General features: G+C 62.1%; 52 protein-coding genes (1 of these 52 only partly in view). 28 read left to right on the plus strand and 24 right to left on the minus strand.

Annotated elements, in window-relative coordinates:
* A protein-coding gene (gene rpe, locus ACMGE0_RS00290) for a ribulose-phosphate 3-epimerase (RefSeq protein ID WP_436813863.1) crosses the window boundary here: on the plus strand, positions 1–304 show its 3' portion. The gene continues 386 nt to the left of window position 1, outside the view; only the last 304 of its 690 coding nucleotides appear in the window; its start codon lies off the left edge, out of view; it ends in the stop codon at positions 302–304.
* Positions 305–365: 61 nt separating this feature from the next.
* Here rpe and ACMGE0_RS00295 read toward each other — a convergent pair whose 3' ends face one another.
* Entirely contained in the window at positions 366–755 is a 390-nt protein-coding gene (locus ACMGE0_RS00295) for a c-type cytochrome (RefSeq protein WP_436813864.1), read from the minus strand.
* Positions 756–1,358: 603 nt separating this feature from the next.
* Here ACMGE0_RS00295 and ACMGE0_RS00300 point away from each other — a divergent pair.
* From ACMGE0_RS00300 to ACMGE0_RS00310, 3 genes are read left to right on the plus strand one after another with little or no spacing between them, the layout of a single operon-like run.
* Positions 1,359–2,345, plus strand: a complete 987-nt coding sequence (locus ACMGE0_RS00300; RefSeq protein WP_436813865.1) for an ABC transporter substrate-binding protein — start codon at positions 1,359–1,361, stop codon at positions 2,343–2,345.
* 39 nt (positions 2,346–2,384) lie between these two features.
* Positions 2,385–3,161: an ABC transporter permease gene (locus ACMGE0_RS00305; protein ID WP_436813866.1), complete on the plus strand. Its 777-nt coding sequence runs from the start codon at positions 2,385–2,387 to the stop codon at positions 3,159–3,161.
* Positions 3,121–3,870, plus strand: coding sequence for an ABC transporter ATP-binding protein (locus ACMGE0_RS00310; protein ID WP_436813867.1), 750 nt, complete (start codon positions 3,121–3,123; stop codon positions 3,868–3,870). Before ACMGE0_RS00305 ends, ACMGE0_RS00310 begins: the two co-directional genes overlap by 41 nt.
* Positions 3,871–3,886: 16 nt before the next feature.
* Here ACMGE0_RS00310 and ACMGE0_RS00315 read toward each other — a convergent pair whose 3' ends face one another.
* Positions 3,887–4,237: a hypothetical protein gene (locus ACMGE0_RS00315; RefSeq protein WP_436813868.1), complete on the minus strand. Its 351-nt coding sequence runs from the start codon at positions 4,235–4,237 to the stop codon at positions 3,887–3,889.
* Positions 4,238–4,680: 443 nt separating this feature from the next.
* On the opposite strand from ACMGE0_RS00315, the gene ACMGE0_RS00320 reads away from it, so the two are divergent.
* The 8 genes from ACMGE0_RS00320 to pqqE all read left to right on the plus strand — a co-directional run bounded on the left by ACMGE0_RS00320 (position 4,681) and on the right by pqqE (position 11,594).
* On the plus strand, positions 4,681–6,561 hold the full coding sequence (locus tag ACMGE0_RS00320) for a methanol/ethanol family PQQ-dependent dehydrogenase (protein ID WP_436814488.1): 1,881 nt from the start codon (positions 4,681–4,683) through the stop codon (positions 6,559–6,561).
* A 213-nt stretch (positions 6,562–6,774) separates the two neighbouring features.
* Positions 6,775–7,263, plus strand: coding sequence for a c-type cytochrome, methanol metabolism-related (locus ACMGE0_RS00325; protein ID WP_436814489.1), 489 nt, complete (start codon positions 6,775–6,777; stop codon positions 7,261–7,263).
* A gap of 4 nt (positions 7,264–7,267) precedes the next feature.
* Positions 7,268–8,125: a quinoprotein dehydrogenase-associated putative ABC transporter substrate-binding protein gene (locus ACMGE0_RS00330; protein WP_436813869.1), complete on the plus strand. Its 858-nt coding sequence runs from the start codon at positions 7,268–7,270 to the stop codon at positions 8,123–8,125.
* A gap of 162 nt (positions 8,126–8,287) precedes the next feature.
* Positions 8,288–8,437: a hypothetical protein gene (locus tag ACMGE0_RS00335; RefSeq protein WP_159457597.1), complete on the plus strand. Its 150-nt coding sequence runs from the start codon at positions 8,288–8,290 to the stop codon at positions 8,435–8,437.
* Between the two features lie 67 nt (positions 8,438–8,504).
* Positions 8,505–9,443, plus strand: a complete 939-nt coding sequence (gene pqqB, locus ACMGE0_RS00340) for a pyrroloquinoline quinone biosynthesis protein PqqB (RefSeq protein ID WP_436813870.1) — start codon at positions 8,505–8,507, stop codon at positions 9,441–9,443.
* A complete protein-coding gene (pqqC, locus tag ACMGE0_RS00345; RefSeq protein ID WP_436813871.1) occupies positions 9,440–10,195 on the plus strand; it encodes a pyrroloquinoline-quinone synthase PqqC in 756 nt (251 codons plus the stop codon). The genes pqqB and pqqC overlap by 4 nt, the downstream gene beginning before the upstream one ends.
* The gene (gene pqqD, locus ACMGE0_RS00350; RefSeq protein ID WP_436813872.1) at positions 10,192–10,494 is read left to right on the plus strand and encodes a pyrroloquinoline quinone biosynthesis peptide chaperone PqqD; all 303 of its coding nucleotides are present in this window, start codon (positions 10,192–10,194) and stop codon (positions 10,492–10,494) included. The genes pqqC and pqqD overlap by 4 nt, the downstream gene beginning before the upstream one ends.
* Positions 10,464–11,594, plus strand: coding sequence for a pyrroloquinoline quinone biosynthesis protein PqqE (gene pqqE / locus ACMGE0_RS00355; protein ID WP_436813873.1), 1,131 nt, complete (start codon positions 10,464–10,466; stop codon positions 11,592–11,594). The genes pqqD and pqqE overlap by 31 nt, the downstream gene beginning before the upstream one ends.
* 69 nt (positions 11,595–11,663) lie before the next feature.
* Here the strand turns inward: pqqE and atzF are convergent, their stop codons facing one another.
* Genes atzF through ACMGE0_RS00405 form a run of 10 tightly spaced genes read right to left on the minus strand, consistent with a single transcriptional unit; the run spans position 11,664 to position 22,089 of the window.
* A complete protein-coding gene (atzF, locus tag ACMGE0_RS00360) occupies positions 11,664–13,508 on the minus strand; it encodes an allophanate hydrolase (protein WP_436813874.1) in 1,845 nt (614 codons plus the stop codon).
* On the minus strand, positions 13,505–13,858 hold the full coding sequence (locus ACMGE0_RS00365; RefSeq protein ID WP_436813875.1) for a cupin domain-containing protein: 354 nt from the start codon (positions 13,856–13,858) through the stop codon (positions 13,505–13,507). The genes atzF and ACMGE0_RS00365 overlap by 4 nt, the downstream gene beginning before the upstream one ends.
* The gene (locus tag ACMGE0_RS00370; RefSeq protein ID WP_436813876.1) at positions 13,851–14,519 is read right to left on the minus strand and encodes a cysteine hydrolase family protein; all 669 of its coding nucleotides are present in this window, start codon (positions 14,517–14,519) and stop codon (positions 13,851–13,853) included. Before ACMGE0_RS00370 ends, ACMGE0_RS00365 begins: the two co-directional genes overlap by 8 nt.
* Positions 14,519–16,069 (minus strand): ABC transporter ATP-binding protein, encoded by a 1,551-nt coding sequence (locus tag ACMGE0_RS00375; protein ID WP_436813877.1) that lies wholly within the window; start codon positions 16,067–16,069, stop codon positions 14,519–14,521. Before ACMGE0_RS00375 ends, ACMGE0_RS00370 begins: the two co-directional genes overlap by 1 nt.
* Before the next feature lies 1 nt (position 16,070).
* Entirely contained in the window at positions 16,071–17,126 is a 1,056-nt protein-coding gene (gene atzD / locus ACMGE0_RS00380; protein ID WP_436813878.1) for a cyanuric acid amidohydrolase, read from the minus strand.
* The gene (gene biuH / locus ACMGE0_RS00385) at positions 17,126–17,827 is read right to left on the minus strand and encodes a biuret amidohydrolase (protein WP_085420594.1); all 702 of its coding nucleotides are present in this window, start codon (positions 17,825–17,827) and stop codon (positions 17,126–17,128) included. The genes atzD and biuH overlap by 1 nt, the downstream gene beginning before the upstream one ends.
* A gap of 28 nt (positions 17,828–17,855) precedes the next feature.
* Entirely contained in the window at positions 17,856–18,872 is a 1,017-nt protein-coding gene (locus ACMGE0_RS00390) for a formamidase (protein WP_436813879.1), read from the minus strand.
* Positions 18,873–18,884: 12 nt separating this feature from the next.
* The gene (locus ACMGE0_RS00395; RefSeq protein ID WP_436813880.1) at positions 18,885–19,811 is read right to left on the minus strand and encodes an ABC transporter permease; all 927 of its coding nucleotides are present in this window, start codon (positions 19,809–19,811) and stop codon (positions 18,885–18,887) included.
* A complete protein-coding gene (locus ACMGE0_RS00400) occupies positions 19,811–20,941 on the minus strand; it encodes an ABC transporter permease (RefSeq protein WP_436813881.1) in 1,131 nt (376 codons plus the stop codon). Before ACMGE0_RS00400 ends, ACMGE0_RS00395 begins: the two co-directional genes overlap by 1 nt.
* Positions 20,942–20,961: 20 nt before the next feature.
* On the minus strand, positions 20,962–22,089 hold the full coding sequence (locus ACMGE0_RS00405) for a BMP family ABC transporter substrate-binding protein (protein WP_436813882.1): 1,128 nt from the start codon (positions 22,087–22,089) through the stop codon (positions 20,962–20,964).
* Positions 22,090–22,431: 342 nt separating this feature from the next.
* Between ACMGE0_RS00405 and ACMGE0_RS00410 the strand changes: the two genes are divergently transcribed.
* Entirely contained in the window at positions 22,432–23,109 is a 678-nt protein-coding gene (locus ACMGE0_RS00410) for a GntR family transcriptional regulator (RefSeq protein WP_436813883.1), read from the plus strand.
* A gap of 41 nt (positions 23,110–23,150) precedes the next feature.
* Here ACMGE0_RS00410 and ACMGE0_RS00415 read toward each other — a convergent pair whose 3' ends face one another.
* Positions 23,151–24,776, minus strand: coding sequence for a fucose isomerase (locus ACMGE0_RS00415; RefSeq protein ID WP_436813884.1), 1,626 nt, complete (start codon positions 24,774–24,776; stop codon positions 23,151–23,153).
* A 67-nt stretch (positions 24,777–24,843) separates the two neighbouring features.
* Positions 24,844–25,593, minus strand: a complete 750-nt coding sequence (locus tag ACMGE0_RS00420; RefSeq protein ID WP_436813885.1) for a hypothetical protein — start codon at positions 25,591–25,593, stop codon at positions 24,844–24,846.
* 248 nt (positions 25,594–25,841) lie between these two features.
* On the opposite strand from ACMGE0_RS00420, the gene ACMGE0_RS00425 reads away from it, so the two are divergent.
* The 7 genes from ACMGE0_RS00425 (at position 25,842) to ACMGE0_RS00455 (ending at position 33,106) form a co-directional block, all read left to right on the plus strand.
* Positions 25,842–26,741 (plus strand): dihydrodipicolinate synthase family protein, encoded by a 900-nt coding sequence (locus ACMGE0_RS00425; protein ID WP_436813886.1) that lies wholly within the window; start codon positions 25,842–25,844, stop codon positions 26,739–26,741.
* Positions 26,742–26,773: 32 nt separating this feature from the next.
* Positions 26,774–27,457 carry a GntR family transcriptional regulator gene (locus tag ACMGE0_RS00430; RefSeq protein WP_436813887.1) on the plus strand — a complete coding sequence of 228 codons (684 nt, stop codon included), beginning with the start codon at positions 26,774–26,776 and terminating at the stop codon, positions 27,455–27,457.
* A gap of 213 nt (positions 27,458–27,670) precedes the next feature.
* Entirely contained in the window at positions 27,671–28,765 is a 1,095-nt protein-coding gene (locus ACMGE0_RS00435) for an ABC transporter ATP-binding protein (protein ID WP_436813888.1), read from the plus strand.
* Positions 28,766–28,796: 31 nt separating this feature from the next.
* Positions 28,797–30,098, plus strand: a complete 1,302-nt coding sequence (locus ACMGE0_RS00440) for an extracellular solute-binding protein (protein WP_436813889.1) — start codon at positions 28,797–28,799, stop codon at positions 30,096–30,098.
* Between the two features lie 14 nt (positions 30,099–30,112).
* On the plus strand, positions 30,113–31,015 hold the full coding sequence (locus ACMGE0_RS00445) for a carbohydrate ABC transporter permease (RefSeq protein WP_436813890.1): 903 nt from the start codon (positions 30,113–30,115) through the stop codon (positions 31,013–31,015).
* Positions 31,012–31,938 carry a carbohydrate ABC transporter permease gene (locus tag ACMGE0_RS00450; protein ID WP_436813891.1) on the plus strand — a complete coding sequence of 309 codons (927 nt, stop codon included), beginning with the start codon at positions 31,012–31,014 and terminating at the stop codon, positions 31,936–31,938. The genes ACMGE0_RS00445 and ACMGE0_RS00450 overlap by 4 nt, the downstream gene beginning before the upstream one ends.
* A 55-nt stretch (positions 31,939–31,993) precedes the next feature.
* Positions 31,994–33,106, plus strand: coding sequence for a sialidase family protein (locus ACMGE0_RS00455; protein WP_436813892.1), 1,113 nt, complete (start codon positions 31,994–31,996; stop codon positions 33,104–33,106).
* A 321-nt stretch (positions 33,107–33,427) separates the two neighbouring features.
* On the opposite strand, the gene ACMGE0_RS00460 is transcribed toward ACMGE0_RS00455, so the two are convergent.
* The gene (locus tag ACMGE0_RS00460; RefSeq protein ID WP_436813893.1) at positions 33,428–34,378 is read right to left on the minus strand and encodes an alpha/beta hydrolase; all 951 of its coding nucleotides are present in this window, start codon (positions 34,376–34,378) and stop codon (positions 33,428–33,430) included.
* A 153-nt stretch (positions 34,379–34,531) separates the two neighbouring features.
* On the opposite strand from ACMGE0_RS00460, the gene ACMGE0_RS00465 reads away from it, so the two are divergent.
* From ACMGE0_RS00465 to ACMGE0_RS00475, 3 genes are all read left to right on the plus strand, one after another.
* The gene (locus ACMGE0_RS00465; RefSeq protein ID WP_436813894.1) at positions 34,532–35,677 is read left to right on the plus strand and encodes a serine hydrolase domain-containing protein; all 1,146 of its coding nucleotides are present in this window, start codon (positions 34,532–34,534) and stop codon (positions 35,675–35,677) included.
* 43 nt (positions 35,678–35,720) lie between these two features.
* Positions 35,721–36,647: a LysR family transcriptional regulator gene (locus ACMGE0_RS00470; RefSeq protein WP_436813895.1), complete on the plus strand. Its 927-nt coding sequence runs from the start codon at positions 35,721–35,723 to the stop codon at positions 36,645–36,647.
* A gap of 140 nt (positions 36,648–36,787) precedes the next feature.
* Positions 36,788–38,359, plus strand: coding sequence for an ABC transporter substrate-binding protein (locus ACMGE0_RS00475; RefSeq protein ID WP_436813896.1), 1,572 nt, complete (start codon positions 36,788–36,790; stop codon positions 38,357–38,359).
* 74 nt (positions 38,360–38,433) lie between these two features.
* Here ACMGE0_RS00475 and ACMGE0_RS00480 read toward each other — a convergent pair whose 3' ends face one another.
* The 3 genes from ACMGE0_RS00480 to ACMGE0_RS00490 form a co-directional block, all read right to left on the minus strand.
* Complete coding sequence (locus ACMGE0_RS00480) at positions 38,434–39,552, minus strand: class II histone deacetylase (RefSeq protein WP_436813897.1); 1,119 nt, start codon at positions 39,550–39,552, stop codon at positions 38,434–38,436.
* On the minus strand, positions 39,549–40,223 hold the full coding sequence (locus tag ACMGE0_RS00485; protein ID WP_436813898.1) for an RraA family protein: 675 nt from the start codon (positions 40,221–40,223) through the stop codon (positions 39,549–39,551). Before ACMGE0_RS00485 ends, ACMGE0_RS00480 begins: the two co-directional genes overlap by 4 nt.
* 138 nt (positions 40,224–40,361) lie before the next feature.
* Positions 40,362–41,507, minus strand: a complete 1,146-nt coding sequence (locus tag ACMGE0_RS00490) for a serine hydrolase domain-containing protein (RefSeq protein WP_436813899.1) — start codon at positions 41,505–41,507, stop codon at positions 40,362–40,364.
* A gap of 207 nt (positions 41,508–41,714) precedes the next feature.
* On the opposite strand from ACMGE0_RS00490, the gene ACMGE0_RS00495 reads away from it, so the two are divergent.
* The 5 genes from ACMGE0_RS00495 to ACMGE0_RS00515 all read left to right on the plus strand — a co-directional run bounded on the left by ACMGE0_RS00495 (position 41,715) and on the right by ACMGE0_RS00515 (position 49,471).
* Entirely contained in the window at positions 41,715–42,911 is a 1,197-nt protein-coding gene (locus ACMGE0_RS00495) for a serine hydrolase domain-containing protein (RefSeq protein WP_436813900.1), read from the plus strand.
* Positions 42,912–43,081: 170 nt separating this feature from the next.
* Positions 43,082–45,133 carry a hydantoinase/oxoprolinase family protein gene (locus ACMGE0_RS00500; protein ID WP_436813901.1) on the plus strand — a complete coding sequence of 684 codons (2,052 nt, stop codon included), beginning with the start codon at positions 43,082–43,084 and terminating at the stop codon, positions 45,131–45,133.
* A gap of 1 nt (position 45,134) precedes the next feature.
* Positions 45,135–46,799 (plus strand): hydantoinase B/oxoprolinase family protein, encoded by a 1,665-nt coding sequence (locus ACMGE0_RS00505; RefSeq protein ID WP_436813902.1) that lies wholly within the window; start codon positions 45,135–45,137, stop codon positions 46,797–46,799.
* 71 nt (positions 46,800–46,870) lie between these two features.
* Entirely contained in the window at positions 46,871–47,614 is a 744-nt protein-coding gene (locus ACMGE0_RS00510) for an IclR family transcriptional regulator (protein WP_436813903.1), read from the plus strand.
* A gap of 252 nt (positions 47,615–47,866) precedes the next feature.
* Positions 47,867–49,471 (plus strand): ABC transporter substrate-binding protein, encoded by a 1,605-nt coding sequence (locus tag ACMGE0_RS00515; protein WP_436813904.1) that lies wholly within the window; start codon positions 47,867–47,869, stop codon positions 49,469–49,471.
* A gap of 125 nt (positions 49,472–49,596) precedes the next feature.
* On the opposite strand, the gene ACMGE0_RS00520 is transcribed toward ACMGE0_RS00515, so the two are convergent.
* The 6 genes from ACMGE0_RS00520 to ACMGE0_RS00545 all read right to left on the minus strand — a co-directional run bounded on the left by ACMGE0_RS00520 (position 49,597) and on the right by ACMGE0_RS00545 (position 57,044).
* Positions 49,597–51,234 carry an ABC transporter ATP-binding protein gene (locus ACMGE0_RS00520; protein WP_436813905.1) on the minus strand — a complete coding sequence of 546 codons (1,638 nt, stop codon included), beginning with the start codon at positions 51,232–51,234 and terminating at the stop codon, positions 49,597–49,599.
* A gap of 9 nt (positions 51,235–51,243) precedes the next feature.
* A complete protein-coding gene (locus tag ACMGE0_RS00525) occupies positions 51,244–52,080 on the minus strand; it encodes an ABC transporter permease (RefSeq protein WP_436813906.1) in 837 nt (278 codons plus the stop codon).
* On the minus strand, positions 52,077–53,018 hold the full coding sequence (locus ACMGE0_RS00530) for an ABC transporter permease (protein WP_436813907.1): 942 nt from the start codon (positions 53,016–53,018) through the stop codon (positions 52,077–52,079). The genes ACMGE0_RS00525 and ACMGE0_RS00530 overlap by 4 nt, the downstream gene beginning before the upstream one ends.
* Before the next feature lie 293 nt (positions 53,019–53,311).
* Entirely contained in the window at positions 53,312–54,004 is a 693-nt protein-coding gene (locus tag ACMGE0_RS00535; RefSeq protein WP_436813908.1) for a GntR family transcriptional regulator, read from the minus strand.
* A gap of 161 nt (positions 54,005–54,165) precedes the next feature.
* On the minus strand, positions 54,166–55,515 hold the full coding sequence (locus ACMGE0_RS00540; protein WP_436813909.1) for a glutamine synthetase family protein: 1,350 nt from the start codon (positions 55,513–55,515) through the stop codon (positions 54,166–54,168).
* Positions 55,516–55,556: 41 nt separating this feature from the next.
* Positions 55,557–57,044, minus strand: a complete 1,488-nt coding sequence (locus ACMGE0_RS00545; RefSeq protein ID WP_436813910.1) for an aldehyde dehydrogenase — start codon at positions 57,042–57,044, stop codon at positions 55,557–55,559.
* Positions 57,045–57,273: the final 229 nt, after the last annotated feature.

Genomic DNA, 57,273 nt, shown 5'->3' on the forward strand with positions numbered 1-57,273 from the left:
GCTCGACCGGCTGGACCTCGTCCTGCTGATGACCGTCAATCCCGGCTTCGGCGGCCAGGCCTTCATTCCGGCGGTCGTCGAGAAAGTGCGCCGCGTGACGGCGATGATCGGCGAGCGGCCGATCCATATCGAGGTCGATGGCGGCATCACTCCCGAAACCGCGCCGCTGGTCTCTGCTGCCGGCGCCGACGTGCTTGTCGCCGGCTCAGCCGTGTTCAAGGGTAATGGTGCATCCGCCTATGCCGGCAATATCGAAGCGATCCGCAGGCAGGCGGACAATGCGCTGGCGCGCCGGGCGGCGTGAATTCGATTGTGGTGAAGCGAAACGGATGAAGAGCCGCCGGGACGACCGGCGGCTCTCCGCTTTATTGCTTTTTGAATTGCTCGAGATAGGCCAGGAGATTGTTGATCTCGCCTTCGTCCTTCAGGCCGGCAAAAGCCATCTTGGTGCCTTTCACCTTCGCCTTCGGATTGTGGAGGTAGTCGCGCAACGATGCCTCGTCCCATTGAAGGCCGGCTTTGCCTGCTTCGACCATCGCCTTGGAATAGGCAAATCCGGGATGGGTGCCGGCGACCCTGCCGATCACGCCGTTCAAAGACGGGCCTACTTTGTTCTTATCCGTTTCGGCGTCGTGACAGGCCTTGCATTTGTTGAACACCGTCGCTCCCGCGTTCGCATCGCCCTCCTGAGCGTTGACCCCGCAGGCAGAGAAAATCGCAACTGATGCAGCGATCAGAAGGATAGGACATTTCATGGTATTTCCTCATTTCGCCAAGGGTGCCCTTTGACGAAGACCAAGCGCCGCTATTCCTCCACTGGCGCACCGGCCATTCTGGATCGCGTGGCCCTGCCCGATGGCGGCCGGGACTTGCGCTCCATGAAAAAAATTTACCTGCCGGGGAATGTAAGTCAACCCTTCGGTACGCCGTCGGACCGTCATCGATCATAGGAACCGGAAGTTGCGATTGACGGGCGGACGCGATGCTTCTAACCTCATCGCCATCTCTTCCCGGCACCGGAAGAGGCTGCGATAGGCTGGCGGTCGCGCATGCGGTTGCCTGAGCAGGAGGAAACGGCTGCGGCAGGCTCGCCGGTCGAAAGGTGCGACATGCCTCTTATCGAACTCGTTCTGACGATTTGTCTTGCGGATAAGCCTTCGAGCTGCCGGGAGGAGCACCTTCATTTCGAAGACAACGGAAGCCTGGTGACCTGCATGCTCCAGGCACCCCCTCAGATTGCGAAATGGTCCGCGGAACATCCGCGTATGCGCGTTGTCAAATGGCGGTGCGAATACCCGACAAAGGAGCGGGACATCTAAAAAACGGAACTTGGATGCGGCATATGGGAGGAAGGACTTATGGGAGACGGGATCGGCCGATCATTTCGGATCGCGTTGTTGTTGCTGGCGGCGCTCTTCGCCCAGGCGGCGGGGCAGGCCGCGGCTGCGGAGGTCGTTCGTGTCGGCGTTCTCAAATTCGGCACCGTGAGCTGGGAACTCGATACGATCAAACGGCATAAGCTCGACGAAAAACACGGGATCACCGTGGACGTGCAGGAATTCGCCGGCGAAGACGCCACGAATGTCGCGCTGATGGCCGGAGCTGTCGACGTGATCGTTTCGGACTGGCTATGGGTTTCGCGGCAGCGCGCGACAGGCACCGACCTGACGTTCGTTCCCTATTCCACCGCGGTCGGCGCCATCATGGTTCCGGACCAGTCCCCGATCAGGAGCCTCGGCGATCTCACCGGCAAGAAGATAGGCGTCGCGGGCGGTCCTCTGGACAAGAACTGGCTCCTGATCCAGGCAATGGCGAAAAAGGACTATTCCCGGGATCTGGCCGGGACAAACACGATCATCTACGGCGCTCCCCCATTGCTGACGGAAAAGGTGCAGCAGGGCGAGCTCGATGCGGTGCTCAACTTCTGGAACTATTGCGCGCGGCTGGAGGCGAAGGGATATCGCAGGCTCATCGGCGGTCATGAGGCGGCGGCCGCCCTCGGCGCTTCGGGGCCGATCGTTGCCCTGGGATATATCTTCCACGAATCCTGGGCCAACACCCACCGGGCCGCAATCGACGGCTTCGTAGAGGCAAGCGCCGATGCGAAGGCGCTGCTCGAAAGTTCCGACGACGAGTGGAAAATGCTTGCGCCGATGCTTCGGGGCGACGAAAGCGAGCAGAAGGTCATGCGCGACCGCTATCGCGAAGGCATTCCGAAACGCCCGCGCGAGGATGCGGAAAAGGACGCGGAAGCGCTTTATTCCGTCCTGGCTGCGATCGGCGGCGAAGAACTCGTCGGACCGTCGAAGGAACTGGTGCCGGGTACGTTCTGGGGGGCGGAATAGGTGAGTTCGATCTCTCTTGGCTCATCGTCGCAGGGGCAAATGGGGAAGACCGCGCGGGGACGCAATTTCGGGCCGTTGCTGACCGTCGCCGCATCGATCGTCGTTCTGGCCGTCGCATGGCATCTGTCGGCAACCCTCTGGCCGAGCCGTGCCTTCCCGCCGCCGCTCGAGGTCCTGCGCGTCATGGTCCGTGAGACCGGCACGGGAGAGCTTCCCTATCATCTGGGAATAACCCTTTACCGCGTGGCAGCCTCTTTCCTGCTGGCCATGGTCATCGGCTCGGCGATCGGCATCTTTCTCGGAAGCTATCCGCGGGCCGACCGGTTTCTCGACCCCTGGGTCATTCTCTCCCTGAATGTCCCGGCGCTGGTGATCATCATCCTTGCCTATATCTGGTTCGGGCTGAACGAGGCGGCGGCCATCGGTGCCGTGGCCTTCAACAAGATCCCGAACGTGATCGTCACGATGAGGGAAGGGACCCGTGCGCTCGACCTGCGCTATACGGACATGGCGAAGGTCTACAAGTTCGGGCCGCTTGCGCGATTGCGCCACGTCCTGCTGCCGCAGCTGCAGCCCTATCTGGCGGCGGCCTCCCGTTCCGGTATCTCGCTGATCTGGAAGATCGTGCTCGTGGTGGAACTTCTGGGCCGGTCGAACGGCGTCGGTTTCCAGATCAACCTCTATTTTCAGCTTTTCGACGTCGCATCCATCCTGTCCTACACGCTGGCATTCGTCTGCGTGATGCTCGTGATCGAATTTCTTCTGGTGCAGCCCCTTGAACACGCTTCAACCCGTTGGCGCAGACGCGCGGCTTGAGATCGACGTCAGACACAAATCATTCGAGGCTTCCAAGGGCGGCAGCATCGACGTCCTGCGCGATCTCAACTTTGCGGTAGAGCAAAACGAATTCGTCTGCCTGGTAGGCCCCTCCGGCTGCGGCAAGACCACGACGTTGCGGCTGCTCCTCGGCCTGGACCATTCCTTCGAAGGCCGCATAAAGCTGCCGGGAAGAGAGGAGCCGCGCATAGGCATGGTTTTTCAGGAGCCGATCCTCCTGCCCTGGCGAACGGTCGAGGAAAACGTGCGCCTCACCTTACCGAAAGCCCTGCAGGGCAAGAACCTCGACCAGCTGTTCGATGCGCTCGGCCTGTCCGGAATGCGCGACTTCTATCCCGGGGAGCTTTCGCTGGGGCTTGCACGCCGCGCGGCCCTTGCGAGGGCGCTTGCGATCGAACCCGATCTTCTGGTTCTCGACGAACCCTTCGTCTCTCTCGATGAGGCGACCGCGCAGCAGCTTCGTTATCTGCTGCTCGAAATATGGTCGGCGCATCCGACGACGGTCCTGATGGTGACGCACAACCTGCTCGAGGCGATCATGCTGGCCGACAGGATCATCGTCCTTTCGCAACGCCCGGCTCATGTCATTGGATCGTTTCTGGTACGCGTCCCCCGGGAAGCCAGAAACGCTCAGATTTGCAGCGACATCCTGCGCTCGTTCCACCAGAGCTTTCGGGCGCAATCCTAGGCCCGCGGCTGCCCGCTCAGAAGCAGCGTATATCAGCTTCGGCCTGGGCCCTTTTCAATTCCGCTATTGCGGCCTTGGCAGGGGCGCTTTCGCGAAACAGCGCGCCGTTTTCGCCGGCGAGCAGTCCCATTTGCCGGAAGGTGGCGGCTGCCTCGTAACGGTCATAGGGAACAATGGATTCGATGACGTCGATCGAACAGGAACAACGGTCAAGATTGGCTCGATTCTCGCCATTGGCCTTCATGCAGGCATAGACGTATTCAGCGACGACATTGGTCGGGTAGCTCGTCGCCGCCGTTGCCGGGCCGGCAAGGCTGATTGCTGCAGAGGCAAACACGGCGATGGCAAACTTCTCAAGCGTAACCATGGCATATCCTTTCGGTGCGGCGCAGTTATCGCCTCGACAGCGAGTGCAAATAATCGTGTAAGTATAGTTTCAAAATAGTGTCCATATCCAGTAACATAGGATAATTTTCCGAGTATAAATTGCTGCATTGCAACGAAAATATGGTGCGGCGCAGCGAATATTGATGAGAAACATGCTTGCGGAAAACAATTCTATCTCTTATGGTTAGGATGTTTCCGGCTTCAAGGACGTTACCGTCAAGGGAGTGGTGACAGTCTTCGTAGGCCAAGCGGGTGGGCGGTAACGGTGCCCTCCGCGCGCCTGGCTTAGGTCGTGACACGCTGCCGGAAATACTTCCCACACGCTGAACTGGTGACGCGGGCCCCTGTTATGAAACAGGTGCCGCCGCAACATGTCACCCATGCGAACTTAGGGAGGACTAAATGCGTGTACGTGCAAACTTCATGAAATCGGCATTGGTGACGACTGCGGTATCTCTGTCATTGGCGGGAGGAGTGTTTGCCAATGACGAGGTCCAGAAGTTGATCTCCGACTCCAAGAACTGGGCGATTCCGACGGGTGACTACGCCAACACCCGCTATTCGAAATTGAACCAGATCAACAAGGACAATGTGAAGAACCTTCAGGTCAAGTGGACCTTTTCGACCGGCGTGCTGCGCGGCCATGAAGGTGGACCTCTGGTGATCGGCGACGTCATGTACGTCCATGCGCCGTTCCCGAATACGGTATATGCCCTGGACCTCAACAATGACGGCAAGATCCTTTGGAAATACGAGCCCAAGCAGGATCCGAACGTCATTCCGATCATGTGCTGCGACACGGTCAATCGCGGCGTCGCCTACGGCGATGGCAAGATCATCCTCAACCAGGCCGACACGACGGTGACTGCCCTCGACGCCAAGACAGGCAAAGTCGCCTGGCAGGTGAAAAACGGCGAAGATACCGCAGGCGGCAAGGGAGAGAGCGGAACGGCCGCCCCCATGATCTTCAAGGACAAGGTGCTGATCGGCATATCGGGCGGTGAGTTCGGTGTCCGCGGCCATGTGACCGCGTATAACCTGAAAGACGGTTCGGTCGCCTGGAAGGCCTATTCGACCGGTCCCGATTCCGAAACCCTGATGGATGGCGAGAAGACGACCCAGCTCGGCAAGCCCGTCGGCAAGGATTCCGGCGTCAGCAGCTGGGAAGGCGAGCAGTGGAAGCAGGGCGGCGGAACGACATGGGGCTGGTATGCCTTCGATCCGGAGCTGAACCTGGTCTACTACGGAACCGGCAACCCTTCGACCTGGAACCCGGTACAACGGCCGGGCGACAACAAATGGTCGATGACCATCTTCGCCCGCGACGCCGACACCGGCATGGCGAAGTGGGTCTATCAGATGACCCCGCATGACGAATGGGACTTCGATGGCGTCAACGAGATGATCCTCGTCGACGACATGCAGGTCAACGGTGCGGCCCACGACGTTCTGGTCCATTTCGACCGCAACGGCTTCGCCTATACGCTGGATCGCGGCGACGGCGAGCTGCTCGTCGCCAAGAAATACGATCCGACGGTCAACTGGGCGACGGAAGTCGTGATGGATCCGAAGAGCGAGCAATACGGCCGTCCGCAGGTCGTGGCGCAGTATTCGACCCAGCAGAACGGCGAGGACACCAACACGACGGGCGTATGCCCGGCGGCGCTTGGCACCAAAGACCAGCAGCCGGCCAGTTATTCACCGAAGACCAAGTTGTTCTACGTGCCCACCAACCATGTCTGCATGGACTACGAGCCATACAGGGTGAGCTACACGGCCGGTCAGCCCTATGTGGGTGCGACGGTGTCGATGTACCCGACGCCCAACAGCCATGGCGGCATGGGCAACTTCATTGCCTGGGATGCTGCCAAGGGTGAGATCGTCTGGTCTAAGCCCGAGCAGTTCTCGGTATGGTCGGGCGCGCTATCGACCGATGGCGACGTCGTCTTCTACGGCACGCTGGAGGGCTACATCAAGGCTGTCGATCACGACGGTAATGAACTCTACAAGTTCAAGACCCCGTCCGGCATCATCGGCAACATCAACACCTTCGAGCACAACGGCAAGCAGTACATCGCCGTGCTGTCGGGTGTTGGCGGCTGGGCAGGCATCGGTCTCGCAGGCGGTCTGCTCCAGGCCGAAGGCGCTGCTGCCTGGCAAACTGCGGTTGCTGGCCAGAATGCCCCAACCGATGAAAAGCAGGCGATTGCCACGGCTGGTCTCGGCGCGGTCGGCGGATACGCCGCTCTTGCCGACTACACGACGCTGGGCGGTCAGCTCACCGTCTTCGGCCTCCCGGATTGATAGCGGGAGCTATAGGCACGCCGACCTCTACGAAGAGGCGGTGAGGCAGAGAAACGAGGGCCCGGACCACCGGGAATCCCGGCTGGGCTCTCGATTTCGCCACGCAATCCACAACCCACCTGTCAACGCCGCATCGCGACAGCAAAGCTGTGTCCGTGGCGAAATGAGAAAGAGGTACGAATGTCTGTCCGCAAAACAGTCTCGGTTATCGCCATGGCTCTTCTTATCGGCTCCAGCATCACCTTCGCCGCCGACGACAAGCAGAAGGCCGCGGCAGTTACCGACGAAGACGGCAAATATTTCGACGCCGATGGAAATCCGACGTTCAAGCTCCAGGACGATGGAACGGTGGATTGGTACACGTTCAGCGGATATCGCCGCTATCATTCGGACTGTCACGTCTGTCATGGCCCCGACGGAATGGGCTCCAGCTATGCGCCGGGGCTCGTCAACTCGTTGAAGACGATGGATTACGCCACGTTTCTTTCCATCGTCGCCGAGGGACGCAAGAATGTCGGCGGCGGCAAGGAAAGCGTCATGCCCGCCTTCGGCGAAAACAAGAACGTCTACTGCTATATGGACGATATCTACATCTACCTGCGGGCGCGTGCGGTCGACGGCATCCCGCGCGGCAGGCCTCCCAAGAAAGCGGACAAGCCGCAGGCCGCCAAGGACCAGGAAACATCCTGCATGGGGAGCTGAGCACATGCCGGCACGCAAATCCTGCGGTCTTTACATACTCTCCGTGATCGCGGCGATCGCCGCGGTTCCGGCCGCGGCATTGGCGCAAACCGCCGGCCTCGGCGCCGCGGGCGAACTGGTCGATCCGGACGTGCTGCGCGTCTGCGCCGATCCTTCGAACATGCCGTTCACGGATGAAAGCGGAAAGGGCTTCGAGAACAAGCTGGCGGAGCTGGTGGCGGCGAAGACCGGCCGCAAGTCGGTTGCCTATACGTGGTATCCGATGGCGACCGGCTTCGTCCGCAACACGCTGAGGGCCAACCGCTGCGACATCATCATGGGCTATGCCCAGGGCGACGAACTCGTGCAGAACACCAATGCCTATTACCGCTCGACCTATGTCATGGTTTTCAAGAAAGGGAGCGGCCTGGATGGCGTGGAGACCATCGAGGATCCCAAACTGGCCGGCAAGCGGGTCGGCGTCGTGGCGGGAACGCCGCCAAGCGCCAACCTGGCAAAAGTCAACCTGATGCGGACCGCCAAGGCCTACCCTTTGATGGTGGATACGCGCTCGATGCCATCCATGGCCGAGGTGATGCTGCATGACCTTCAGAACGATGCCATCGACGTTGCCTTTCTGTGGGGGCCGATGGCCGGTTACTACGTCAAGGAAATAAATCCGGATTTCGTCGTGGTGCCGCTTCTCAAGGAGAAGGGCAGTCAGATGTCCTACCGCATCACCATGGGCGTCCGTCCGTCCGATCAGGAGTGGAAGCGCACCCTGAACACCCTGATCAGGGAAAACCAGTCGGAAATAAACCGGATTCTTCTGCAATATCAGGTGCCGCTGATCGATGAAGCCGGCAACGAGATCAAGGGGTAGCGGCGATCACGCTTCTTGGCATCCCACCGGACGTCCGGATGCCGCCGATGTGAAGGGTGATTGCGTTGGGACGTGGGTCCGACTGTGGTAGTTTTCGGACTGCTTCAGAATGGCAGGCGCGAACGTTCCTCGAATTTCAGAGCTTGCGCCGGTGGGCGCACGATGCCGGAGGAGATCAAATCGTTGATCTCGGGCAAAGAACGAGAGGAGAAGCTTATGAAGAAAAGCTGGAAGAAGCCGACGATGTGCACGGTTGCTGTCGGCATGGAAATGTCACGTTACCAATCCGCCGAACTCAAGGCCAAGAAATAAGCGCATCCACCGCTCCATGCGACGTGCACGCATGGAGCGGCTGCCGTCCGGAAGGAAGCATCACCACATGCGGCTGAAGGTTCTCGGCTCCGCGGCAGGCGGGGGATTCCCCCAATGGAACTGCAATTATCGGCTGAGCCGTTCAGCCCGCAAGGGCGAAGACGGCTTTCGGCCAAGGACGCAATCGAGTCTCGGCGTGTCTGCCGACGGTAAGGACTGGATCCTCTTCAACGCATCGCCGGATATTCGCGAGCAAATCGCCGCAACTGCGGAGCTGCAGCCAAGGGATGATGGCCCTTTGCGGGCTTCGCCCATCCAGGCCGTTGTCCTGACGAATGCGGACGTCGATCATATCGCCGGGCTTTTGAGCCTGCGCGAGCGGCACCGCTTCGTCATCTATGCAACGGCGCGGGTGCTTGGCGTGCTTGCCGAAAACAGCATTTTCAATGTCCTCGACAGGGAACTGGTCGAGCGTCGCGAGCTTCTGCTGAACGTTCCGACGCCGATTGCCGATTGGCAGGGCAGGCCGACATCCATCGTGGTCGAGGCGTTTCCGGTTCCCGGCAAGGTGGCCCTGTTTTTGGAAGATGCCGGCAAGGCGGAAGAAGGTTTCGGCACGCGGGAAGGCGATACAGTGGGAGTGCGCATTCTGCAGGAAGGACGTGATCCCTCGGTGCTGTATGTTCCGGGCTGCGCCGCCGTCGATGCCGACCTGAAAGAACGAATTGCCGCTGCGGCATGTCTGCTTTTCGACGGCACGGTCTACACGGACGACGAGATGCCGGGCGCCGGTGTCGGCACCAAGACGGGCCGGCGCATGGGGCACCTGCACATTGCGGGTCCGGACGGGTCCATGGCCCTGCTTGCCGATGTGGCGCCCGCCCGTCGCATCTATGTCCATATCAACAACACCAATCCGATCCTCGGCGAGAATTCACCCGAAACGGCAGCGGTGCGGGCAGGAGGGTGGGAGATCGGCTATGACGGGATGGAGATCAGCCTATGAGCGATTTTGCAGACGCGGCGCGAAACGGATTGACGCCTGCGGGGCTCGAAGAGGTACTCCGTCAGGTCGGGGCCGAACGATACCACAATCGCCATCCCTACCATCACAGGATGACGGCGGGGACATTGACCAAGGCCGAGCTCCAGGCCTGGGCGCTCAACCGGTACTGTTATCAGGCCATGATCCCGCGCAAGGACGCGATGATCGTCGCGCGGGCGGAGGACCCGGAATTCCGCGCCGAATGGCGCCGCAGGATCGAAGATCACGACGGGGCAACCGGCTGGGACGGCGGCATCGCCCGCTGGATCAAGCTGGCGACCGGGCTGGGGCTCGACGAAGCGATGGTGAAGAGCGAGCGGTTCGCTCTGCCCGCGACGCGCTTCGCCGTCGGCGCGTATCTGTCTTTCTGTACCAATCGCAGCCTCCTGGAAGCCGTCGCCTCGTCTCTGACGGAGCTGTTCTCGCCGGTGATCATCGGCGAGCGCGTTCCCGCCATGCTGGCGAAATACAGCTACGTGACCGAGGACACGCTTTCCTATTTCATGCCGAGGCTGGCTCAGGCTCCGCGGGATTCCGATTTTGCGCTCGCCTATGTCCTGCAACATGCGACCGATCCGAAAAAGCAGCAGGCGGTGATCGATGCCCTCGTCTTCAAGTGCGATATCCTGTGGGCGATGCTGGATGCCCTTGACTACGCCTATGGAGACGGCGGCACCATCCCGCCTGGCGCCTTCGTGCCGGAGATGCAATGATGGGGAGCAGCAGCCGGCAGCGCGCCATTCTGTCCGAGCAGTCGAGGCCGCATCTGAAGCGCTACGTACGGCTGCAGTTCGATCCGGTGCGCAGCGCCTGGGCGGTGCTTTCGCCGGAAAGGGTTTTCTGGCCGGACGAGGTCAGCCTTGATATACTGAAGCTGTGCGATGGCCGGCACACGGTTTTTCAGATCGTCGACGAGCTTGCCGGCCAATATGATGCGGCTCGCGAAGACATTGCGCCCGATGTCGAACAATTCCTGCAGGAATGGTCCGACAGGTTCCTGGTGACGCTATGAGTGACGCACTTCTGCCTCCGATCGGCATGCTGGCTGAGCTGACGCATCGCTGTCCCCTACAATGCGTCTACTGTTCCAATCCGCTTGATCTCCTGAAGGCCGACAAGGAGCTTTCGACGGAGGCATGGCTTGCTCTCTTCGAAGAGGCGGCCGATCTGGGGGTACTGCAGATCCACCTCTCCGGCGGAGAGCCGACGCTCAGGTCCGATCTCGAGCAGTTCGTAAGCTGTCTGTCGCGGCGTGGCGTCTATACCAATCTCATTACCGCCGGCGTCGGCCTCGCCGAAGGCCGAATCGAGAGGCTTCGCGATGCGGGCCTCGATCATGTGCAACTGAGCATCCAGGGTGCCCATGCGCCGACGACGGAGAAGATCGGCAACAATCGCGGCGCGCACGAGAAGAAGCTCGAAACCGCAAGGCGGGTCGTGGAACTCGGCCTGCCGCTGACGATCAACGCCCCCATCCATCGGCACAACATAGAGGAAGTTCCGGCTTTCATCGATCTTGCCCTTTCCCTCGGCGCGGAGAGATTGGAGATCGCCAATGTGCAATATGCCGGCTGGGCTCTTCTCAACCGCAATGCTCTCATGCCCGATCGCGAGGCGGTGGAGCGCCAGGTCGAGATTGTCGAGGAGGCACAATCGCGGCTGCGTGGAATTCTGGCGATCGACTTCGTCGCGCCCGACTATTTCGCCATCTATCCGAAACCCTGCATGGGCGGCTGGGCCCGCGATGCGTTCATGATCGCCCCTGATGGCACGGCACTTCCATGCCACGCGGCCGGAACAATCCCATCCCTGCACTTCGAGCGCTACGGAGAGGCGAGCCTGACGGATATCTGGCTGAATTCCCCGGCTTTCAATGCTTTCCGGGGCGACGAGTGGATGCTGGAGCCATGCAGGAGCTGCGAGCGCCGGGAGGTCGACTGGGGAGGATGCCGGTGCCAGGCAATGGCGATCGCGGGCGATGCGGCTGCGACAGACCCGGCCTGCGTCAAGTCACCGTTCCATAGCCGCATGGCGATGCTGATCGGGGAGGCCAATTCCGTCCCCGCCTCCGATGCCGAGGATTTCCGGTATCGCCGCATCGGGAGGGCATAAATCTTCTCAGCGTTCATGTGAAGCCGGGAGAGAAATGCGCAGCCGGATGTTGCTCCCCGATTCCGCCCGTCAGCCGGCCTTGCCGACCCGCTGAAGCGACGAAAGCTCCTTGAGATAGGCCCGCCAGCCGCCATAGCCGGTGATGTCGAGTGCGCCTTCGAGCGCCAGCGGCTCGGCGAGAAAACCCTTTGCCGAAGTGCCGTCGGAGAGCATGACCGTGCCGATCCCCAGCGGCGCGGGGATGGCGGCGACGAACAGTCCGAAGGCCGCCGGCGTCAGCTTCCAGATTTCCACCTCGATCTTTCCGCCTTCGCCCTTGTCGACGCGGACCATGCCGGGTTTCGGGGGCACGGTTCCCGCAAGCGCATAGAGCTTGTAGGCGGCCGAGGTTTGGGCAACGCGGGAGAATTTTCCGTCGAGTTCCGTGAGCTGGTAGTTGAGCGGCATGCCGGAAAGGTGCGCGCCCACCACGACGATATCGATCAGGTCGCTATCTTCGGAGGCCGAAGCGGATTCAGTGGGCGCGGGTAACGGCCAGCCGGTTGCGCCGAGCGTCAGGCCGCTTGCCTGATGCAGGTCGCGGGCAAGTGTTGCCGTCAGTCCATCGCGGCCGGTGGGGGCAAGCAGGGTGACGCTTGCCGGCAGGCCGTCGCTACGTGTGCCGGTCGGCACCGCGATGCCGCACATGTCGAGCAGGTTGACGAAATTGGTATAGGTTCCGAGGCGGGAGTTTTCGCGGATCGGCTCCGCCTCGAGATCGGCGAGGGTATAATGCGTCGGCGCGGTCGGCACACAGAGGAGATCGACCGAGGCGATCAACGGCGCCAGCTTCTTCTTCAGCGCCTGCAGCGCGTAGAAGCCGTTGAAGGCATCGGCTGCGGAGAGCGTTTTCGCGCCGCCATAGATCTTGCGCGTCACCGGGTGAAAGCTCTCTTCCCTGGTGTCGAAAAAATCCTTCACAGCGGCGTACCGCTCCGCCACCCAGGCGCCTTCGTAGAGCAGGTTGGCGACCTTGTAAAAGTCGCCGAACGGCACCTCGACGAGCTTGTGGCCGAGCTTTGCGAGTGTGGACAGCGCATCGTCATAGGTGGCTTCCATCAGCGTATCGCCGAAGAATTGCCGGTCGGCCCTCACCGGCACGCCGATGGTCAGAACCGGTGGCGCCGAACCGAAGCCTGTTGCCGGAATGGATTTCGAATAGGCGTCGGTCTCGTCGTATTTCGAAACGGCGGAGAAGACGGTCCACGCATCATTCACCGTGAGCGCGAAGATGGAGACGCAATCGAGCGTGCGGCAGGCGGGAATGACGCCGGTCGTGGAGAGCGCGCCGACGCTCGGCTTGAGGCCGACGATATTGTTCAAGCCTGCGGGGATGCGGCCGGAGCCGGCGGTATCGGTGCCGAGCGCGAAACTGACGATGCCTTGCGCGGTCGCTACCGCCGAGCCGGAGGACGAACCACCCGGCACGAGCTTCGGATCGATGGCGTTCTTCGGGATCGGATAGGGCGAGCGCACGCCTACTAGGCCGGTGGCGAACTGGTCGAGATTGGTCTTGCCGATGACGAGCGCGCCGGCCTCTTTCAAGAGGCGGACGACGGTCGCGTCCTTTTCCGGCAGATAGGCATAGTCGGGGCAGGCGGCGGTGGTCGGCATGCCGGCGACGTCGATATTGTCCTTGACCGCGAAAGGGATGCCCCAGAGCGGCTTTTCCGGATCGAAGGCACCGAGTTTCGCCGCTTCCGCGAGGACCGCATCCTTTGCCGCCAGATGGATGAAGATGCCGGGATCGTTCACCTCCGCAATGCGGGCGAAGACGGCATCCGCGATATCGGTGACGCTGCCGCCGTTGCGGTAGAATGTGCGCAGCGAGGCGATATCGAAGGCCGGTGTCGCGTTCGACGATGTGGTGGTCATGCCATTTCCTCTTCCAGTATTTTCACGGGCCGGTCCCACTGGATCAGCACGACGCAGCCGGTATCGCTCCATACGGAGTGTTCGGTGCCGGGGGCGTTGACGATATAGCTGCCGCGGCCGTAATCGCCCGCTTCGTCGGACTGCACGCCGTCGAGCACCAGGATGGTTTCGAGCCCCTCATGCCGGTGGCGCGGCACGGATGCGCCGGCCTCGTATTTCAGGAGCGCCACGCCCGGCTGGTCGCCTGCGAAGGGCCGGATCCAGTGGATCGTGACGTCGCCGCGGAAGGGGCCGAATTCAAGTTCTTTCCAACCGTCGAGCGTGAGCAGTTCGCGGGTCGATTCAGGCATGGGCGATCCCTTCCAAGATGTCGTCCACATGGGCGGTCCAGCCGACGATCGCGCCTTGCGCCCGGATCATGGCGATCGCAGCCGCCTTGAACTCCGGAAAATAACTCTCCGTCGCCTCCTCGGCGAGAAGGCATTCGTAGCCGCGGTCGTTCGCCTCGCGCATGGTCGTCTGGACGCAGACTTCCGTCGTGACGCCGGCGATGACGAGCTGCGTAATGCCCTTTTCCTGCAGTATGTCGCCGAGTTCGGTGGCGTAGAAGGCGCCTTTGCCGGGTTTTTCGATCACCACCTCGCCGTCGATCGGGGCCAGTTCCGGCAGGATCGCGGTGCCCGGCTCGCCGGATATCAGGATGCGGCCCATCGGACCTTGGTCGCCGATCCGGAGCGAGGGATTGCCGCGGTCGCGTTTTGCCGGCGGCAGGTCGGAAAGGTCCGGGCGATGGCATTCCATCGTGTGGATGACCGGCAGGCCGGTGGCGCGAAATCCCTCGAGCAGCCGTTTCACCTCCGGCACGATCTTCGTGATGCGGCTGACATCGTTGCCGAGGCTTGCGCCGAAACCGCCCGGTTCCGCGAAATCCCGCTGCATGTCGATGACGATCAGCGCCATTTCACCGGGTTTCGCTGGAAAGGCAAAGGGTTCTGCCTTGATCTTAGTCATCAGTGATGCCCCGCCATATGGGCGCCGATCACGCCGATATCCGCCCCGCGTGCCGGCGTCTCGTAGACGAGCTTGCCCTCGGAAATGACCATGATGCGGTCCGACATTTCCAGGAGTTCGTCGAGGTCTTCGGAGAGCAGCAGCACGGCTGTGCCGGAATTGCGCGCCTTCATGATGCGGGCGCGGATTTCCGCCACGGCCGAGAAGTCGAGGCCGAAGCAGGGGTTGGAGACGATCAGCAGATCGACATTTCCGGTCAATTCGCGAGCGAGTACGGCGCGCTGCACATTGCCGCCGGAAAGCGCCGCGATCGGCGACGAGGAAGACGCCGTCTTCACCTTGAAATCGGAAATGAGGGTGGTCGCCCGCTTCTTCATCGCGCGCTTGGAAAGCCAGATCGCGTCCTTGCCGTCCGGCTTGAGGTCGAAGGTGCGGAAGGCAAGGTTTTCGCTCACGGTCATTTTTGGCGCGCAGGCGTTCTGGAGCGGTTCTTCAGGGATGAAGCGGACGTTGTTCTTGCGCGTCTCCGGGCGTGTCGCGCCATAGGTTTCCCCGTTGACGACGATGCGGCCGGTATCGGTCGGACGCTGGCCGGCGAGGATCTCGGTGAGCTCCTTCTGTCCGTTGCCGGAAATGCCGGCAATGCCGACGATCTCGCCGGAGCGCACCGTCAGGTCCTCGATCTCGATCGTCTTGAGGCCGGAGCGGTCCGGCGCCTTGACCTGGCTGACCTTCAACACCGCCTTGGCGGCCTCCGGCACGGGCAGGCGGCTGTCGAGCTCGGCGAGCTTCACGTCGCCGATCATCATCGCCGCCATGTCGGCGGTGGAAAGCTCGCCGATCCTGCCGGTGCCGACCAGTTTTCCGCGGCGCAGGATCGACACCACGTCGGTGAACTTGGTCACCTCGTGGAATTTGTGGGAAATCATCAGCACCGTCAGCTGGCCGCGCTCGGTCATGCCGCGCACCAGACCGAGCATCTCGTCGGCTTCGGCGGGCGTCAGCACCGAGGTCGGCTCGTCGAGCACGAGAAAGGAACGGCCGAGATAGAGCTGTTTGACGATTTCGAGCTTCTGTTTCTCGCCAGCGGCAAGCTCGCTCACCGGCCGGTCGAGCGGGATCTTGAAGGGCATCCGCTCCATGAACGCGGCGAGTTCCTTGCGCTCCTTCGCCCAGTTGATGACTGTGGGGACTTCGGCGCGGCTGATGACGAGGTTTTCCGCACCCGTCAGGGAGGGAACCAGCGTGAAATGCTGGTAGACCATGCCGAGCCCATAGGTCGCTGCGTCCCTGGGCGAGGCGATCACCACCTCGCGCCCGTCGACGGAGAGCGAGCCTGAGGTCGCGTGATAGAAGCCCATGATGCATTTGACGAGCGTCGATTTTCCCGCACCGTTTTCGCCGAGCAGCGCATGGAAGGAGCCTGCCGGCACGCTGATCGAGACATTATCCAGAGCAGTGAAGCTGCCGAAACGCATGGTCATGCCGAGCGTCTCGATGCCGACCGCCTTGCCGGCCTGCGGGAGGGGCGTATCGCGGACGATGTTCACGTCAACTCTCCTTTTCGACGATGATGGCGACGGGACCGCCGCCGGAAGGTCCTTGGTGTTCGGCGCCGCCCGAGACATAGAGGTCGGTCATGCCGAAGAGACCGGCGAGAACACCGCCGACGAAGGCGCGGGAATGGCGTGTGCCGGAAATATCAGAATCGTCCAGCATTGTGTGGCGGCGACCGGCGATCCTGCCGGACGGATCGGGTTCGGCCTTGGCAAGCACCGCCATCAGCCGTGCCCTTTCGGGCAGGCGGTCGCGGGCCTGGCGAACGGAGGCGGAATCGATGGCATTCTGCATGACGGCGTGGTCGATCGACAGCGGGCCGGACCAGCCTGCGCCCATGCCGAGCACGACGATCTCGTGGTCGGTCAGTTCGACGCCGGCCGATGTGGAGGCGCAGCGGGAAAAGAGATCATAGCGCATGCAGATGTCCTCATCCGCCATCGTCTCCGGATCCGCTTCGCCAAGCGCCACGGCCACGCCGAGCGCCGATGCGCCGCGCGAGAGGCCCATGGATTTCAGCGTGTCGCGGGTTGCTACGGTTTCGCCGGCGGCCTCGGCGGCGGCGATGCGGGCGAGCGTCAGGAGTGGGCATTTGATCTGCACGAAATGGACGTCGGAAGGATTGTCGATGCCGGCATCCCTCATCGCAGCCCTGACGCCCTCGGCGACCAGCAGAACCTGCTCGCGCCGGCCGAGATGACGGGCAGGAAGCGGCGGGGTGCGGGCGGTGCCGATAGCAAGAGCGCGCTCGGCCGGCGCATCGCTGGCTTCGCGGGCAAAGACGGTCCAGTGCGGCGACAGCGCGCCCTCCGTGCCGCCGGACATGACGAGCGAGACACCCTCGACGCCATAGCGCGCGAACAGGTTTTCGAAGCTGCGCGTGGCAAAGCCGCGGGTGAAATCGTTGACGCAGCCGTTGCCCTCGGTCTTGCCGAGGACGGCGACGACGTGTTGCGGCTTCAGCCCGGCGGCGAACAGCGCCTCGACGCCGGAGACGTCATCCGGCCCGTCGGCGGGCACGCGATAGACATGGGCACGTAAGGACGGCATCAGGGTAGGGCCTCTATCAGTGCCTTGGAATTGGAAACGGAGCCGAATACGCCGCCCTGCATCTTCACCATCTTGATCGCGGCGAGGTGGTTGCCGTAGTCGGTCGCGCCGCAGCAGTCTTCCAAGAGCAGGCATTCGAAGCCGCGGTCGTTCGCCTCGCGCATCGTGGTCGAGACGCAGACGTCGGTGGTGATGCCGGTCAGGATGATGTTCTCGATGCGCTTCTGGTTGAGGATGAGTTCGAGGTCGGTGGCGCAGAAAGAGCCCTTGCCGGGCTTGTCGATGATCGCTTCGCCCTCGATCGGATAGAGTTCCGGAATGATGTCCCAGCCGGGCTCGCCTCGCACCAGGATGCGGCCGCAGGGGCCGGGATCGCCGATGCCGGCGTTGATGCGCTGCGAGCGCCAGCGCTTGTTGGCCGGCAGGTCGGCAAGGTCGGGGCGATGGCCTTCGCGGGTGTGGATGATGTGGTAGCCTTTTCCGCGCATGGCGGAGAGGACTTGTCTGATCGGCTCGATCGGCGCCTGAACGAGCGAGAGGTCGTAGCCCATGTGATCGACATAGCCGCCCTTGCCGCAAAAGTCGGTCTGCATGTCGATGATGATCAGCGCCGTGTTGTCAGGCCTCAGCTTGCCGTTATAGGGCCACGGATAGGGATCGGCGTCGATAAAATGCCCTTTGGTCTCGGCCATCGCGTCCATCGTCTTTTCTCCTGTTTCGCGAGCCGACCTATTCGGCAGCAGGTTTGAGGGCTTCGCCGTAACGGCGCACGGGCTTGTCGAAACCGCAGGACGTGCCGTCGGTCACCTTCACTTGCGCCTCCCAGGGCAGGCGGTATCTGCCGGCGACGAGATCGTGCATGTAGCTGTAGGGCGCATCGCCCGCACCGCCGGCGACGGCCACGTAGCCGCGATGGCCGAACTGGTAGATGTTGTTCTCGACGCCCCAGCCGCGCCTCGCCTCGCGTACCAGATCGGGGCGCACCTCGGCGGTGATGATCTCGTTGACCCGGCCGGACGTGCCGTGAGCGATGATCGTGCCGTCGAAATTGCAGATCATGCCTTCGCCCATGGAATCGAACGTGCCGTCCGAACCGCACATGCACACGCTTGCCGTGACCATGAGGTTGCAGAACGCGTTCGACTGATTGGTGAAGCGCCAGGCTTCGCGGATCGGCGCCGTATAGCCGGCGGTGCGGATCATGATCTCGGCGCCCTTATAGGCACATTCGCGGGCCATTTCCGGAAACATGCCGTCATGGCAGATGATCAGCGCGAGCTTGGCGCCTTTCGGACCGTCGATCACAGGAATGCCGAGATCGCCCGGCTCCCAGGGCTCGACCGGCACCCAGGGATGCATCTTGCGGTAATAGAGCTTGAGCTCCCCCTGGTCGTCGATGACGATGCCGGAATTATAGGGCATGCCGCCCGGGTTCAGCTCCATGATCGAGAAGCAACCCCAGATCGCGTTGTCCCTGCAGGCCTTTTTGAAGGCTGCGACCTCCGGTCCGTCGAGCGTGCACATGATCTCCGGATCGATGTCCATGGAAAGGCCGTGCAGCGCGTATTCGGGAAAGACGATGAGGTCCATGCCCGGCTGGTTGCGCCGCGCCTTGGCCACCAGATCGACGATCACCTGCGTCTGCTTCGCGAGGTCCGCCCTGGTGACGGTCACCGGCAGCTGAAGCTGCACGAGGCCGATGCCGACGCCATGTTCGGATTTGTTGAGGCCGCCCAAGCCATTCATTGGAAAACTCCTTTATTTCGTGAGCGACAGCGCGCCCGGCGCACCCGTCAGCGAGCGGGTGGGGGAGGACGTGACGATCAGGATGACGAGGGTGAGCACGTAAGGCGCGGCGTAGAACAGGTAATAGCCCTGCGTGAAGCCGACAGATTGCAGCGCGGGGCCGAGAGCGCCTGCGCCGCCGAAGAGCAGGGCGGCGAGGAAGCAGCCGATCGGGTTCCAGCGGGCGAAGATGACCAATGCCACGGCCATCAACCCCTGTCCCGACGAAATGCCTTCGTTCCAGGAGCCCGGATAATAGAGCGAGAGATAGGCGCCTCCGATCGCCGCGAGCGATCCGCCAACGGCGGTTGCCAGCAAGCGCACCGTATCCGGATCGATCCCCATGGCGCGTGCCGCATCGGTGCTGTCGCCGACGACGCGCAGGGTCAGGCCAAGGCGGGTGTTCCTGAATGCCCAGAAGAGAAAAAGCGCCAGCGCGGCTCCGATGAAGAACAGCACGTTGATGTTGAGCGCTGCCTGCACCTGCGGAATGACCGACCAGCTTCCGAGCGGAATGGATGGCAGTTTCGGCGCCGCCGGCTGGATGAAGGGCTTTCCGAGGAAGAAGGCGAGGCCGAGCCCGAACTGCATCATGGCGATGCCGATCGCGATGTCGTTGACCTTCGGGAATTTGCAGATCCAGCCGTGGATGAGGCCGAAGATCGAACCGGCGACCATGGAGGCCAGCACGCCGAGCCAGGGAGAGCCTGTCAGGACCGCGACCGCGTAGGCCGTCATGGCGCCGAAGACGAGCGTGCCTTCGAGCCCGAGATTGATGCGGCCAGAGCGCTCGGTGATCGTTTCGCCGAGGCTGACGAAGATGAACGGTGTGGAAACGCGGATGGCGCCTGCGAAGATCGCCAGAGGCACGCCCCAGATGCCGATGCCCGTCTCTTCCATCAGAGGCTCCTTTTCCAGAGGTCGGGATTGAAGATCTTAAAGCGGCCGTAGAAGGTTTCGCAGAAGAGGATGACGATGAAGAGCGTGCCCTGCAGCACCAGCACGGTGGCATCCGGCAGGCCCATGCGCCGCTGGATGAGGCCGCCCGAGGCATCGATGCCGCCGAGCAGGATGGCGACCGGGATGATCGCCAGCGGATTGTGGCGGGCGAGGAATGCGACGAGGATGCCGGTATAGCCGTAGCCCGCCGCGAGCGACGCATTGGCGCTGCCCTGCACCGCCGCCACCTCGATCATGCCGGCCAAGCCCGCGAAGCCTCCCGCGATCGCCGTGAAGCCGGCGATCAGCCTGCCGACCGGCAGGCCCTGGATCTGCGCGGCACGGACATTGCCGCCGGCGATCCGGGCCGCAAAGCCGTAGCTCGTCACCTCGATCAGCACCCAGGAGACGATGCAGGCGACGACACCGATGACGAGTCCCCAATGGACGTCCATGCCGGGAATATTGCCCATCATGTCGCCGGCCGGCAGCGGGGTGGTCGACGGTTTGTTGAGGCTCGCAGGGTCACGCAGCGGCCCCTCGACGAACTGGTTCATCAGCGCGATCGCGATATAGGCGAGAAGCAGCGAGGAGATGGTCTCGTTGACGCCGCGATAATGGCGCAGGAAACCGGCAAGACCGATCCAGACGCCGCCGACGACCATGGCGGCGAGGCCCATGAAAACGAACAGCACGATCGGCGGCACGACACCCACGAAGGGCATGGCGGCAGCGGCCGCTGCAACGCCGCCGAGCACGACGGCGCCTTCGCCGCCGATGATGACGAGGCCGAGGCGGGCAGGAAGCGCCACGCAAAGCGCCGTCAGCAGCAGCGGCGCCGCACGCGAAAGGCTGTTCTGGATCGAGAACCAGCTTCCGAAGCCGCCCGTGTACATGAGCTGGAAAAGGGTGCCCGGCGACTTGCCGATCGCCAGGATGAAGAGAGAGAAAAGCGCCATGCCGATCAGGATCGCCACGAGCCCGATCGCAACCGGCTCGGCCCGCCGCGCCAGCCATTCGAGGAGAGGGCGGAACGAGGTACCGCCGCCCGCCGCAATCCGTATTCCGGGATCGTTCGCATCGACCGTCATGGCGCTTTCCCTCTCCCTGGTCAGGACGTCGACCCCACGACACCTTCCACCAGGTAAGCCATGCTTTCGAGATCGATCGCATCTTCCGCATAGGCCTTATCGGCGGCGATCACGACATTGCCCTTGTTGTCTTTGAGCGGCCCCTTGAAGGCCGAGAACTTGCCGGCCATGACTTCGGCGAGCGTCGCCTCGAATTTCCTGCGGGCCTCGTCGGAAACGGCGGGTCCGAGCGGGCTCATCTTGACGAAGCCGTCCTTCAGGCCGCCGCGGACGAAATTGCCGAGCTTGCCGCCGCTTTGGGCCGCCTTGATGTAGTTGGTATAGACATTGCCCCAGGCCCATTCGGCGCCGGTGAGGTACTTGTCCTTGGCGAGCGCGCTCTGGTTGGCATGATAGCCGCAGACGAAGGCGCCGCGTCCGGCGGCCGTTTCGACCACGACCTTCGGGCTGTCCACATGGCAGGTGACGACATCGGCGCCCTGGTCGATCAGCGCGTTCGTGGCCTCCGCTTCCTTGACCGCCAGCGACCATTCGCCCGTGAAGATGACCTGGCAGGTGATCGACGGGTCGACAGAGCGGGCGCCAAGCAGGAAGGCGTTGATGTTCTGCAGGACTTGCGGAATGGGCTTTGCGGCGACGAAGCCGATCTTCTTGCTTTTGGTGGCATAGCCGGCTGCGATGCCGTTCAGATACTGGCCCTGGAAGATATAGCCGAAATAGGAACCGGTATTGGCCGGGTGCTTGCCTTCCTGCCAAAGCCCGCCGCAATGGCGGAACTGCACATCCGGATATTTCGCGGCCATGGCCAGCATGTGCGGATCGAAATAACCGAAGGAGGTCGGGAAGAGCAGGGTCGCTCCATCGAGATTGATCATGGATTCCATGGTTTTCTGGACATCCACGGTTTCGGGGACGTTTTCCTCCTCGACGAGTGTCACGCCCGGCATCGCCTTGACGACGGCGGCACCTTCCGCATGGGCCTGGTTGTAGCCGTAGTCGTCCTTCGGACCGACATAGATGAAGCCCACGGTCAACGCCGTCTGGGCCGCTGCCTTCGAGCCGGTCAGGCCCGGTGCGAGACCGGCCAGCGCGCCGGCGGCGGAAGCCTGTAGGAAGTTGCGGCGGTTCATGGAAAGGAGTTTGGTCATCGGAATGCTCCTTGCGGCGCTTGGGCCAGTTTCGGGCGGATACATGAAAAGTGCATGCAATGCGCATGCCAGAAATTAACCTATTGAAATCTTTGTTCTTTATATTGGACATACAATCGAGCCTGCCAAAGTGCATGCAGATTCATCGGCGCCTTGACTAAGAAATAGCCATTGATGGGGTCTGCATAAAAAGGAAGGTGCGGGTTGGGCGCGCGACAATTGCGAACCTTCTTTCCAGTGGGGAAAAGATACAGTTACGCCAAAGCGTTGGCGGTAAGGTTTGACTTATCGGTCGCGTGACGTCATCTGTATGCAGAGTGCTTAATTGAGTAGAATCGCCCCGTGAAACAGGTCAGGCGCCGAGAAGTCATCCGTCCCGGAACCACCGTCGAGCAGATGGTGCGGGCCATCGCGGATATGATCGTCACCGGAGCGATCCTGCCGGGCGAAAAGCTGGACGAGAGTTCGCTGGCCGCCCGGTTCGAGGTGTCGCGCACGCCGGTGCGCGAAGCCTTGCGGGAACTGGGCGCCATGGGGCTTGTGGTGCGCGAGCCGAACCGCAGCGCCGTCGTCACCAATGTGACGGAGGCTTATCTGCACTCGATGTTCGAGGCGATGGCGGAACTCGAAGCGATCTGCGCCCGGCTATCGGCAGAGCGGATGACCGTCGAAGAGCGGCGCGCATTGGAACTCGAACACGGAGCGTCGATCAGACTGGTTCATCAGGGCGCGGAAGAGGATTATTCGGCCTACAATACCGAATTCCACACGCGGCTTTATCGCGGCGCGCATAACGAGCATATCTTCGAAACGGTGACGCAAACCCGGGCGCGGCTCGCTCCGTTCCGGCGGGCCCAGTTCCGCTTGCCGGGGCGTCTGGCAAAATCCTATGAGGAACACGGCCAGATCGTTACGGCGATCATGCGGGCGGACGGCGCAGCCGCCGGGCAGGCAGCATATTCCCATGTGGAAATCGTCAGCGATGCCAGCGCCGTCTTTGCCAAAGCAAAGGAGAAATAGCCGGCAGCGGAGGCCGGACATGATCCGACCCCTGGATCCGATCAGGAGAGCCGGTTCTGAGTGATGCCGCAGAGGCTGACCTCGATACCGAGTTCGGCGGCGAGCGCGGCCTTGGCAAGTGCGGCCCGGTCGGCTTCCGCCGCCGAATTGGCATAGGCGACCTGGATGTGGTTTGCCTTGTGGCGGGCCATCATCTGGTCGCGGGTGACGCCGGTGAGCACGCCGTGCATCATCGGCCACTGCTCATTGGTCGATTTCCAACGCCGCTCGGTTTCCTCCTTCGGAAGCGAGATGGCCCGGCCGCGGCCGATATCCATCTTCAGCCGGTTGTCTTCCTGGAAAACGCGCGACCAGACAATCTCGCCGGGACGGGCGATGCCTCGCAGGGTGCCGCCGCCGGCGGGGAAGAACATCGCCGGCTGGCGCATGCTGTCGCTGCCCGCCCAGCCGCCTTCGTTGTGCGAGGGAGGCACGGCGCCGGAGATCTCGAACACCCAGACGAAATCGTCGACCGAGCCGGAAGCGTCGCGATCGCCCCAGCGCAAGTCGTGAAGCGTGTTTTCGACCGGCTGGCCGAGTGCGCGGTGCAACCGGTTGGTCATCAGCCCGTCGAGGCCGGCGCATTCGTCCACCTCGTTGAAATGGACGATCGCCTCACCCTTGCGGATGATCTGGCCGTGCCTGTTCCTGACGTCCGGACGGCCGTCGTCGTTCAGGATGCCTTCGACGAGGTCCGAAGCCGGGAGAAGGTCCTTCAGCCCCTGCTGGTACTGGATGCCGATCGCCTCGCAGCCGAACTCCTCGGCGATGCGGACCGCGGCGATATACATGCGGCATTGGTCGATCACCTGCGCCTCGGTGAGCTCGGTCTTCGGATCCGTGCCGAGATGGAAGGTCATGCCCTTGGCGAGCAGCTCCTCGTAAACGGCGCGGCCCTCTTCGAGCCGAACCTGCGTCGTCGCGTAATAGAGGCTCGACTGCGACAGGCGCTCCTTGAAGATGCCAAGCGGCATCAGCAGTTCGTCGGGAATGATGGCATTGTACATGCCCATGCACCCCTCATCGAAGATGCCGAGGATGACCTTGTTGCGGCGGAAGTCGTCGGCGATCTCCGTCGCCAGCCTTCTGAGATCGGCGGGGAGGGCGTTCGCATCGAGCGGCGTCACGTGGGAGCTATCGTGCCTGATCGTTCCCGTCTCCAGCCACTGTTTCAGGCCTTCGAGGAAGAAGGCGTCATCGAAGGCTTCGCTCCAGAGCGTGGAATAGGTCACGCCGGCCTTGGTCAGCGAGCCGTTGAGGTTCAGCATGCCGACGAGGCCCGGCCACTGACCGGACCAGTTGGCGACGGTCAGGATCGGACCCTTGTGGGACGTGAGCCCCGCCAGGACATGGTGCGAATATTGCCAGACGGATTCGGCGACGATGACGGGGACGGACGGATCGATCTTCGCGAACGCATCCATCCCCTCGCGCTGCGATGAGATGAAGCCATGCTTCTCCTCCGGCTTGTAGGCGTGCGCGCGCTTTACGCTATGGCCCATGCCGGTCAGCACGTCCGTGAGCTTCCTTTCCATCGCGTCCTGCGTCGCCCAGCATTGCTGGTTGGCGCTGAGGCGCAGGTCTCCACTGGCGAAGAGCGCGATGTCTTTGTTGGTGTTTGGGGTCATGTCTTCATCCCTCATTCGGTCATGAACTGCCTGGCCATGGTTCACCCGCTCCCGAACGGCGATCGCGTCAGCTCAAGCTCAGGACGAACTGTTGTCCGGCCATATTCACGTCCACCCTGGCGGGCTCCCCGATCGGGATCAGCCCGCAGAGCGAGCCGGTCGTCAGCACCTGCCCCGCCTTCAGCATGGAGAAGGAGGAGAGCGGCGCCTGGTTCGCCAGTACGGTCACGGTCTTCAGCGGATCGCCGTCGACATGCGTCGCCGGCTTATCGAAAACGGCCTGGCCATCGATCGCGATGGAAAGCGGTCCGATCGATGCACCTTCGTCCAGCAGTTGGCGATGCAGTAAGGGACCGAGGATGTAGCCGGCATTGCTCATCATATCGGCGGCGGCAAGGGCCGGATCGCGCCTTGATCCGCCCGCATAACGACTACGCAGGAACTCGACACCGATATGCACCGAGGCGATCGCATCGACCACATCCAGCCGGGTCACCGGACCGGAGCCGGTCGCAATGTCCTTGCCGAGCACGAAGGCGAGTTCCACTTCCAGCGACACCCCGGGTCGGAACGCATGGCGATCGCCCTCCGCGACCCAAAACAGCGGCGCGCTGTGGCAGACGTCGCCTTTCAGGGTGAGCTTCGAGCCCTTGAACGGCTGGTCGAGCGCGTGGAAGACCTCCGCTTGCACGCCATAGGCGTCCGGCAGCGAAAGTCCGGCGAAGGGGTCGGGATCGAACGCGGTTTCGAACCGAATGGCGTCGCGAATCGTTTCTCCAAGCAGCTTCGAACGTGTCTGGCTGGATAGGTGCGACATCCGTCAGCATCCTTCCGGTGAAGCAGACAGGGGAAGGGAGCGATCCTGCTGCGATTCGAGGATCGAAGAATTTATCGTAATGAATTCAACCGATTCCGCGCTCCGCAGTGATCGCGTTCCGTGGCCGGCCATGCATTCCTCCCGTCGCTTGATGGCCGCAACATGCCGCAGAGGAGAGCTGATGTAAATAGACATTTGACGACTGATAGCTATACTGATTATATCAGTCTTATAACGAGGAGCCCATCATGTCGAATGCAGCCCTGAAAGGCATCGTCGCCGCCTCCGTCACGCCGGTGACTGCCGATTTCCGTATCGGTGCCGATCGGCTGGCGGCGCATATCGACCATCTCCTCGCAAACGGCTGCAGCTTCGTCTCGACCTTCGGTACGACGGGCGAGGGCGCATCCTTCTCGACAGGCCAGAAGCTCGAAGCGTTGAAAATATTGAAGGCAAGCGGTGCCGACATGGGCCGGCAGTTGCCGGCGATCATGACCGCCAGCTTCGACGACGCGGTGACGTCGCTGATCGCCTATGGGGAGCTTGGCTGCCGTGCGGCGCTTGTTCTGCCGCCCTTCTATTATGGCGCGGGCGAGGAGGGTGTGGCGGCCTTCTTCGACGCGCTGATCGAGCGGACCGAGACGCATACGAGGATCGACCTTGTCCTCTACAACATTCCGCAGCTCAGCCGTGTTCCATTCACGCAGCCGCTGATCGCGGCGCTGATCCGCAAGCACGGCAGCCGCATCGCCGGCATTAAGGATTCGACCGGCGATCTCGACAACGGGCTGATGCTGGTGAAGTCCTTCCCGGGACTTGCCGTCTTCACTGGCGACGACCGTGTTCTGCCGACCCTGGTCAAGGCCGGCGGCGCGGGCATGATCGGCGGCATGCCGAACGTCTTTGCCCGCGACCTCAAGGCGCTCTACGACAATCCGGAGGACGCCGGCCTTCTCGAAAAGCAGTCGCGGCGCATCGAGGCAGTGGATGCTTACGGATCGCTCGTTGCCCTCAAGGCCGCTCTTGCCCATTATCGAAGAGACGAAAGTCTAGCATACGCGGTTCCGCCCCTGCTTGCTCTCAGCCAGAGCGATCGTGCTATGCTCATTGAATTGTTCGAGCGGACAGGTTATCGCGCCGCTGCTTGAACGGCCCGGCGCAGGCCGGCGATAGGAGACAGATGAGCGCACGTACCGCACCGCCCAGTATCGGACAGCCCGAGATCCGCTCGGTGAAGCAAGTCGCCTATGATCGTTTCCGCGAGGCGCTGTTCGATGGCCGGTTGCGGCCGGGGCAGTTCGTCTCGCAAAGGGAACTGGTCGCGCTCCTCGGTCTTTCGATCGGCGCCTTGCGCGAACTCCTTCCCCGTCTGCAGTATGAAGGCCTTCTGGTCGTCATGCCGCAGCGGGGCATCCAAATCACCCAGATCGATCTGTCGATGATCCGCCAAGCCTTTCAGGTTCGCATGGCGCTGGAACGGGAGGCTGTGCTGACAGCCGTCCGGCGGATGCCGGACTCAGTTCTCGACGAACAGAAGCACCTGCATCAGGCGATCCTGGACGAAGTCCACAACTCTCCGTCGCCCGATGTCTTCGAGCGCGGCCAGAAGGTCGATGACGGCTTCCACAACCTCCTCGTCGATTCCACCCAAAATGATCTGCTGATCCAGGCCTATGCGGTCAACGCGATCCGGATGCGGCTTATCAAGCTCGACAGGATCAGTCTTTCCGAACAGGTTCTGCCGCCGGCCTTCAGCGACCATCTGGCGATCATCGACGCCATCAAGTCCCGCGATCCGCATGCCGCCAGCGATGCGATCGACCGTCACATCATGAACGCCCGCGAGAGGGCGATAGAGCTCTAACGGCGGCCTCGCCGGCTTTATCTCATCGTCATCCGCCCATACGCCGTTACTCCGCGCATTGCCATCCCGCTTTGGTCCGCGACTTGCTGTATAACTGATCATATAAGTTCGTAGAGAAGTTATCGAATAACATATTTACAGGCTGGTTTTTTTGTTGCATGTTAGCCTCGTCAGGCATCTGACAACGGAGAGACATTCAGGGAGGACCGAGCTTTGGCGCGTCTGGAGCTATCCAACGTTTCGAAAAGCTACGGGGCGTTCGACGCCATCAAGGACGTGTCGCTTGCCATCGAGGACGGGGAATTTGCGGTTTTCGTCGGCCCGTCCGGCTGCGGCAAGTCCACGCTGCTGCGTCTGATCGCAGGTCTCGACCCGATCAGCGACGGCGCGATCAGGATCGGCAAGGACGATGTGACCCGCCGGCCGGCCGGTACGCGCAGCGTCGCCATGGTCTTCCAGTCCTACGCGCTCTATCCGCATATGTCCGTCTATGACAACATCGCCTTTCCGCTGCAGATGGAGCGACGCTCCAAGGGCGACATCCAGCAGCAGGTGGAGAAGGCCGCCAATACCGTGCGCCTTTCTACACGGCTGAAGGACAAGCCGTCGAAGCTTTCGGGCGGCCAGCGCCAGCGCGTCGCGATCGCCCGCGCCATCGTCCGTAAGCCGCAGATTTTTTTGATGGACGAGCCGCTGTCCAACCTTGACGCGGCGCTGCGTATCGAAATGCGCACCGAGCTCACCCAGCTCCACAAGGAACTCGGCGCCACCATGGTTTATGTCACCCACGACCAGCTCGAAGCCATGACCATGGCCGACCGGATCGTGGTGTTGAACGGCGGACGGGTTGAGCAGGTCGGCCGGCCGATGGACCTCTATCACAGGCCGGTCAATCGTTTCGTCGCAGGCTTCATCGGCAGTCCGCCGATGAACATGCTGCGCGGCAAGGTGAAGGCGATCGAAAGCGAATACTATTCCTTCGAAGCTGCGGGTGTCGGGACGATCGTCATCGATGGACTGGCTGAGCGTCTCAAGGTCGGCGAGGAAGTCGTCCTTGGCATTCGTCCGGAATTCCTGGCGCCGCATCCGGCCGGCAGTGAGCCGTTGGTGAAGATCGGCATCGTTCCGCGATCGGTGGAGAGGCTGGGTGCCCAGACGATCGTGCACAGCGCTATCGAGGCCCAGAATTTCACCTGTGTCTTTTCCGGCGACCAGATCGTCGAGCCGGGCCGGGAACTGAGCGTTTATTGCGATGCGGCGAACATCCATGTCTTCGACGCCGCCGGAACTACAGTCAGTCGGAAATAAATCATCGTCGATAAATCGGGAGGAGTTTACGATGAAGAACGATGTCCTGCATGCCATGAAGCCCACACGTCGTGCATTCCTATCCGGGGCCGCTGCCGGCCTTGCGGGTCTGCCTGTCCTGATGTCGGCCTCCGGTCGCGCGCTTGCCGCGGAACAGCAGCTCGTTTTCTGGTCGCAGCTCGCGGGCAGCAAGAAGGCGGCAGGCGAAGCCCTGGAAGCTGCCTTCAAGACGGCTCATCCGGAGGTAACGCTGCAATCCAGCCTCTATGCCGAACCTTCGCAGCTCAACGAAAAGATGCTGACCGCGATCAACGGCAATACCGGTCCGGACCTGATCGTCCAGCACTGGGACTACAATCTCACCTACGCTTCCGGCAACAAGCTGGTCGAACTCGGCAAGGCGCTGCCGGATGTGAAGTCGGCTGATCTCGATCCGTCGCTGCTCGCCTACGGCCATATCGAAGGCGGCCAGTATTCCATGCCGCTCTACGGCACGTCGCGCGGCCTCGGGATCAACCGCAAGCTCATCAGCGAGGCAGGCCTCAATCCCGACAAGGGACCGCAGAACTGGGCGGAACTCCGGGAATGGGCGAAGGCCGCGACCAAGCGTCCCGGCGGAGGCATGCTGCAGGTCTCGGGCATCCAGCTTTACCAGAACGACCTCGAAACTTTCGAGCTCTTCACGCTGCTCCTGCAGGGCGCCGGCGGCACGCTGCTGACCGCCGATCTTTCGGCCCCCGCCTTTGCCGGCCCGGAAGGCGTCAAGGCGCTGCAGTTCCTGAGCGACCTCGTCGTCGTCGACAAGATCACCGATGCCGGCTTCGGCGTCGGCCCCGGCGGCATGGCAAACCCTTTCAACCAGGGGCGCGCTGCGATGCTGATCGCCGGCAACTATTCGACCAACAATGCGCTGAAGGCCGGCATCGAATTCGACGTCGTGCCGGTTCCGAAGGAAAACGGCGGCTTCACCTCGCTCGTCGATCCCTTCTGCTTCGCCGTCCGGGCAGGTGCGCCGAACCAGGAAGCGGCGTTGAAGCTCATCGAGTTCGCGATGTCGCCGGAACAGCAGGTCGCCTTCGCGGTCGCCAGCAAGAACGTGCCGACGCTCAGGTCCGCCCAGCAGGACAAGGCGGTTCTGGCGGATCCTTATCTCGCCAAATTCATCAAGACCGCGAGCTATGCCCCGCCGGCAGCACCCGCAACGCCGGTGTTTTCGCGCATGATGACGCTCGTCGCCCGCGGGGTGCAGGAGGTCGTCTTCCAGAAGAACACGCCCGACAAGGCGCTGAAGGCTGCCGCCGACGAGGTGCAGTCGCTGCTGAAGAAGGGCTGAGTGGGGAATAACCGATGGCGCTTCAGAGCTCGACATCCAGGCCGCAGAAGGCGGTCAGTTTCAATCAGAACTGGAGCGCCTACGCATTCCTCGCACCCGCGCTCGTCATCCTGTTTCTGTCGCTGCTCCTGCCGGCAGTGGCGACGCTTCTGATGAGCTTCACGGACGTTTCGTTTCTGAAGCCGACGAATTTCGTCGGCTTCGACAACTACATCAAGCTGTTCAACGACACGCGCTTCCAGCAGGCGGTCGCCAACACGATCCACTACACGATCGGCGTGACTTTTCCGACCATGGTGCTGGGCCTGCTGGCCGCGGTGGCCTTGAACCGCAAGGTGCCCGGGCGGATCGCCTTCAGGACCATCTTCTACCTGCCGGTCCTGACCTCGCTGATCGCCGCCGCAGTCGTCTGGGCCTATGTCTACGAGCCCTATGCCGGTCCGTTGAACGGCATTCTGACCCAGGTCGGACTACCGCCGCAGCCTTGGCTCCAGAATCCGAATCTGGCGATGAATTCCCTGATCATCATGGCGATCTGGCGCGACTTCGGCACGGCGATGATCATCTATCTCGCCGGTCTGCAGGACATCCCGAACGATATCTACGAGGCGGCGCGGCTCGACGGAGCCAAGAGCAAGGATATCTTCCTGCGCATCACCGTGCCGATGCTGAGCTCGGTCACCTTCTACCTGCTCATCATCCTGATCGTGCAGACCTTCCAGGTGTTCGGCGCGATCTACGTGATGACCCAGGGCGGGCCGCTGGGATCGACCGAGACCGTCGTCTACCAGATGTACCAGACGGCCTTCGGCTACACCGAGTTCGGGTACGCGGCGGCGATGTCGACCGTCCTCTTCTTCACCATCCTGGTGTTCTCGATCATCGGCACCAGGATCATGCGGAGGAAAGACGCATGACCGATCTTGCGCAACCCGCAGCAATGGAAAGGCAGGTCGCGACGCGCGGCCGCGATTTCCCGCGCTTCGACGTCATGAACGTCATCGGCTACCTGCTGCTGCTGTTTGCGGCGCTTGCGACCGTGATGCCCTTCCTCTGGATGGTCTCCACCTCCTTCAAGGGCGACCAGGAAATCTTCCGCTTTCCGCCGAGCTTCATCCCGGACGGCCTGCAATGGCAGAACTATATCGATGCGATGAGTTCGCCGGATGCGGGGCTGCAGTTGGTGAACAGCCTGATCTACGCGCTGGGCTCGACGGTCTCGAACCTCGTGTTCTGCTCGCTCGCGGGCTACGCGCTGGCGCGCATGCAGTTCTCCGGCCGCAACCTGATCTTTGCGCTCGTCGTCGGCCTGTTGATGGTGCCGGCCCAGAGCCAGATCGTGCCGGTCTTCCTGATCGTCCAGAAAATCCCGTTCGCCGGCGGCAACGACTGGCTCGGCAATGGCGGCACGGGTCTGCTCAACACCTATTGGGGCATGATCCTGCCGACGGCGGCGACCCCCTTCGGTATCTTCATGATGCGGCAGTTCTTCACCCGAATTCCGATGGAATACGAGGAATCCGCCAAGCTCGACGGCGCATCGCCGTTCACGATCTTCCGGCGTATCCTGCTGCCGCTCGCCCGGCCGTCCCTGGCGGTGCTCGGCGTGCTCAGCTTCCAGAGCGCCTGGAACGACTTCGTCTGGCCGCTCATCCTCAATTCGCACCGGGAGATGGCGACGCTGCAGATCGGCTTGCAACTTCTTCAAAGCGGACCGGATGCGCGCTGGAACGTCGTCATGGCCATGGCGACCCTCATCACCCTTCCGGTCATCATCGTCTACCTGCTGGCGCAGCGACACGTGATCGACGGCGCCGTATCGAGCGGCGTCAAAGGCTGACCGGACATACATAACTGGACCGAATGAGACCGCTTCGGCGGCAAGGAGGAGACGCGTGACCAAGCCAAATTCGATCAAGAATGTCGAAGTCTATCGGAGGGAGGGCGAGTTCGCCGCATGGCCGGCGAATTACGGCCTGTGGCTGTGGGGCGACGAGGCGGTGACGATTTTCGTCCAAGGTTTCCGCGGCGAGGCGGAGAACCTGCACGCGCGCGACAAGACACGGCCCTTCATTCCCGTGCAGGCTCGCAGCCTCGACGGCGGCGAAACCTGGACGATCGAGCGCTTCAACGCCTTCGTGCCGGGCAGCCAGACGCTTTCCGGCGACGAGCATGTCGTGCCGGAACTCGAAGCCCAGCCGCATATCGACGTCGAGCGCGATCTGCGTCCGCTCGATCGGCCGATCGATTTCACCGATCCGGAAACCCTCGTCATGTGCGCCCGCACCGGCCTCCTCGGCGGGGCGATCAGCTGGTTCTACGTCAGCAACGACCGGGCAAAGACCTGGCGCGGTCCTTACCGGCTCGGCGATTTCGGCCTGCCGGGTATCTCGGCGCGCACCGACATCGTGCCGCTCGGCAAGCATGACGCGCTCTTCCTGCTGAGCGCTGCCAAGCCGAACGGCAAGGAAGGCCAGGTCTTCTGCCTTCGTACCCGTGATGGCGGCAAGAGCTTCACCTTCGAAAGCTTCGTCGGCGAGGAGCCGGAAGGTTTTGCGATCATGCCGGCTTCGATCAGGCTGAAGGACGGCAAGGTGCTGACGCTGGTGCGCTGCTCAACGGCGAGCCGCGGCCCGGACCGCAAGGCCTGGATCGATGCCTATGTTTCCGGCGACGAGGGCAAGACGTGGGAATTCCTCGGCCGGCCGGTGCCGAATACCGGCTATGCCGGCAACCCGCCGACGCTCAACCGCCTGAACGACGGAAGACTGGTTCTCGTTTTCGGCTATCGCGATGCGCCCTACGGCCTGCGCGCCCGGGTCAGCTCCGACGAGGGCAGGACCTGGAGCGACGACATCGTCATGCGCGACGACGGCGGCATGTCCGACCTCGGTTACCCGCGGACGGTGGTGAGGCCGGATGGAAAGCTGCTGAGCGTCTATTACTACAATTACGGCGGCGATCAGGAGCGTTTCATCGCCGCATCGATCTACGACATTGGAGGCTGATAGGCCTTAATCGGCTCATCCAGGGCAGCGAAACGATCGAAGAGATCGACGCTGCCCATCTGGCCGCCCTTCAGCATCAGGGTCATGCCGTTCCCGATCAGAACATGCTTTCAGTCATTCCGACGGTTATGTCGGCAGCTCTTGGCGGGGCGACGGGGCGCCGGCTGCCGGCGATCCCGGCAGGAGCTTCGCTCGTCCCAATCCTCGTCGGCGGCGTGCCTGCATCAATGGCGTCGGCCTTGCGGTGCCGCACTGGCTCGTCGCCATCGGCGCGAACGGGATCGGGATGACACCAATTGTTATCTCCGGAATCGAGGAGCCCTACGAGCCGCTTCGATCCAGCGCGGCGCGCAGATCCGCGCACACTCTCAGGAAAGCCTCGTCCGATTTTACCGATATTCCGGAATGCTGCATGAAATTATGGATCAGACCGTCAAGGAGGAAATAGCGCGCCGAGACGCCGGCCGCTATCAAGTGCTCCGCGAATTGCCGCCCCTGGTCCCTCAGCAAATCGATCTCTCCGCCGTATATCGTAATGGGGGGAAGACCGGTGAGATCGTCCGCCAGAATGGGTGATACCCGGGGATCGAGCGCCAGCGCAGGCTGCGGCAGGTAAGAGCGCGCGAAATATTCCATTGCCAGCCGTTCAAGGTAATAACCGGCGGCAAATGCCTCGTCGGACGCGGAGAAGGCCGCCATTCCCGCATAAGGGCGCAGATCGGCAACCGGATAGAGCAGAACCCCATGGCAGAAAACATCCTTGCCCCGGTGGTGCCGCATGGCGGCTATGGCGAGATTGCCGCCGGCACTGTCGCCCATGACCGCAAAACGCTCCGGATCGAGGTTCAAGCGGTCGATATTGTCTTTCAGCCACCGGACGGCTGACAGCGTATCCTCATAGGCTGCCGGGAAGGGGTGTTCCGGGGCAAGGCGATAGTCGAGAAAGGCAACGGTCGCATTGCAATGCAACGCGATGCGGGCGGATTGGCTGGCGTAGGCCGAGGAGTCGCCCAGCACAAAGCCGCCCCCATGCAGATAGAGGACGATCGCCGCGCGGGCCGGCAGGGATGGAGGACGATAGAGCGTCAGCCTGACCTCCGCGTCGCCTGTCAGGGACACCACTTCTTCTGCAACGGCTTCCTCCGGGCGACGGCTCATGGAGAGATATTGCCGCCTGTAGATCTCCCGTGACTGTTCGAGCGTGATCTTCTTGGGCAGGTTCCTTTTTTCCGCGGCGAGGTTCTGCAGCATTGCCTCAATTTGGGGGTCCACAGTCAATCTCATTTCCCTGGCAAGACCGTTTTCGAGTTTTCAAGAAGGGCCTACTTGCGCGATCTGCGATCGCAATTTAATCAATGGTGAGAGAAGATCAATCAGATTCATCGGCATTGATCGGCGACGCCTCGCCGAAGAAAAGGGGAAGCCATGAACGCAGTCAACTTCAAGCGGTCCGACATCAATCTCGGCAACTGGCGCGACCGCCCCTATTCGACCTGGGCTTTCCGGAACATGGCGGAACTGGTGCCTTCGGCGGTGATCCGCAGCATGCGCCGGCCCGAGGGACGGCAACTGGATCTGGGCCGATTTTCCGCTCTTCCCGTTCATGAGCCGGACGGCCGTGAAATGCCGCTCGATGCTTTCCTGACGGAAAGCGGCAGCGACGCTCTCGTCGTCATGAAGAAAGGCGAACTCATCGCCGAGTGGTATGCAAACGGCTGCGGCCCGTCAGAGCCACACCTTGTCTTTTCGATCTCGAAATCGTTCACCGGCCTGATTGCAGGAATTTTGGAAGCGCAGGGAAAGTTGTCGTTTGCGGCGCCGGTCAGCGAGTATGTCCCCGATGCCATCGGTTCGGCTTACGGGGACGTGACCGTGCGCGATCTTTTCAACATGACGGTGAGCGTGGTTTTCGAGGAAAGCTACCTGGATGAGACCGGTGATTTCGACCGTTACCGGCGGGCGGTCCTGTGGCAGCCGGAACATCCGGAAAAGCCGACGCCGACGCTGCGGGAATTCCTCGTATCGCTGAGGAAAGCCGCCCATCCGCACGGGACACGGCATGCCTACCGTTCGCCCAATTCGGACATGGCGGGGCTTGTCGTCGAGGCGGCCGGCGGCATGCGCTACGCCGATCTGCTGAGCAAGCTCGTCTGGCAGCCGATGGGAGCGCATACGGATGGTTTCATCACCGTCGATCGCGCCGGCAACCCCAGAACCTCCGGAGGAATCTCCGTCACCGCGCGCGATCTCGCCCGCTTCGGCGATCTTGTCCGCAGGGGCGGCGGAGGGCTGGTGCCCGGGCAGTTCATCGAAAGCCTCTGGCAAGGCGGAGACCGGGCGGTCTGGGCAAGCGGCGACCAGCACTACATCTATCCCGGCGGCAGCTATCGATCCTATTGGTACGAGACAGGGACGGGCGCGCTCGCGGGCATGGGCATTTTCGGGCAATGGCTATGGGTTGACCGCGCCTCCGAAACCGTCATTGTTCGGTTGTCGTCCGAGCCGGCACCCGTCAACGACGAGCTCGACCAATGCGTCATCGCGATGATGAAGGCAGTTTCGGCAGCCTGAGCCGGCGGCCGCCGGACTTGCCCCAGAACCAAGGGCAGCAGGCGTGAATCTGAGATTCATAGAGACTTTTCTGTGGGTTGCCAGGCTCGGCAGCTTCAGCGCCGCAGCCGAACGGCTGGGGGCGACCCAGGCTTCGGTCTCCCATCGCATCGCCACCCTGGAGCAGGAACTCGGTGTGGCATTGTTCGACAGAGATTCGAGAAGCGTCGTTCTGACGCCCGCCGGGCAACAGGCGATCCCAAGAGCCGAGGAGATCCTGCGTGCGGTCGCCGAGTTCCAGCTTGCGATTGCCGAACCCGGCCAGATTCAGGGTTCGGTCAGCTTCGGAACGAACGATGTGATCGCGCATTCGCTCCTCTCGCGCATCATGGCGCGGGTCCGCCAACGATATCCCGGCATCACGATAGACCTTCAGATCGAAACCAGCTCAGCCAATACGCGCGCGCTGATCGACCGGCGCATCGACATAGCCCTTGGTATGGGCGCCACCGACGACGACAGGATCGTCAACAGGGAATACGGAGCTTTCGTGCCCGTATGGGTCGCCAGTCAGGGGTTTTCCCTGCCGGACGGCAAGCTCGGACTTGCCGATCTCGCCAACCGTCCCCTGCTGACGTTTTCCCGCGACAGTGTGCCTTATCGCGGGCTCGTGAGGCAATTTTCGGATGCGGGACTGAACGCCTTGTCGGTCTCCAACGTCAATGCATTGATCACGATGATCGATCTGGCCGTAGAGGGGTTCGGGGCGACCGCCCTGCCGCGCGCGGTGCTGAACAAGCACCTCAATGCCGGTCTCCTGCGCATCCTGGATGTCGATCCGGCCTTTCCGCTCTTCACGCATTATCTCTCCTATCTCGAGGTGAACGAAAACCCGCTCGTCAAGGCGGTTGCGGACATCGCATTCGAAGTCGCCTCGGAAGCCGATGAGCCGGGCATATTTTCCGCCCTTCGAAAAGGGCCGCTCCTATAGATTTTTCTTGTCGCGGCGCGGCAAGATTTCTCGTTTGAACTGCGTCTGCCGCACCTGCACAGTGAATAAAAACGATCCCGGTCCAGGTCTCTGCGTCTGCGCCGGCAATCTACAAGACGGTGGAACAGTTGGAGAAATTCATGAAGATCAGCCTTTTATCGGCCGCCATGCTGGCTGCTGTCGCTCTTGCGGGAAGCGTCGATGCGCAGGAGCCTCAAAAGGGCGGCACGCTGAGGATCGTGCTGACCGCCGACATCCGCAGCCTCGACGCAAGCCGCAATGACAGCAACACCGATACGGTCCTCAATCATATCTATGAGCCGCTCGTCGGCTTCCGGACCGACATGACCGTCGGACCCATGCTTGCCGAGACCTGGGACGTGTCGCAGGACGCAAAGACCTACACGTTCCATTTCAAGAAAGGCACGACCTATCACAATGGCGACAAGGTGAGGGCCGCCGATTTCAAGTGGCTGTGGGAGCGCCGCATGGCTTCCAAAGGAAGGGATGCGCCCTGGCTCTGCATTCCTACATTCGATGGCTCGCGCGGGTTGAAGGTCGATGCCGTTGAAGCGCCGGACGAGGATACGCTCGTCTTCCGTCTCGGCGCCCCCAACACCCTGTTTCTGGTCCGGCTTGCCGATCCGGTCTGCAACATCTGGATCGCAAGTCCGAAGAATGTCGGCAGCGACGGAAAATGGATCGACGGCTCGGCGATCGGCAGCGGGCCCTTCAAGCTGAAGGAATGGAAAAAGGAGCAATATATCGCTCTCGAACGCTTCGACGGCTATCAGCCCACCAAGGGTGAGAGAAACGGCCAGAGCGGCGATCGGACGGTGTATGTCGATGAAGCCCGCTTCACGATCGTGCCCGACAAGACGGCCGCGGAAACCGCCCTGTTCGCGGGTCAGGTGGATGTCGTATCGACGATACAGCCGTCACGGGTCGCGGACCTCAAGGCCAAAGGCGCCAGGATCATCTCGTCTCCGGGGCTCTCCCTGACGGCCATCCTGATGCAGACCCAGGATCCCCTCCTGTCGAACGTCAAAATGCGGCAGGCGATCGCGCATGCGCTGGACCTCGATCAGATCGCCAAGGCCCAGACGGTCGGCATGGCCGAATTCAACCCGTCCGGGGTTCCGGAAAGCAGTGCCTATTTCGACACGTCGTTCCTGCGATGGCCCGAATACGATCCGGCGGAAACGAAGAAGCTGCTTGCCGAAGCGGGATACAAGGGGCAGGCCATCAAGCTCCAGACCAACAACCGCTATGTCGGGATGTATGACAACGCCATCGTCATCCAGGCGATGCTCGCCGCGGCGGGGATCAATATCGAGCTCGAAGTGCTGGATTGGTCGGCACAGCTCGACAATTTCTTCAGCGGCAAGTTCCAGATGCAGTCCTTCGGCTATGCCTCGCGGCCCGACCCGCTCGTCATCTATGGCATGTTCACCGGCGACAAGGTGAAGACTCCCAACTACCAATGGGGCGATCCCAAGGCGCTTGAACTCTATCTCAGAGCTATCGATGCCGAGGGCTTCGAACAGAAAAAGGCGGTGTTGAAGGAACTGCATGGCTTGATGGCCGAGCAGGTTCCGATACTCGGTCTCTACTATTTCCCGGTGATCGAAGCGATTTCGGACAAGCTCGTCGGATACGAGACCTGGGCGCTCGACAAGCCGCGCGCATGGGGCGTCTGGAAGAAGTCCTGAGCCATCTCGGACGATTTCAAGAAAGCCCGGAGCTCCGCTGCCGGGCTTTCGGCGTGTTGCGGCCGAGAATGTCGTCAGGCCGGAATACTGCCCGCCAGTTCGGAGGCGAGGGATATTGCGGCCGCCTGATGGGCCTGCAGCGCTTGGCCCGCATAATTGCGGAAGACGTCGAGAAAGGGATCTGCAACGCTTGTCCGGATGCCGCTCAATTGCTCGAGCACCGCGAGCCCGCAATAGGGAACGTAGGATGCCGAATATCCGCCCTCGTGAGACATCGCCAGCCGGCCCCGGCAGAGGATATCCGCAGCTTCCATCAGGAGACGTGTCATTTCGCGATAGCTGTCGCTATGGAGCATCATCCGGCCGAACGGATCGATCGCGGAGGCATCGAAACCGGACGGAACCACGATCAATTCCGGTTTGTAGCGGACAAGGGCCGGAAGCACGACCTGCTCGAAAGCCGCCATATAGGCGCCGTGCCCGCTACCGGGCGGCAGCGGAATGTTCAGGTTGAAGCCCTCGCCGGCTCCTTCACCGCGTTCGGTGCGGTCGCCCCGATCGCTTGGAAAGAGCCTTTCCTGATGGACCGAGATCGTCAAGACGCCGGGATCGGCGTAAAAGGCGGACTGGGTGCCGTTTCCGTGATGGACGTCCCAGTCGATCGTGGCGATACGCTCGACGCCGTGGATCTTCCGCGCCTTCAGGATGGCGACGGGCACGTTTCCGAAAAGGCAGAAGCCCAGCCCGCGGTCCTGTTCCGCATGGTGTCCCGGCGGGCGTACAAGGGCATAGCCGTTATTGACGCGGCCGGAAAGGACGGCATCGATCATCGCGAAGGTTCCGCCGGCCGAAAGGCAGGCGATCTCGAAACTGCCGCGCCCGAACGGTGTCAGATAACTCGCGTCGCCGCCCCGGTCGTCGCTCATGGCCCGGATGCGCCCGATGTATTCTCGCGTATGGAACAGGGCGAGGTCGTCCTCCGTGACCGGCCCGGCATCGATCCGCACCAATCGATCCGAGAGGCCGGAGACTTCGACGAGGTTTTTGAAACGCCGCTTCGTCGCGGGATTCTCGGCGTGCTCGCCCGGTTCGATCGTCAGGCCGGGCGGGAACCATGCCGCCGCATTGCCGGTGTCGTGCCAGAGATAGAGTTCATGGAAATTCCAGCCGGTTTTCACAGTTCCGGCGTTCATGCATGCCTCGGCGCCAGATTGCTTTCGACGAGTTGCGTGGCGCCGCTGATATCCGGCAGGAACTCGCCTTTCCGCAACCTTTCGAGGAGCAGAACCTCGTCCTCCTGGTCCGCGATCGCTTCGCGGGCGATCGCCTCGGCCTTGGCAGGATCGAGTGCCACGACCCCGCTCTCGTCCGCCAGGATCGCGTCTCCGGGATGAATGACCTGTCCGCCCACCGTCACCGGGACATTGATTTCTCCATCCAGCCCAAGCAGCTTTGTGGTGATGGAGGAGGGACCGCGGCACCAGACCGGAAGGCCGATCTTGCGGATCTCCGCCAGGTCGGTCGATGGGCCGTCGATCGCTGCGCCCGCTATGCCGGCAATCTTCATCGCATGGGAAACGGCCCCGCCCCAGCAGGCGTGACGCGTATCGCCGCATCGTTCGACAACGACGAAATCGCCCGGTCGCACCAGCTTGGTCAGGTAGTGAACGATGGTCGAATCCGCGTGGGGCGTCCGCACGGTGACAGCCGTCCCCGCGACCCTTGCGTTCCCGATGACGGCGGCGATGCCCCGATCCACGAAACCGGAATGGAAGAAATGCCCGATGGTGCCCGTCTCGACGCGTTCGAGCAGTTTGACGAGTTCCGGATCGAGTTGCGGCGGCATTTCGTTTATCGTGAACATGGTTCCTCGGCTGTCTGGAAGGCTGGATGGGCGACGCGATCCGGTCGGATCACGGTTCCGAGCCTGCGTGAGGCGTGCGGCGGAATCAAACGAGAAATATTATGCGCCGGCGACAAGAAATTCCGCTGACCGGCAGGTTCAGGCTGCGGCAATGATCTTCATCATCGCGATCACTTTCTGGTCCAGCCTGTCGTTGACCGGGAGGGATTCCGATGCCAGCCGGACGATGACGGTCTCGGATGCGCGGTCGATCCAGACCTGCTGGCCGTGAATGCCCATGCCGGCGAGCGCTCCCGTCCCCGTCTCGTACCAGAAATAGCGGTAGCTTCCGCCGGGATAGAGCAGGCGCTGCTCGCCCTTTGCCCAGATTTCGCGGTTTCCGCCGTCCCAGAGTTCGTCCACCAACCGTTTCGGCAGGATGCCGCCGCCACCCGTCCGGACCAGTTCGCCAAGGCGCGCAAGATCGCGGGCGGTCATCGAAAGGCCGCCGGAGGACCGGGGATTGCCGGCCCGATCGACGGTTATGAAGGCATCGGAATGGGCGCCCATGGGCTTCCAGATCGCGGCCTCCAGGAATTCGGAGTAGCGCCGGCCGCAGGCTGCCTCGATGACCAAGGCTGCCATGTCGGCATTCGGCGAGCGATAGGCGTGGTGCGTACCGTGCGGATGCGCGGCGCGCGGCAGCGAGCAGAGAAGTTCCCGCAACGTCGGCGTCGGTTCATCCGGGCGCCCGGGATTCCACAACATGGCCCGGCGATAGCGGTCATAATCGCCATTCCTGTCGAGATATACCTCGCTGAAATCGATCGCGACGGTCATCGTCAGGAGGTCGCTTGCCTTGAGATCGCCATAAGCAGAGCCTGCCGCTTCCGGAACGTAGGTCGAGACGAGCGCCTCGGGAGAGAGCTGACCGCCTTCGATCAGGATGCCGGCAAGCAGCCCTGTAACGGACTTGGAGATCGAAAAAATGATATGCGGCTTTTCCGGATCGAAATGTCCGGCGTGCCATTCTGCGATCAGCTTGCCGCCGCGCATGATGACCAACGCATCTGTTTCGCTCTCGATCAGGAACGCGGGCAGCCTCACGCTGTCGCCGGCAAGGTTGCTGACCGACAGCTTCGCGAAATCCCCGAGATTTCGTGGCGCCTCTTCCACCTTGCATGCGCTTCTGATCACGGCGGATGGGACGAGTTCCGAGACATTCTGGAATGACCAGGTCGAAAAGGGGCGCGTGCGCCAGTTATCCAGATTGATGTCCGCACGTGTGAATGAAGTTTTCGTCATCAGCCCGTTTCCCCGAAATTGCGTGGTGCCAGGTTAGGCATATATCGCGATCGCAGATCATGCAATATTGGCCGGTTAGTTTCCCGGTTCAGTTGATAAATCCTTGTTACGAGTTAATGTTCTTTCATTTTCCGGTGCGGATTAGTCCTGGCAAACTGAATCCATGTATGTCAGATTTCGTTTCTCAAGTTCGTTTGGAGGAATTCGATGACCGCCGAAGAGATATTCAATCCCCGTAATCCCCTGAACCCCGGCGCTCCCATCATTCCCCGCGTCGATTGGGATCTGCCGCCATGGCATCGGTGGACATTCCAGCACATTCGGGAAATGACGGCCACGGCGCAGATCTGGCGCGGCGAAGGCCCGAAGATGCCGCTGCCGAAACGGGCGGAAGATATCGGCTCCATTCGCTACAGTTTCAACGGATCGGAGAAGACGGTCGCGGAATTCATCGAAGCGAGTTTCACCGACGGATTCCTGGTTCTTCACCGCGGCGCGGTCGTCGCCGAGTATTATCTCAACGGAATGAAGCCGCACGGCCACCATCTGGCCATGTCCGTAACGAAGACGGTGGTCGGCATGCTCGCCGGCATTCTTGCGGAGAGGCAACTCCTGGATCCGGACGCTCCCCTCACGGAATACCTGCCCGAACTTGAGTCCACGGCCTATAAAGGTGCCACTGTCCGCCATGTTCTGGATATGACGAGCGGAGTCGTTTTCGACGAGTCCTATACGACGCCGGGATCGCACATGCAGCAGCTCGACCTTGCCTGCGGCTGGAAGGAACATACGCGCCCCGACTGGCCGCGAACCATGTGGGACCTGATCCTTTCCCTCAAGGAGCAGGAGCGGCCGCACGGTGCGCTCTTCAAGTACCGGTCGATCGAAACGGATGTTCTCGGCTTCGCGCTGGAGCGGGCCGCCGGAGCATCCCTTGCGGATCTTCTGAGCCGGGAGATCTGGACGCCCATGGGGGCGGAAGAGGATGCCTATATCACCGTCGACAACGCGGGAGCGGCCCTGGCGGACGGCGGGCTTTGCGCTACGCTCCGGGATTACGGCCGCTTCGCCCTTCTCATGCTCAACGGAGGCGCGCGCGACGGCAGGCAGATCATTCCCCGATCTTGGATAGAGGATACGCGCCGCGCCTCCGGGGAGCTCTATCAGGGTATCTACCGTTCGGTTTTCCCCAACGGTGCCTATCGCAACCAGGTCTGGATCGAGGACGTGGAGCGGGGCACCTACCTCGCACGCGGCGTCTTCGGCCAAGCGATCTACTGGGATCCGGAGAAGGCGTTCGCCGTCGTGAAGCTCTCCACCTGGCCCGAGCATGCCAGCATCGATCGCACGAAGGAATTACTGGCGGCGATCCATGCCATTCGCGAAGTCCTCGATGATCGCTAGCTGCCGTCCACCGCCAGCGCTATCACCCTTGAAAAGCCGTCGTTAATTCCAATTATAGGAATATAATAGAAAATATAATCTGAAAAATGGAATTTAATTGACGTTTCGCCCGTTTTGGGATTGGCTGCAAGCGAGGCCGGTCGGGTCTCGTTTGAAATCAGGGCGGGCGCATGGGTTGGCGGATTGGCGTGGATTCCGGTGGAACCTTCACCGACATTTGTCTCTTTCACGAGGAGACCGGGCGGATCGAGGTCTGGAAGGTTCCCTCGACGCCGCGGGACCCGTCTCTCGCCATCGGCGAAGGGGTCGTCGAAGCGCTGGAGCGTCTCGATGCGGCCTCGGGCGAAGTCGGCTATTTCGGGCACGGCACGACGGTTGCGACAAACGCGCTGATCCAGCAGCGTGGCGCTCCGACGGGCCTCATCACGACCGAAGGCTTTCGCGATCTCCTGGAAATCGGGCGCCAGAAGCGGCCGGATCTCTATGATATCCGCGCGGACAAACCCAAGACGCTGGTTTCCCGCGATCTGCGCTTCGGCATCGCCGAACGGGTCCGGCACGACGGGTCCGTGGAGCACCCGCTCGACGAGCCGGCGCTGCGGGCAGCGGCACGCAAGCTGAAGGCTGCAGGCGTGCAGTCCGTCGCCATAGCCTTCCTCTACAGCTTCGCGCATACCGCGCACGAAGAACTTGCTTTGCGCATCCTGGCGGAGGAGCTTCCGGAAGCCTTCATCTCGGCCTCCCATCGGATCGCGCCGGAATTCCGCGAGTTCGAGCGCATGTCCACCACCGTCGTGAATGCCTATCTCGGGCCGGTGATGCGGGGTTACGTCCGCCGGCTGGAGGGGCGCCTGAAAGAGATGGGTCTCGAGGCGGTTCCCCACCTCACGCAGTCGAACGGCGGGGTCATCGGTTTCGACACGGCGGTGGAGATGCCCGTCCGGACGGTGCTGTCGGGACCGAGCACGGGAGTGGTCGCGGCTCTTGCTTTGGGTGAGATGACGGGCAATGAAAACCTCATCACGTTCGACATGGGCGGCACGAGCACAGACGTCGCCCTGCTCAGGCGGGGCGAGTGCCGGCTGGTCGGCGAGGCGATCGTTCACGGTTATCCCATCAAGGCGCCGATGCTCGACATCCATACCGTCGGCGCAGGCGGCGGCTCGCTCGTGCATGTGGACAGCGGCGGTTTGATCAAGGTCGGCCCGCGCAGCGCCGGCGCTTTTCCCGGCCCGGCCTGCTACGGGCATGGGACGGCTGAGCCCACGGTTACGGACGCGAACGTCTTCCTGCAAAATCTCGATCCGAAGTTCCTGCTGCGCGGGCGCATGCCGATCCGCCGCGATCTGGCCGAGGCGGCGCTCAGGACCGTTGCCGACAAGGTCGGGATGGACGTCGCGGAGACGGCTGACGGCATTCTCGATATCGTGACGGTCAATATGGCCAAGGCGATCCGTGTGATCAGCGTCCAGCGGGGTCACGATCCCCGCGACTACACGCTGGTCGCCTTCGGCGGCGCCGGCCCCCTGCATGCCGCGCGTCTGGCGTCGGAACTGGAGATGCGGCAGATCCTCGTGCCGCTGACGCCCGGGATTCTCTGCGCCATGGGGCTGTTGATGACCGATCTGCGCACGGATCTGTCCGTTACCCGGCTCGCATCGCTCGACACGATCGAGACGAACGCTCTCGACGAGATTTTCTCGGGCCTGGAGCGCAGGGCGGCAGCCTGGTTCGCTGCCGAGAACATACCGCCCGAAGCCCGGATACTGCGACGCACGGCCGATGTCCGTTATGCCGGCCAGAATTACGAGATTGCCGTGCCGGTGCCGGCTGGCCCGATCGATCAGGGGGCGATTGCCGCCATACGGCAGGGGTTCCTTGCCGATCATCAGCAACTTTATGGCTTTATCGCCGAAGGGGAGGAAATCGAGCTGGTGACCTATCGCCTGGAGGCGAGCGCCCGCACGGAAAAGGCGCGTTTCACGCCACAGCCGATCGGTTCGAAGGACCCGTGGCACGCAGGTATCGGCGAGCGTCCGGCCTGGTGCCGGCAGGCGCGGGCCTTCCGGAACCACAAGATCTACGACCGCCTTCGCCTCACGCCCGGAAACATTGTCGAAGGCCCGGCGATCATCGACCAGATGGATACGACCACCGTCGTGCCGGCCGGCATGACGGCGCGGGTGGACGCCTTTTTAAACCTGATCATGGAGGCCCGCTGACGTGGCGCAAACCAGTTCGAAACCGGCGCAAGGCGACCGCGCGTTGAATGCCATCACGCTCGAGGTCATCGGCAGCGCCTTCGCCTCGATCGTGGAGGAAATGGGCGAGACGCTCGTGCGCTCCAGCTATTCCACGAATATCAAGGAGCGCCGCGACTGCTCCACGGCCCTTTTCGATGTCGCAGGCAATACGCTGTGCCAGGCGGAACACGTGCCGATGCATCTCGGCAGCTTCATCGGTTTCGTGCCGCTCATCCTCCGCAAACACGGCGCGGGCAGTTTGAAGCCCGGGGACGTGTTCATCGGCAACGATGCCTACGAGGGCGGCGGCACGCATCTGCCGGATATCGTGCTTGCCGAGCCGATCTTCCACGCGGGACGGTTGACGGCCTGGGCGATCAACACGGCGCATCATTCCGATTTCGTCGATCGCGGGCACGCCCACATCTACCAGGAAGGCCTCCGGATTCCTCCGATCCGGCTGTATCGGGCCGGAGAACTTCAGCAGGATATCCAGGACCTCTTCCTTCTGAACTGCCAGGTGCCGCGGGAAAGGCTCTCCGACCTGCGTGCGCAGATGGCCGCAAACCGCCTCGGTGTTCGCCGGATGATCGAACTCTGCGACAAATATGGAATGGACGTCGTCGAAGCGGCGGGTCGCGAGCTGCAGGATTATGCCGAGCGCCGCATGCGGGCGGGCATCCGTTCCATACCGGACGGCATCTATACGTTTGCCGACCGGTTCGATTGCGAGGCCTTCGACCAGCAATGGGATTTCAGTGTGCGGATCACCGTCCGCGGCGACGAGATGGAGCTCCACCTCGACAGTCCGCCGCAGTCGAGAAGTCCGATGAACGTCGTTCACACGGCGCTTCTGGCGACCGTCTATTATGCCGTCAAATCGGTCGTCGATCCTACGATCCCGCCGAATGCGGGGCTGGCGCGGCCGATCACGGTTTTCGCTGAAAAGGGAACCGTGCTCAATTGCGTCCATCCCGCCGCCGTCGACGGGCGGTTGACCTGCTGCCAGCGCGTGGTGGACCTCATTCATGGCGCGCTGGCTGCGGCGGTGCCGGAGCGCGTGACGGCGGCCAGCAACGGTTCGTGCTTCGACATCACCTTTTCCGGACAGCGGGCCGACGGTTCCTTCTGGGTCTATCTGGAGACGATCGGCGGCGGAAACGGCGCCCGCTTCGACAAGGATGGGCTGGACGGCGTGCATGTCCATATGACCAACACCTCGAACCTGCCGGTCGAGGCGCTGGAGGGCGAATATCCGATCACCCTGCTGGCCTACGAGCTGATCGACGGATCGGGGGGCGCCGGGGAATTTCGCGGCGGCATGGGCATTCGCCGTGTCTATCGGGCGGAGAAGGATTGCCGTGTGCATTACGGCGGATCGCGCATGCAATCCCGGCCCTGGGGCCTCGACGGCGGCCTGCCGGGGGCGAGCGGCGGTTTCCGGCTATCGGAGGGAATGGGTCCGTTCGTGCGGGGCGTGGGCGTTGCGCGGGCCGGCGACGTCATAGAGGTCTTCACTCCGGGCGCCGGTGGTTATGGCGAGCCGTCCAGGCGCAGCCCCGAGGCGATCGCGCGGGATTTCCTGGAAGGCAATTTCCTTGAAGAAAGCCGCTCCGTGTTCGTCAAAAGGGAGGGCGTCGCATGAATCCGGCAGCCGTCTCCGCAGCGAGGCCCCTGTCGGCTTGTGCGGGGGAGGCGCTTGTATATAGACAGGCCATGGATCGCAAATCATCAAGCAATGTCGAACGCGCAGCCGAAATCCTTCTCGCCATCGGCCGAGCGGGACCGGAAGGGTCATCCCTTGCCGATCTGGCGGAGGCGCTCGACGATACGAAATCGGCGGTCCATCGCGCCCTGCAGGGCCTGGCCAAGCACGGTTTCGTCGAACAGTCCTCGCGGCGCGGCCGATACAGGCTGGGACCGTCCATCTACGCCCTGTCCCGGCGTTCCTTCACGGTGAGCGACCTTGTCGAGACCGTGCGGCCGGCTTTGGTCCGCGTCGGTTCCGCCACCCGCATGTCGACATATCTCATGGCACATTCGGGTCTTGATTGCGTGTGCCTCGATTTCCAGGAAGGCATCTATCCGATCAGGGCGCTTCTGAACGGTGTCGGCGGACGAATTCCGCTCGGCGTGTCGGTGGCCGGGGTCTGCATTCTTTCGACCTTCGACATGGCGACGCGCAGGGCACTGATCGATGAGAACGCGGCGCATATCGTCGCTGCCGGACTCGAGCCGTCCGCGGTCCTCGCGGAAACCGAGGCGGCTGCGGAAAACGGCTTTGCCGTGCGCGCCGGCGTGGACGACAGCGATGTGATGTCGCTCGCGGTCGTCCTGCCGAGAGACCAGGTACATGCGGCTGCCGCGATCGCGGTTGTGCCGCCGTGGCGTGACATCGACCCTGACAGGATTTCCGAGATCGTGGCGCTTATCCGCAAGGAAGCCGCCGCGGCTGATTGATATTGGCAGGCCGCCCCAAGCCGGCGGGGCTGTTCGCCTGGTTCAGTGCTGCAACGATGACCGCCCGCCGGTCTCGGCGGGCGGCGTTATATTTTTCAAAAAATTTGATATAATACAAATACTTAATTGTCGCCTTGTCGATTTTCCATATTGACATGACAGGTCGTCGGCTATTCAATAAATGCGATCGCAGATCGCGATAAAAATGCCTTAGAATTGCGTCTCGCAAAACGGCAGACGCAGAAGATCTCAATGGACAAGAGGGGAATGATGGTGGAGATCGACATGAGCAAACGGGCATTATCGGCGCTCTTCGGCGCAACCATGCTGCTGGCAGGCGCCGCCGGCGCGCAGGAGCCGGTCAAGGGCGGGACGTTGAACCTCGTGGTGACGGCGGATATCCGCAGCCTCGATGCAAGCCGTACGGATTCGATAACCGAAACCGTGCTGAACCACATCTATGAGCCGTTGGTGTCGTTCAGGAACGACATGATCATAGGACCGGTCCTGGCGGATAGCTGGAGCGTCTCGGACGATGGGGTCAAATACAGTTTCCACATCCGCTCCGGCGCCGTTTTTCACAACGGCGACAAGGTTCTCGCTTCGGACGTCAAATGGTTCTGGGAACGGCGCATGGCGACCGCAGGGACCGAGGCTCCCTGGCTTTGCATCGGCAATTTCAACGGCACACGCGGCTTGAAGATCTTGTCGGTGGAGGCAGCCGACGAGGATACGGTCGTCTATACGATCGAGGCTCCCAATACCCAGTTCCTGACGCGCCTTGCCGATCCCGTCTGCAACACCTGGGTTGCAAGCCCGAAGAATGTCGGCCCGGACGGCAAATGGATCGAGGGCTCGGCAATCGGCAGCGGCCCTTTCAAGCTCAAGGAATGGAAGAAGGAGCAATACATTTCCCTTGAGCGTTTTGCCGGCTACATGCCGCTCAAACAGAAACGGGACGGCTATACCGGCGACCGGACGGCCTATGTCGACGAGGTGCGGTTCGCGATCATTCCGGACAAGACGGCGGCCGAGACGGCCCTTTTTGCGGGCCAAATCGACGTTGTCTCGACGATCCAGGCCTCGCGCATGGAGGACCTGAAAAGCAAGGGCGCGGTCATTCAGTCGGCGCCGGGCCTTTCGCTCTCCGCGATTCTGCTCCAGACGACCGATCCCTTGCTCTCCGATGTGCGCATCCGCCAGGCGATGGCGCATGCGATGGACCTGAAGCAGATCACGCAGGTCAAGACGGCGGGCATGACGGAATACAATCCGTCCGGCGTGCCACAGGCGAGCGCTTTCTTCGACGCGTCGTTCCAGGATTGGCCGGCCTACGACCCTGAAGCGGCCAAGAAGCTTCTCAAGGAAGCGGGATACAAAGGGCAGGTGATCAAGATCCAGGCCAACCAGCGCTATATCGGCATGTATGAGAATGCCGTACTTGCGCAGGCCATGCTGACAGCAGTCGGCATGAACGTCGAGATCGAGACGCTGGACTGGGGCGCGCAGCTCGACAACTTCCTGTCGGGCAAATTCCAGATGCAGGCCTTCGGCTACGGCTCCCGTCCGGATCCGGTGGTGATCTACGGCATGTTCACCGGCTCCAAGAAAACCTCGGCGAACTACCAGTGGGACGATCCGAAGGCTCAGGAGCTCTTTCTGAAGGCGGTGGCGACGACCGATTTCGAACAGCGCAAGGCGATCTTCAAGGAAATGCATGCGCTGATGAAGGAGCAGGTTCCCATGATCGGCCTTTACTACAATCCGGTCATCGAAGCCGTATCGCCCAAGGTCGTCAACTATGAATCCTGGGCGCTGGACAAGCCGCGCGCTTGGGGCGTTTGGAAAAGGCAATAAGGGATCGCGGGACCCCGGAGATTGCGCCATACGCAAAACCCCTGACTGGGTCGCCGGAAGGCGACCCTTTTTTCTTTGAGTGGATTGGACGGACCGACGACGCCTTGCGAGAAAGGGATGCCGTTTCAGGCCGCGCCCTTGGCGCCTTCGAATTTGCGGTCGAGCAACATGGCCGCATCGAGAAGACGCCGTGTGTATTCGTGCTTCGGCCGGTCGAAGATCTCGTCCCGGTCGCCGATCTCGACGATCCGGCCGTCCTGCATCACGGCGACGCGGTCGGCGACCTGTTCGACGGCGCCGAGATCGTGGGAAACGAAGAGGCATGCGAAGCCGTGCCGTTCCTGCAGGTCGCGGATCAGCTTTAGAATCTGCTTCTGGACGGTCATATCAAGGGCGGAGACCGGTTCATCCGCCACGACGAAGGCGGGCCGGCGGATGATCGCCCTGGCGATCGCCACGCGTTGGCGCTGGCCGCCGGAAAGCTGGTGCGGGAGACGGCCCAGGAAATCCTGGCTGAGGCCGACTTCCTCGAAGACTTCGAGGACGCGTTCCCGACGCTCGGCGGGAGACATGTGCGGCTCAAGTTTCAAGGGCTCGCCGACGATGTCGCCGATCCGTTGCCGGGGATCGAGCGACGAATAGGGGTCCTGGAATATGATCTGGATGTCGCCGCGTTGCCGTCGCGCCAGGTCGCCGCGGCCCGTTTCGATGGGCCGGCCGCGGAAGGCGATGGTGCCCGCCGTGATTCCGACGAGCCCGACGATCGCCCGCCCGAGCGTCGTCTTTCCCGATCCGGAACCGCCGACGAGGGCGAGCGTCTCACCCTGGCCGAGCGAAAGATCGACGCCGTCGACGGCGCGTTTGGCCTCCCTCGCCTTCAACAGGCTGCGGCGCCCGGGATATTCGATCGTCAGACCGCGTATATCGACAAGCGGGTCGCGGCTCACGAATGTCCGCACTCCGCCGGCGCTGCGGCGAGGAAGGGCATCGACAAGCTTGCGGGTATATTCGTGCTTCGGCGAGGAAAGGACTTCGGTGCTGCGGCCGTATTCGACGGCCTTGCCCTTGTGCATGACGACCACGTCTCGGACGTAATGCGATACCATGCCGAGATCGTGGCTGATGAGAAGGACGGCGGTCCCGTTTTCCCGGGTCAGTTCCGACATCAGGTCAAGGACGTCGCGCTGGACGAGCGTGTCGAGCGCGGTCGTCGGCTCGTCGGCGATGAGGAGTTCCGGCTTCAGGAGCATGACGGACGCCAGCATGATGCGCTGGCGCATGCCGCCTGAAAACTCATGCGGGAAGGCCGCCAGGCAACGGACCGGATCCTTGATGCGGATGCGTTCCAGCATGGCCAGGCAGCGGTCACGGATCTCGGCCTTTCCGAGCTTCATATGGAGCGCCAGCCCTTCCGCCATCTGGCGGCCGATCGTCATCGACGGGTTGAGGGAGACCATTGGTTCCTGGAACACCATCCCGATCCGGTCGCCGCGAATCCGGCGCATCGCTTTGGCGGGCGAGCCGACCAGTTCCTGGCCGTGGAAAAGAATGCTGCTGTCTTCGGTCACCGCCAGCGGCGAAGGGAGGAGCCCCAGGACGGCGCGGGCAGCCATCGTCTTGCCGGAGCCGGATTCTCCCACCAGCGCCAGCATGCCGCCGGGTTCTATGGAAAAGTCCAATCCATCGACAACCTTCGCCAGCCCCCTGACGCTGACGGACAGGTTTCGGGCTGCAATCACGGCGGTGCCTGCTTTATCGTCCATCGAGCGTCCTCAAGCCTGCATCTTGGGGTCGAGCCAATCGCGCACCGCATCGCCCAGCATGTTGATGCCGAGCAGAGTGAAGGCGATGCAAAGGCCCGGCAAGACGATGAGATAGGGTGCCTGGGTGATGAACGGTCGCGCGGTCGCCAGCATGTTCCCCCAACTGGGGGCAGGCGGCGGCACGCCGAGCCCCAGGAAGGAAAGGGCGCTTTCCGAGAGGATCACCCAGCCGAACATGGTCGTCGCAAGCACGGTGACCGGGGCGACGCAGTTCGGCAGGACATGCCGAACCATGGTCGTGAGTTCGGTGTTGCCCATCACGAAGGAGGCCTCGATATATTCCCGCTCCCGGATCGACATCACGCTCGCCCGGACGACGCGCACCACGGCCGGCATATAGGCGAGGCCCAGGGCGACGACGATCGCTTCGCGGCTGGCGCCGGTGACGGCCATGATTCCGAGAGCCAGAAGCAGGCCGGGAAAGGCGAGCAGCGCGTCGTTGACCATCATCAGCAGCCGGTCGACCCAGCCGCGGTAGAAGCCGGCGACAATCCCGAACATGGTGCCGAACGCGATCGCGAATGCGACCGTCGCGAAGGCGATCCAGGCGCTTGTCCGGGCGCCGTAGATGAGCCTGCTGAGAATGTCGCGGCCGAACTCGTCCGTTCCGAGCAGGTGTCCTGCCGTTCCGGGTGCCTTCAACCGGGCGAGTAGATCGAGTTTCAACGGATCATACGGCGCTGCCGTGGGTCCGAAAAGTGCCAAGACGACGAGCAGGGCGACGATCGTGCCGCCCAGGATGGCGGTAATGCCGCGGCGGGGGAGGCGAAGGGATCCGGCGATCATTGGGCAACCCTCGGGTCGAAGATCGGATAGAGGAGATCGACGACGAGATTGACGAGAACATAGATTGCGCTGATGAACAGAATGCAGCCCTGCACCACCGGATAGTCCCGCGCATAGATCGCGTCGACCAAGAGGCGCCCGAGGCCCGGAATGGTGAACACGGTCTCGGTGACCGCGATGCCGCCTAGGAGGCCGCCGAGGATCAGCCCGATCAATGTCCAGGTCGGCGCGAAGGCATTCTTGAAGGCGTGCCGCCATATGACGGCCCCTTCGCCGAGGCCCTTGGCACGGGCATGGGTGATGTATTCAAGCCGAGCCACCTCGATGGTGGCTGCCCGGGCCATTCTCACGATGGCGCCGAGCTCCACGAGCACCAGCGTCAGCACCGGCATGAAGATGTAGGACAGCGCCGTCCAGAAATCGTCGTTGAAGGATACGTAGCCGATGATCGGGAACCACTTCAGCCACAGGCCGAAGAACAGCAGGATCATGAGCCCGAGCCAGAAGCTCGGTATCGACAAAAGCAGCGTCGAGGTCGCCACGACACCGATATCGGTGAGGCTGTGCTGCCGCCAGGCGGCGATCATGCCGGCCGGCACGGCAATCACGGCCGCCAGGAAAACAGCCACGACGACAATCGTGGCGGAGATTGTGAATCGCTCCAGGATGAGCGGCAGGACCGCATCGCCGGAACCGATCGACCTGCCGAAATCACCGCTCAGGATATCCCCAAGCCAGATCAGGTATTGCACCACAACCGGCTCGTCGAAACCCATCTTGCTTCGGATCGCGGCAACCTGTTCCGGCGTGGCGAGGTCGCCGAGCATGAGAGAGGCCGGGTCGCCCGGGATCATACGCATCATGACGAAGACGGCGAGCGAGGCGATGAGAAGTGTCGGGATTGCGGAAGCGAGGCGGTCGAGAACAAACCGGATCATCGGCTCCGAGCCTCCGGATTTTGCCGGAGACCAAAACCGCGCTGCTCAACTGGAAAATATTTCAGGCCCCATGGCGCAAAACGCCGGCCTTCGCAAATCGACCCCATAGTGCTGTTCCCGTGTCCGGCATTGTGCAGATCATCGTTGTCGATTTCATATCCTGCGATCTACGATCGCGCAATTCAAATAATTCAGAAACCTCTATTCTAATGGTATATGAATGATTTCAAATAGGATTTTTAAACCCATGTCCGCGGCTGAAGATTGAAAATTGAGAAAATCATAAGGCAGTTTCATTCCAATGTGAACTCCGCATGCTTGAGCAGATAATCGGCGCCTTCGCGGATATCGCGCACGATCGCGTCTCGGGCTTTTGGCCCATCGCCTTTCTCCAGCGCGGCAAGCGCATCCTCATGGTAGTCGATGTCCAGGATGCCGGAAAGCGCGCCGTCGAAGCTCCCCGCGTAGCGGCGCAGGAACGGGCCGACCTGCATCCACAACGTTTCAATCAGGAAAAGCAGTGGCGCATTCCCGCAGTGGCGGTAGATCGCGAATTTGAAATCGTAGTTGGCGACGAGGTAGCGATTGATCTCGCCGGCCTTGGCTGCATTCGTCAGTTCGTCGCTGAGCTTGCGGATGGTCCTCAGGTTGTTGCCGTTGATGATCGAGGCGGCCCGTTCGGTCGCGCCGCCTTCCACGACGGTCCGTGCGTCCATCAGCTGGGCAAAGCCCGAGGCGGTGATTTGCGGCACTTCCAGGCTGCCGTTCGGCAGCGGCCGCAAGGCCTGCTGCGCCTGGAGCCGCATCAGGGCTGCCCGAACCGGCATGTCGCTGGTTCCAAGCTCCTGGGCGAGCTTGCGGGAGGTCAGTTTCTGGCCCGGCTCGAACCGGCCGGACACGAGTGCGCGCACGATTTCCGCATAGACTTTCTCATGCAGAGGTTCGGCTTCAACCACCGAAAGGCCGAATTGTTGTTTTTTCGCCATGCCATTTCCCGTATCTGTCGCTGGAGTTTTTGGTTGCGGATCGAAGAGCCCGAAGCCGCTATATCCTTCGTTTTCTAGCGCGTTGTCGGTTCGGTGTCATCCGCAAGAGCAGGAGCATGGGTCGGAATTTTGCGATCTGTGATCGTAATAGGAATATCCGGTCAGGCGGTTTCCAGATAGGTGCGATATTCGAATTGGGTGATCTGGGTGGCGAAGGTCTCAAGTTCCTGGCGCTTGCAGGCGATGAGGCCCGATCGCAAGACAGGCGAGAATATCTCCGATACGTGCGATCCGGTTTCGAATGCCTCGATCGCCGAATGCCAGTCCGGGGGCAGTCTGGCCAGGTCTTTCCCGTAGGCGTCCTTGCCGCGAGGTTCGCCGGGCGGCATCTGCCGCTTGATGCCGATGAGCGCAGCGCCGAGAACGGCGGCCATGACGAGATACGGATTGGCATCGGCGCCGGCCACGCGGTGCTCGATCCGCCGTGCCTTGCCGTCGCCGCCAGGGATGCGGATCGCCACCATGCGGTTTTCGTAGCCCCAGGCAACCGCCGTCGGCGCGTAGGAATTCGGTCTGAGACGCCGATAGGAATTGTAGTGCGGCGCAAAGACGAGCGTGCTTTCCGCTATGGCCGCCAGCATGCCGCCCACGGCGTGCCGCATCATCTCCGTTCCACGATCGCCGCCATCATCGAAGACATTCCGGCCGTCCTTGTCGATCAGGCTGAAATGGATGTGGAAGCCGCTGCCGGAATGATGGCCGTAGGGCTTGGCCATGAAGCAGGCCGCGAACCCATGCTTGCGGGCAATACCCTTGACCGTCCGCTTGAAGAAGAGCGCGTCGTCGGCGGCCTGAAGCGCATCGGCGCGATGGTTGAGATTGATCTCGAACTGGCCGATCCCGTTTTCTGCAATGGCGGTGTCTGCCGGGATCCCCTGTTCCCGGCAGGCGGTATAAACGTCGTGAATGAAGGCTTCGAACTGGTCCACTTCGTCCATGTCCATCGCCGCGGCGGTATCGAGGCGGCGGCCCGTGACGGGTGAAACCGGTCCGAGAGGCAATTCCGCATGGGGATCGACAAGGTAGAATTCGAGTTCGGTCGCGGTCACCGGCGTGAGGCCGAGCTCCTCGAAGCCGGAAAGCACGGCGGCAAGTGTGCGGCGCGGGTCGCCCAGGAAAGGCACGCCCTGTTCATCCGCAAGCCAGACGGGCAGCATCGCCGTCGGTTCGGCGGTCCACCGCACGGGCATGAGAGCGCGGCCCGTCCAGTCGCAGCGTCCATCCGCATCTCCGGTTTCGAACACCATGGGATTGTCGGCAATATCCTTGCCCCAGATGTCGAGGCCGGGAACCGAAAGCGGCATGCGCAACCCACCCTGGAGAGCCTTCTTGGCCTGATCGCGGGGAATGCGCTTGCCGCGCATGATGCCGTTCAGGTCGCAGACCGCGGCCCGCAAACTCTTGATCTCCGGATGCGATTCCAACCATTGCAGCGCGCCGGCTATATCCATTCTTGTCTACCTGCTGTGGGAGTGTCCGCCGATTTCCGATCTTAGCACCGATAGCGGATCCATGTGGTTTTCAGGGCAGTGTATTTTTCCGTCGCGTGGCGGGAAAGATCCCGCCCGGAGCCGGATTGCTTGAAGCCGCCGAACGGAACGGTCGGGCTGACCGGATCGACGACATTGACCGCAACCACGCCTGCCGTCAGCCGCGACGAGACACGATGGGCGCGCGAAAGGTCGTCCGTGAAGACCGATGCCGCCAAGCCATAGATGCTGTCATTGGCCATGCGGATCGCCTCGTCCTCATCGCGGAATCGGATGACGGAAAGGACGGGGCCGAAAATCTCGTCTCGCGCGATCACCGCATCGGGGCTCACATCCGAGAAGATGGTGGGTTCGATGAAGCTGCCCCGGCCGTTGACCGTGACGGCATTGCCGCCCGTGACCAAAGCCGCGCCTTTGCGGCCTTCCTCGATGAAACGCATGACATTTCTCGCGTGGTTGGCGTCCACCATCGCCCCGAGGCCCGAGCGGGTGTCGAGCGGGTCTCCCGGCTGATAGGCCGTAACCCGCTTCAGGAGGAGATCGATGAAGGTCTTCTCGATCGTTTCATGGACAAACAGGCGCGAGGCCGCCGAGCAGACCTGACCCTGGTTATAGAAGATGCCGCTTGCCACCTGGTCGGCGGCGGCTTCCAGATCGGCACAATCGGGAAAGACGATGACCGGCGATTTGCCGCCGCATTCGAGCCAGACCTGTTTCATGTTGGATTCGCCGGCATAGCGCAGGAACAGCTTGCCCACCGCCGTCGAGCCGGTAAAAGCAAGGCAATCCACGTCCATGTGGCGTCCCAGAGCCTGGCCGGCGGTTTCGCCGAAGCCCGGAACGACGTTCAAAACACCTTCGGGAAGGCCGGCTTCCAGAGCCAGTTCCGCGAAGCGAAGAGCGGTGAACGGTGATTGCTCGGCGGGCTTCAGCACGACGCTGTTTCCGGCCGCAAGCGCGGGAGCGCATTTCCAGACTGCCATGTTGAGCGGGAAATTCCACGGCACAACTGCGCCGACGACGCCAAGGGGAACGCGGCGGATGAGGCCCATATTGCCTTCCGGAAGCGGCGCCATCTCGCCATAGACCTTGTCGATCTCCTCCGCGTGCCATTGCAGGATATTGACGGCGGCGGGAATGTCATTGCCGGCGGCGTCGCGGACGAGCTTGCCCATGTCGAGGCTTTCCGTCGCCGAGAGTTCGGGGATTTCGGCGCGCATGAGTTCCACGAGGCGCAGCAGCACTTTCTTGCGTTCTGCCGGTGCCCTCCGGCTCCAAACACCGCTCTCGAAGGCTTTGCGGGCGGAGGCAACCGCCGCATCGATATCGACCCCATCGCCCTCCGCCACTTCTGCGAGCGGTTCTCCCGTTGCGGGATTGAAGGACGTGAAGGTCCTGCCGGAATGCGCATCCACGAACCGTCCGCCGATGACGGCGCGGGAGCCAAGCGTCAGGGAGCGGGATATTTCGTGCCAGTCGGGAGAGATCATTCAGGTTCACCAATATTGAGTTTTTTGACGAATTCGTCATGCTGTCGCGGTTGAATTCCCTTTTCTTTCAATCCTTATGATCTGCAAAGAAAGATGATATTGCGTGATCTGCGATCGCAATATATGGATATCACGTTGAAAAGCCAAGCGGCTATTTCGCGAAATCGTCCAACAGGAGAAAGCCACGTGACGGGGAAGGATGAGGCAAGGCCGAATATCATCGGGGGAG

The organism is Neorhizobium descurainiae, assembly GCF_051400715.1.
In the GTDB taxonomy this organism is placed as follows: Bacteria; Pseudomonadota; Alphaproteobacteria; order Rhizobiales; family Rhizobiaceae; genus Neorhizobium.

Coding starts and splice junctions, on each gene's coding strand:
- ACMGE0_RS00295 (WP_436813864.1), bottom strand. CDS start 755: ATGAAATGTCCTATCCTTCTGATCGCTGCATCAGTTGCGATTTTCTCT.
- ACMGE0_RS00300 (WP_436813865.1), top strand. CDS start 1,359: ATGGGAGACGGGATCGGCCGATCATTTCGGATCGCGTTGTTGTTGCTG.
- ACMGE0_RS00305 (WP_436813866.1), top strand. CDS start 2,385: ATGGGGAAGACCGCGCGGGGACGCAATTTCGGGCCGTTGCTGACCGTC.
- ACMGE0_RS00315 (WP_436813868.1), bottom strand. CDS start 4,237: ATGGTTACGCTTGAGAAGTTTGCCATCGCCGTGTTTGCCTCTGCAGCA.
- ACMGE0_RS00320 (WP_436814488.1), top strand. CDS start 4,681: ATGAAATCGGCATTGGTGACGACTGCGGTATCTCTGTCATTGGCGGGA.
- ACMGE0_RS00325 (WP_436814489.1), top strand. CDS start 6,775: ATGGCTCTTCTTATCGGCTCCAGCATCACCTTCGCCGCCGACGACAAG.
- ACMGE0_RS00330 (WP_436813869.1), top strand. CDS start 7,268: ATGCCGGCACGCAAATCCTGCGGTCTTTACATACTCTCCGTGATCGCG.
- ACMGE0_RS00335 (WP_159457597.1), top strand. CDS start 8,288: ATGCCGGAGGAGATCAAATCGTTGATCTCGGGCAAAGAACGAGAGGAG.
- pqqB (WP_436813870.1), top strand. CDS start 8,505: ATGCGGCTGAAGGTTCTCGGCTCCGCGGCAGGCGGGGGATTCCCCCAA.
- pqqC (WP_436813871.1), top strand. CDS start 9,440: ATGAGCGATTTTGCAGACGCGGCGCGAAACGGATTGACGCCTGCGGGG.
- pqqD (WP_436813872.1), top strand. CDS start 10,192: ATGATGGGGAGCAGCAGCCGGCAGCGCGCCATTCTGTCCGAGCAGTCG.
- pqqE (WP_436813873.1), top strand. CDS start 10,464: ATGGTCCGACAGGTTCCTGGTGACGCTATGAGTGACGCACTTCTGCCT.
- atzF (WP_436813874.1), bottom strand. CDS start 13,508: ATGACCACCACATCGTCGAACGCGACACCGGCCTTCGATATCGCCTCG.
- ACMGE0_RS00365 (WP_436813875.1), bottom strand. CDS start 13,858: ATGCCTGAATCGACCCGCGAACTGCTCACGCTCGACGGTTGGAAAGAA.
- ACMGE0_RS00370 (WP_436813876.1), bottom strand. CDS start 14,519: ATGACTAAGATCAAGGCAGAACCCTTTGCCTTTCCAGCGAAACCCGGT.
- atzD (WP_436813878.1), bottom strand. CDS start 17,126: ATGCCGTCCTTACGTGCCCATGTCTATCGCGTGCCCGCCGACGGGCCG.
- biuH (WP_085420594.1), bottom strand. CDS start 17,827: ATGGACGCGATGGCCGAGACCAAAGGGCATTTTATCGACGCCGATCCC.
- ACMGE0_RS00390 (WP_436813879.1), bottom strand. CDS start 18,872: ATGAATGGCTTGGGCGGCCTCAACAAATCCGAACATGGCGTCGGCATC.
- ACMGE0_RS00395 (WP_436813880.1), bottom strand. CDS start 19,811: ATGGAAGAGACGGGCATCGGCATCTGGGGCGTGCCTCTGGCGATCTTC.
- ACMGE0_RS00400 (WP_436813881.1), bottom strand. CDS start 20,941: ATGACGGTCGATGCGAACGATCCCGGAATACGGATTGCGGCGGGCGGC.
- ACMGE0_RS00405 (WP_436813882.1), bottom strand. CDS start 22,089: ATGACCAAACTCCTTTCCATGAACCGCCGCAACTTCCTACAGGCTTCC.
- ACMGE0_RS00415 (WP_436813884.1), bottom strand. CDS start 24,776: ATGACCCCAAACACCAACAAAGACATCGCGCTCTTCGCCAGTGGAGAC.
- ACMGE0_RS00420 (WP_436813885.1), bottom strand. CDS start 25,593: ATGTCGCACCTATCCAGCCAGACACGTTCGAAGCTGCTTGGAGAAACG.
- ACMGE0_RS00425 (WP_436813886.1), top strand. CDS start 25,842: ATGTCGAATGCAGCCCTGAAAGGCATCGTCGCCGCCTCCGTCACGCCG.
- ACMGE0_RS00430 (WP_436813887.1), top strand. CDS start 26,774: ATGAGCGCACGTACCGCACCGCCCAGTATCGGACAGCCCGAGATCCGC.
- ACMGE0_RS00440 (WP_436813889.1), top strand. CDS start 28,797: ATGAAGAACGATGTCCTGCATGCCATGAAGCCCACACGTCGTGCATTC.
- ACMGE0_RS00445 (WP_436813890.1), top strand. CDS start 30,113: ATGGCGCTTCAGAGCTCGACATCCAGGCCGCAGAAGGCGGTCAGTTTC.
- ACMGE0_RS00450 (WP_436813891.1), top strand. CDS start 31,012: ATGACCGATCTTGCGCAACCCGCAGCAATGGAAAGGCAGGTCGCGACG.
- ACMGE0_RS00465 (WP_436813894.1), top strand. CDS start 34,532: ATGAACGCAGTCAACTTCAAGCGGTCCGACATCAATCTCGGCAACTGG.
- ACMGE0_RS00475 (WP_436813896.1), top strand. CDS start 36,788: ATGAAGATCAGCCTTTTATCGGCCGCCATGCTGGCTGCTGTCGCTCTT.
- ACMGE0_RS00480 (WP_436813897.1), bottom strand. CDS start 39,552: ATGAACGCCGGAACTGTGAAAACCGGCTGGAATTTCCATGAACTCTAT.
- ACMGE0_RS00485 (WP_436813898.1), bottom strand. CDS start 40,223: ATGTTCACGATAAACGAAATGCCGCCGCAACTCGATCCGGAACTCGTC.
- ACMGE0_RS00490 (WP_436813899.1), bottom strand. CDS start 41,507: ATGACGAAAACTTCATTCACACGTGCGGACATCAATCTGGATAACTGG.
- ACMGE0_RS00495 (WP_436813900.1), top strand. CDS start 41,715: ATGACCGCCGAAGAGATATTCAATCCCCGTAATCCCCTGAACCCCGGC.
- ACMGE0_RS00500 (WP_436813901.1), top strand. CDS start 43,082: ATGGGTTGGCGGATTGGCGTGGATTCCGGTGGAACCTTCACCGACATT.
- ACMGE0_RS00510 (WP_436813903.1), top strand. CDS start 46,871: ATGGATCGCAAATCATCAAGCAATGTCGAACGCGCAGCCGAAATCCTT.
- ACMGE0_RS00515 (WP_436813904.1), top strand. CDS start 47,867: ATGGACAAGAGGGGAATGATGGTGGAGATCGACATGAGCAAACGGGCA.
- ACMGE0_RS00520 (WP_436813905.1), bottom strand. CDS start 51,234: ATGGACGATAAAGCAGGCACCGCCGTGATTGCAGCCCGAAACCTGTCC.
- ACMGE0_RS00525 (WP_436813906.1), bottom strand. CDS start 52,080: ATGATCGCCGGATCCCTTCGCCTCCCCCGCCGCGGCATTACCGCCATC.
- ACMGE0_RS00530 (WP_436813907.1), bottom strand. CDS start 53,018: ATGATCCGGTTTGTTCTCGACCGCCTCGCTTCCGCAATCCCGACACTT.
- ACMGE0_RS00535 (WP_436813908.1), bottom strand. CDS start 54,004: ATGGCGAAAAAACAACAATTCGGCCTTTCGGTGGTTGAAGCCGAACCT.
- ACMGE0_RS00540 (WP_436813909.1), bottom strand. CDS start 55,515: ATGGATATAGCCGGCGCGCTGCAATGGTTGGAATCGCATCCGGAGATC.
- ACMGE0_RS00545 (WP_436813910.1), bottom strand. CDS start 57,044: ATGATCTCTCCCGACTGGCACGAAATATCCCGCTCCCTGACGCTTGGC.